Genomic DNA, 42,340 nt, shown 5'->3' on the forward strand with positions numbered 1-42,340 from the left:
CAGGAGGAGCCATGTCCGAGCAGAGCGTGCTGAGCCCGTTTCCCGGTGCGACGTCCCCGCCGACCCGGCTGATGCTGATCGGCGGGAACTGGGTGGAGGCCGTGGACGGCGACTGGCGGGAGATCGCCAGCCCGGCCCGCCGGGGCTCGGTGATCGCCCGGGTTCCGCGCGGCACCGCCACCGACGTCGACCGCGCCGTCGCCGCCGCCCGGGAGGCGTTCCCGGGCTGGCGCGATCAGCACTTCAAGGAGCGTCAGCGGGTGCTGCTGCGGATCGCCGACGCGCTGGAGGGCCGCGCCGAGGAGCTCGCCCGGGTCACCGCCGCCGACACCGGCAACGCGCTGCGCAGCCAGGCGCGGCCCGAGGTGGCGCTGCTGGTGGACCTGTTCCGCTACTTCGGCGGGGTCGCCGGGGAGGTCAAGGGCACCACGCTGCCGGCCGGGGCGACCCAGCTGCAGTACACCCGGCAGGAGCCGCTGGGGGTGGTCGGCGCGATCCTGCCGTGGAACTCGCCGCTGATGATCGCCGGGTTCAAGGTGCCGGCCGCGCTGGCCGCGGGGAACACCATCGTGCTCAAGGCCGCCGAGGACGCGCCGCTGTCGATCCTGCTGATGGCCGAGATCGGCGAGCAGTTCCTGCCGCCCGGTGTCCTGAACGTGGTCACCGGCACCGGCCGGGCGGCGGGCAACGCGCTGGTCGAGCACCCCGGCGTGGACAAGATCTCCTTCACCGGCTCCACCGAGGTCGGCCGCGGCATCGCCGGCCGGGCGGGGCAGCGGCTGGCCCACCTGTCCCTGGAGCTGGGCGGGAAGAACCCGTCGATCGTGTTCCCCGGCGCGGTGACCGACGAGCTGATCGAGGGGCTGGTGCTGTCCTCGCGGATCAGCCGGCAGGGCCAGAGCTGCACCGCCGGCTCCCGGCTGTTCCTGCACCGCGACGTGCACGACGAGGTGCTCGCCCGGCTGTCCGGGCGGCTGGGGTCGATGCGGGTCGGGGATCCGCTGGACGAGGCCAGCGACATCGGCGCGGTGATCAACGAGACCCAGTTCGGCTCCATCCGGGAGTACCTGCAGGACGGGCTGGCCGACCCCGCGCTGCACGTCGAGACCGGCGGGCTGCCGCCGACCGACGGGCCGCTGGCCGAGGGGTTCTTCCACGTGCCGACGCTGTTCTCCGGCGGCGACAACAGCTTCCGGCTGGCCCGCGAGGAGATCTTCGGGCCGGTGGTCGTGGCCATCGCCTGGAACGACGTCGACGACGTGGTCCGGATGGCCAACGACACCGCCTACGGGCTGGGCGCCTACGTGTGGTGCTCCGACATCGACCTGGCGCTCACCACCGCGCACCGGCTGGAGGCCGGCTGGGTGCAGGTCAACCAGGGCGGCGGGCAGGTCGTCGGGCAGTCCTACGGCGGCTACAAGCAGAGCGGCATCGGCCGGGAGGTGTCCCTGGAGGGCATGCTCGCCGGCTTCACCCAGACCAAGCAGGTCAACGTGCGCCTCGGCTCCGGCCCCACCCCCGCGCCCCGCACGGGACCCTGACCGGGCGCCGCACCACTGCCGACCTGACCGGAGGGGACCGATGGCCGACTACACCGCGACCGCGATCTGTGAGGGCGACCACTGGGTGATCGACGTCCCGGGTGTCGGTACGACCCAGGCCGACAGCGTCGACGACATCGAGGAGATGGCGCTGGACCTGGTCGTCGCGATGACCCACACCGCTCCCGAGGAGGTGCGCCTCCAGACGCGCATCGTCTGACCCGGCCACCTCCGGGTGGGGTGCGGTACCAGGAACGGGCGGGGTACCCGCACCGTCGCCCGACGGGGAGCCCGGTCGCCCGTCGGGGCGTGCGGACCCTCACGCCCCGACGTCCGACCCGGGACTCCGACACGGTCGTACGGTGAGCCCCGGTGTCGAGGCGCCGCGGCGTGCCACCCGTCGACGAGCGGAGCAGCAGTGTCCAGCCAACCCGGAGGCCCCGGCGTGCCCGGTCACCGCACCCTCGGGCAGCAGCAGGGGACGCCCGGATCCGCGGCCGCCGGCGGCTGGGTCCGGCGCCTGGTGCACGGCCTGGCGCTCCTCGACTCCTGGTACCCGGCCGGCGGGCACCCGGGCTCCCCGCAGGCCGCATGGCGGCTGCTGCGCGCCGAGTGGACCAGCTCCGGGGACCTCACCGAGCGCCAGGCCGCCGTCCTGGTGACCCTCGACGAGACGACGGCCTGGGGCGCCTGACCCCGGTGAGGCGGTTCCGGCGCGGGCGTCGGTGACCCGACGTCGGGCCGCCGTCCCCGGCCTCCCGCCCGCGCGCCGCGCGGGCTCCGCATCCCCGGCGTGACGCAGCGGGGTCGTGGTGGCGGCGCGGCTTGGATGGCCCCACGATCGTCGTGCGAGCCCCCGCCCGACCCCACCGACTCGGCGTCCCCGAGGAGCGGACATGGCACACGGCCCAGCAGGCAGCGGCGACCTCCAGAAGGGTCTCAAGCAGCGACACCTCACGATGATCGCGATCGGCGGCGTCATCGGCGCCGGCCTGTTCGTCGGCTCCGGCGCGATCATCGGCGAGGTCGGCCCCGCGGCGTTCCTGACCTACGCCCTCACCGGCGTCCTGATCGTCATGGTCATGCGGATGCTCGGCGAGATGGCGGTCGCCAACCCCTCGACCGGGTCGTTCGCCGACTACGCGCGGCAGTCGCTCGGCGGCTGGGCCGGCTTCAGCGTGGGCTGGCTGTACTGGTACTTCTGGGTCATCGTCGTCGGCTTCGAGGCCGTGGCCGGGGCCGCGATCCTGCAGCGCTGGCTGCCTGACGTCCCGCTGTGGCTCATGGCGCTGGTCCTGATGGTGCTCATGACGGCGACCAACCTGTTCTCGGTGGCCTCCTACGGGGAGTTCGAGTACTGGTTCGCCGGCGTCAAGGTCCTGGCGATCATCGCGTTCATCGGCCTCGGCGCGTTGTTCGTCCTGGGCCTGTGGCCGGGCCGCGACCTCGACTTCTCGAACCTCAGCGAGCACGGCGGCCTGTTCCCCAACGGCGTCGGCACGCTCTTCTCGGGCATCGTCATCGTGGTCTTTTCGATGGTCGGCGCGGAGATCGCCACCATCGCCGCCGCGGAGTCCGACGAGCCGGAGCGCGGCATCGCACGGGCGACGAACTCCGTCGTCTTCCGGATCCTGATCTTCTACGTCGGCTCCATCTTCCTGCTGGCCACCATCCTGCCGTGGAACTCCACGGAGCTCGGTGACTCGCCGTACGTGGCCGCGATGGAGGAGATGGGCATCCCGGCGGCGGCCGAGATCATGAACGCGGTCGTGCTCACCGCCGTCCTGTCCTGCCTGAACTCGGGCCTGTACACGGCCTCCCGCATGCTGTTCGTGCTCGCCGCCCGGCACGAGGCACCCGGCCGGATGCTCTCGATCAACCGGCGTGGGGTCCCCGCGTGGGCGATCCTCTCGTCCAGCGTCGTCGGATTCCTGTGCGTGATCGCGGCCTACGTCTCGCCGGACACCGTCTTCCTGTTCCTGCTCAACTCCTCTGGCGCGATCATCCTCTTCGTCTACCTGCTGATCGCCCTCTCCGAGCTGCGGATGCGGCCGACGATCCCGCCGGAGCGGCTGCGGGTGAAGATGTGGTTCTACCCGGTCTTGACCCTGCTCACGGCGGCCGCCATCGTCGCGGTCCTCGTGCAGATGTTCATCCGGGACAGCACCCGGTCGCAGCTGCTGCTCAGCTTGCTCGCCTGGGCGCTGGTGCTCGTCGCCTACGCCGTCCGGCGCAAGGCCATCGGCGAGGCCCACCTGACCGAGGAGGGGGTGGCCGCGGAGACCCGCGCCGACCGGTGGATGCACGAGCACGGCGCCGCCGCGGACGTCGAGGTCGACGCCGCCGTGGGGGAGGGCCGGCTCGACCCGCGCGTCATCCGCCGGATGGACGAGGAGGGCTACCCCAACGAGGCGCCGTGACCGGCGCGTCCCGGGCGCCGGACAGCGTCCGGGGCGCCCCGGCCCGCGGGCGGCTCACTCGGCGGTCATGGCGCGGCGGCGGACCCGCTCGTCGTAGCGGTCCCGCCGCGCGCCGAGCGGCCGGCCGAGGTACTCGCCCAGCGTGACGCCGGCGGCGAGGGCGAGCCCGATCGCCGCGGCCCCGACGAGGGCGGCCAGCCCGCCCGGGATGTCGGCCTCGACGACGATCGCGAACAGCCCTCGGTAGATCGCCAGCCCCGGCAGCAGCGGGACGATGCCGCAGACCGCGACGAGCACCGGCGGGATCCGGAGCCGGTCGGTCACCAGCTCACCGCAGAGCCCCAGGACGACGGCGGCGACCCCGCTGGCCACCGCCGGACCGGCACCCACGGCGCCGGCCGCCCAGAACGTCGTCCACGCCAGACCGCCGGCGCCCGCGGCGAGGACGACGGCGCGGGGGCGGGCGTGGGAGGCCAGGGCCCAGGAGCCGGAGATCCCCGCCGAGGCGGCCAGCCCGACGGCGAACGGCACGACGGGGACCGGGGCGACGACGTCCAGCGGGATGCCGGCCCGCAGGGCGACGTCCAGCACGGCGGCGATGCCGACGACGATGCCCGCGGTCAGCGTCAGCACCTCGAAGGCCCGGGCCGCGGCGGTCACCGGGAAGCCGCTGATGGCGTCCTCGGCGGCGCCGACCAGGGACAGCCCGGCGAGGAGCACGACGATGCCGGCCGCGACGACCAGGGAGCTGCGCACGTCGGCGTCCCAGGCGAGGAGCGCGACGGCGACGCCCGTCGCGAGCGCGGCCCCGGCCGCCTGCTGGAAGAACCGCGGCAGGCTGCGCCGGTCGAGCACGCGCAGCACCGCCTCGATCAGGGCGGTGGTCAGCGCCGCGACGAGGGCCTCCAGCCAGCTGCCCCGGAGGAGGAACCCCACGGAACCGGCGACGCCGGCCCAGCCCAGCGCGTTCACGGTGCGGCGGTAGGTGGGGGGTGCGGAGACGACGCGGTCGAGCCGGTGGTGGGCCTGCTCGACGTCCAGGCCGCCGGTGCCGACCGCACGGGCCAGGTCGGTGATCCGCTGCAGCCGCGTGTAGTCCGTCCGGCTGGTGCGCACCGTCCGCATCGCGGTGAGCGGCACCGCGTCCTCCCGGTCGTAGCTGACCGTGATCGACGTGAAGGTGACGTCGACCTGGCAGTTCGCCAGCCCGTAGGCGGCCGCCACCCGCAGCACGGTCGCGGTCACGTCGGCCGCGGCCGCACCGACGGCGAGCAGCGACGCCCCGATGCGCAGCGCCAGGCCCAGGGCCGCGTGCGCCGCGAGGTCGTCCATCCCGCCACGCTGGGCCCGCAGGCCGATCGGCGCGGTCGGCGGGGAGGTGCCCGCGATGGCCCGCCAGGCCCGCTCCGGGATGCGCGCGTAGGCCGAGCGACGGGACCGAGGGCGGTCGGACACGCCCTCAGGCTAGGTCGGCGCCACCCTGCCCGGGGCGCGGCGGCGGGCCAGCCCCAGCAGTCCTGGTGCCAGGGCCAGGGGTGTCCGCCCTCGCGGGCTCCCGGCCGGCCCGGTGCCCACCGCAGACTCGCGGTCGGCGGTTCCAAGTGCGGAGAACGGAGGCCCGGGGCCATGACGGAGGACGTCCTCTCCCTGGTGGACGAGTGGGGCCCGGAGAAGGTGGTGTGCGTGTCGGACCGCCGGTCGGGCATGCGCGGCGTCCTGGTCCTGGACAACACGGCGCGCGGCATGGGCAAGGGCGGCACCAGGATGAGCCCCACCCTCACCGTGCGCGAGGTCGCGCGCCTGGCCCGGACCATGACCTGGAAGTGGGCCGCGGTCGACCTGTTCCACGGCGGGGCGAAGGCCGGGATCCTCGGCGACCCCCGCGCGGCGGACAAGGAGGCGGTGCTGCGGGCCTTCGCCCGGGCGCTGCGCAACGAGGTGCCGGCCGAGTACGCCTTCGGGCTCGACATGGGCCTGACCGAGGACGACGCGGCCGTCCTCCTGGACGAGCTCGGGGACCGCGGCGCGGCCGTCGGCCTGCCGCGGGCGCTGGGGGGACTGCCCTACGACGAGCTGGGGGTGACCGGCTTCGGGGTCGCCGAGGCCGCCGACGCCGCGGCGGCCGAGTCGGGGTGGCAGCTCGCCGGCTCCCGCGTCGCGGTCCAGGGGTTCGGCGCCGTCGGCGAGGCGGCCGCGCGGCGGTTCGTCGAGCTGGGCGCGACCGTGGTCGCCGTCTCCACCGCGGCCGGCGCGGTTCACGACCCCGACGGCCTCGACGTCGCCCGGCTGTCGCGGCTGCGGGCCGACGTGGGCGACGACTGCGTCCGCGAGTACGGCGGGGTGCAGCCGGCGGACACCGCGCTCACCGCGCCCACCGACGTGCTCGTCCCCGCAGCCCGGGAGGACGTCGTCGACGACGCCGTCGCGCTGGCCACCACGGCCCGTCTAGTGGTCGAGGGCGCGAACCTGCCGACCACCAGCAGCGCCCGCAAGATCCTCGCGAAGCGCGGCATCCCGGTCGTCCCGGACTTCATCGCCAACGCCGGCGGGATCGTCGCCGCGGCGCACTCGATGGACATGCGCCGCTCGCCGTTCCGCGTCGATCCCGACGACGTCTTCCCGATGATCTCGACGAAGCTGCGGGCCAACGCGTCGGCGGTGCTCGCCGAGGCGAAGCGCACCGAGGACACACCGCACGCCGCCGCTCACCGGCTGGCCCAGCAGCGGGTGCTGGCCGCGATGCGGCTGCGCCGGCAGCTGCCGCCCGACACGACCCTGGAGCCGCTCCCGTGACCACCGTCGCCACTCCCGAGCTGCGGGCGCGCTTCGCCCGTCGGCTCTCCGCGCTCTACGGCCGGGAGGTGCCCGCCTACACGACGCTGGTCGAGGTGTCGAACGAGGTGAACCGGCAGGTCCTGGCGCGGGACGGCCGGGCCGCCGAGCGGCTCGGCTCCATCGAGCGGGTGACCGCCGAGCGGCACGGGGCCATCCGGGTCGGGACGCCGGAGGAGCTCGGCCAGGTGGCCCGCGTCTTCGGCGCCCTCGGCATGCACCCCACCGGCTGCTACGACCTGCGCGACGCCGCCCCGCAGCCGGTCCCGGTGGTCTCGACCGCCTTCCGCCCGACCGACCCCGACGAGCTGGCGGGCAACCCCTTCCGCGTGTTCACGTCGGTGCTGGTGCCGCAGGACCGGCGCTTCTTCGACGCGGACCTGGAGCGGCGGCTCACCCGGTTCCTCTCGGCGCGCCGGCTCTTCCCCGACGAGCTGCTGGTGCTGGCCGACCGGGCGGAGCAGGAGGGCGGGCTGGACGGGGCGGACGCCGCCCGCTTCCTGGACCTCGCGGCCGGGGCGTTCGCGCTGTCCCCCGAGCCGGTCGACCGGGCCTGGTACGCCGAGCTCGAGCGCGTCTCCGGGGTGGCGGCCGACATCGGTGGGGTGACCACCACCCACGTCAACCACCTGACACCCCGGGTCCTCGACATCGACGAGCTCTACGCCGCCATGCAGGCCCGCGGGATCCGGATGATCGACGAGATCCAGGGCCCACCCCGGTGGTCCCGGGCCCGACGTGCTGCTGCGCCAGACCTCCTTCCGGGCCCTCGCCGAGCCCCGGCGGTTCCGCGAGGCGGACGGCCGGGTCACCCAGGGCGAGCTGCGGGTGCGCTTCGGCGAGGTGGAGGCACGCGGCATCGCCCTGACCCCACGGGGCCGCGACCTGCACGAGCGGCTCGTCGCCGAGGTGGACCGGCGCCTGGCCGAGGCCCCCGGCCGGGCACGGCAGGAGGTCGCCGCCGCGGTGTGGGACGCCCGGCTGCCCGACTCCGAGGCCGAGCTGGTCCGCCGGGACCTGACCTTCGCCACCTTCACCCCGGCCGACCGCGTCCCCGACGGGACGGCGCCGCCGCGGGACCTGCCCGGCCTGCTCGCCGGCGGGTGGCTCCGAGCCGAGCCGATCGTCTACGAGGACTTCCTGCCCCGGTCGGCGGCGGGCATCTTCGCCTCCAACCTCAGCGGCCGGGGCGAGGTGGACGCGTCGCACGGCGGCGCGCACCGGGACGCCGACTGGCTGTCCGGGGCGATGGGGCGTCCGCTCCGCGTCCCCGAGCAGGTGTACGCGGAGCAGCGGGCGGCGTCGCTGGCCGCGGCCGCGGCCGCGCTGGGGGTCCGGGGCGGCATCGTCGACCCGGAGCCGGCCGCGCCCGCGCCGTCCGCCGCCGGCGCGCGCTGACGGCCGCGCCGGGGATCAGCCGCCCGGCACCGAGGCCCGGATGGCGTCGACGACCGCCCGCACCCCCGGCTGGGGTGCGGGCTCGCGGCGGTGCGCCAGCACCAGGGTCCGTTCCACGCGCTCGGTCAGGGGCACGGTGGCCAGGCCCTCGCGCCGCAGCGTGAGCATCAGGTCGGTCACCGGCGCCACGCCGAGGCCGGCGGCGACCAGGGCCAGCGTCGAGGCGGTGTCGGTGACGCTGTGGTCCACGCGGGGCTCGAAGTCCGCCCTGCGGCAGGCCATCCGGACGGCCCGGCCGTAGGCCGTGTGCTCGGGCGGCAGCACCCACGCGTCGCCGGCGAAGTCGTGCAGCGAGGACGGGCCCTCCCGCGCCGGGCCGCCGGCGGGCACGGCGACCGCGAAGCGCTCGGTGACGAGCACCAGCAGCTCGACGTCCGGTGCCCTGGGGATCGGCGCCTGCGGGTAGTCCACCCCGAAGGCGAGGTCGACCCGGCCGGCGGCGACGGCGGACGCGGCGTCGTCCACGTCCACCTCCATCGACCGCAGCCGGACCCCGGGGCACCGCTCGCGCACCCGGACCAGCGCCCGGGGCAGCAGCGCCGCCGCCGCGGTGCCGAAGACCCCCACGAGGACCCGCGCCCGCGGCTGCCCCGGCAGGCCGGCCAGCGCCTGCTCCGTCCGCCGGGCCAGCGCGAGCAGCTCGACGGCGTGGTCGGCGAGGAGGGAACCGGCGTCGGTGAGCTGCACGCGGCGCCCGACCTGCGTGAACAGCCCCGCCCGCACCGTCCGCTGCAGGGCGGCCATCTGCTGGGAGACCGCCCCGGTCGTGTACCCGAGGGCGGCGGCAGCCGCGGTCATGCTGCCGGTGTCCCGGACCTCGACGAGGGTCCGGAGCTTGACCAGGTCCAGGGTCACGTCCATGCAGGGAAGCTAAACGGTCTGAGCCAGGAAGCATCGCTGGTGCTGCACGGCGGTCGACCGCCACGATGGCGGTACGCCCTGCCGCGCCCGACCCCAGGAGGACCGGAATGACCGCTGACCGGCGCCACCCGCCGTCCTCCGCCACCGTCGTGGTGATCGGCGGGGGTGTGGTCGGCCTCAGCGCGGCCCACTCCCTGGCCCGGGCGGGGGTCCGCGACGTCGTGCTGCTCGACCGCGACGCCCTCGGGGGCGGGTCGACCTGCAAGGCGGCCGGTGGCGTCCGGGCGCAGTTCTCCGACCCGGTGAACATCGCGCTCGGGGCGCGCAGCCTGGAGGCGTTCCGCGAATTCCCCCGGCTGTTCGGCCAGGAGATCGACCTGCACCAGGTGGGGTACCTCTTCCTGCTCGGCAGCCGGCTCGCGGTCAGGGCCTTCGAGGCCAACGTCGCCCTGCAGAACGAGCTCGGTGTCCCGAGCCGCATGATCAGCGTGGCGGAGGCCCGGCGGCTGTCGCCGCTGATCGATCCCGACGGGCTGCTCGCGGCGGCGTACTCGCCGACCGACGGCCACTGCACGCCCGAGGCGGTGGTGCTGGGCTACGCGTCGGCCGCCCGCCGGGCCGGCGCCACCCTGCTGCCGCACTGCGCGGTCACCGGCATCGACGTCCGCGACGGACGCGTCGTGGGCGTGCGCACCGGCGCCGGGACGATCGCGACCGACACCGTGATCTGCGCCGCCGGCGCCTGGTCGGCCGAGGTCGGCTCGTGGGCCGGCGTGGACCTGCCGGTCACCCCGCTGCGCCGCCAGGTCGTGGTCACCGAGCCGGTCCCGGGTCTCGACCCGCACACGCCCTTCACCATCGACTTCGACACCTCCTTCTACTTCCACGCCGAGGGGGAGGGGCTGCTGCTGGGCATGTCCGACCCCGACGAGACCCCGGGCTTCCGGCTCGGCCGGTCCGACGGCTGGCTGCCGCGGCTCGGCGCGGCCGTCGAGCGGCGCGCACCCGCGCTGGCGGAGGTGGGCATCGCCGGCGGCTGGGCGGGCCTGTACGAGATGACGCCGGACCACAACGCGCTCATCGGCCGCGCCGACGCCGTCGAGGGCTTCCTCTACGCCACCGGCTTCTCCGGTCACGGCTTCCTGATGGGCCCGGCCGTGGGCGAGGTCGTGCGCGACCTGTACCTCGGCCATGATCCCTTCGTCGACGTCACCGGCCTGAGCGCGGGGCGCTTCGCCGGCGCGGACGCCCGCCCCGAACTGAACATCGTCTGAAAGAGGACCCCCTTGCCCCCCACCGTGGAAGGACCCCGTCCTCCCCACCCCTCGCACGCTCGGGGCGGTGCCCTGGACGGGGCCGCGGCGGGCCCCTGCAAGGGGGCCACCGCCGCCGCCGACCCGAGGAGCTGCACGTGACCACCCTGCCCACCGCCGAGGACCTCCGCCGCCAGGTGCTGGAGGCCGCCGGCCGCTGTGGCGTCGACCTCGACGCCCTGACCGGCGACCACCCGGTGACCTCGCCGATCAACGGAGCGCCGCTCGCGTCGGTCCCGTGGCGGACCGGAACCGACGTCGACGCCGCGGTCACCCGCGCCGGCGAGGCGTTCCGCGTCTGGCGGACGGTGCCCGCACCCGTCCGCGGCGGGCTGGTGCGCCGCTTCGGGGAGCTGCTCCGCGAGCACAAGGCCGACCTCGGCACCCTGGTCAGCCTGGAGGTCGGCAAGATCACCTCGGAGGCCCTGGGCGAGGTCCAGGAGATGATCGACATCTGCGAGTTCGCCGTCGGCCTCTCCCGCCAGCTCTACGGCCGGACGATCAGCTCCGAGCGTCCCGGGCACCGGCTGATGGAGACCTGGCACCCGCTCGGCGTCGTCGGGGTGATCAGCGCCTTCAACTTCCCGGTGGCCGTGTGGTCGTGGAACACCGCCGTCGCGCTGGTCTGCGGCGACCCGGTGGTGTGGAAGCCCTCGGAGCTCGCACCGCTGTCGGCCCTGGCGTCGGCGGCCCTGCTGGACCGCGCGATCGCCGAGGAGGCAGCGCCCGAGGGGCTCAGCCAGGTGCTGCTCGGGGGCGCCGACGTCGGCGAGGCGATGGTGGCCCATCCCGGCGTCGCCCTGCTCAGCGCCACCGGCTCGACCCGCATGGGCCGGGCCGTGGGGCCGCGGGTGGCCGACCGCTTCGGCCGGTCGCTGCTCGAGCTCGGCGGCAACAACGCCGCGATCGTCACGCCGTCCGCGGACCTGGACCTCACCACCCGCGGCGTCGTGTTCTCCGCCGCCGGCACCGCCGGCCAGCGCTGCACGACCATGCGCCGGGTCATCGCGCACGTCGACGTCGTCGACGAGCTCACCGACCGGCTCGCCGCCGCCTACCGGCGGCTGCCCATCGGCTCGCCGGTCGCCGAGGGGACGCTGGTCGGGCCGCTCATCCACGACGCCGCCTACAAGGCGATGCAGGACGCGCTCGCGGCCGCGGAGCAGCAGGGCGGGGAGCTCGTCGTCGGCGGCGGCCGCCGCCTCGAGGAGGAGGCGCCGGACGCCTACTACGTGGAGCCGGCGATCGTGCGGATGCCGGAGCAGACCGACATCGTGCGCCAGGAGACCTTCGCGCCGGTCCTCTACGTGCTGCCCTACCGCACGCTGGAGGAGGCCATCGCGCTCAACAACGACGTCCCGCAGGGCCTGTCGTCGAGCATCTTTACCTCCGACCAGGCCGAGGCGGAGCGCTTCGTGGCCGCCGACGGCTCGGACTGCGGCATCGCCAACGTCAACATCGGCACCTCCGGCGCGGAGATCGGCGGGGCCTTCGGCGGCGAGAAGCAGACCGGGGGCGGCCGGGAGTCGGGGTCGGACGCGTGGCGGGCCTACATGCGCCGGGCGACCAACACGATCAACTACTCCGGCGAGCTGCCCCTGGCGCAGGGGGTGAAGTTCACGGTCTGACGGCGCGACGGTGCTCAACCCCCTGCACCTGCGCACCCTGACCGCGGTGCTGCAGACCGGGTCCTTCGCCGTGGCCGCGCGGCGGCTGGGCTACACCCCCTCGGCCGTCTCCCAGCAGATCGCGGCCCTGGAACGGGCGGCCGGCCTGCCGCTGTTCGAGCGGGAGGCGCACGGCATCCGCCCGACCCCGGCGGCGGCGTGGCTCCGCGGCCGCGGGCAGGAGGTGCTCGCGGCGCTCGGGGCCTTGCAGGACGACCTGCGCGGCCTGGCGGACGGGGCGACCGGCACCGTCCGGCTGGGCAGCTTCCCGACGGCCAGCGAGCACCTGCTGCCCTCGGCGCTGGCCGCGCTGGCCGCCGGCTCCCCGTCGGTCGAGGTGCTGCTGGACGAGGGGGAACCCGGCGAGCTGGTGCCGCGGGTACACGACGGCGACCTCGACGTCGCCCTGGTCTACCGCTACACCCGGGTGCCCGTCCGGCGGCCGCGGGCGCTGGCGCTCACCCCGCTGCTCCGCGAGGACCTGGTCCTGCTGCTGCCGCCCGGGCACCGGTCGGCCGGGGAGGAGGAGGTGCGGCTCGGCGACCTCGCGGACGCTCCCTGGATCACCACCCGGCAGGGGACCGCGGGCGCCACGTGCCTGCAGCGGGTGTGCGCCGAGGCGGGCTTCGAGCCCCGGGTGGGGTACCGGAGCAACGACTACGACGTTCTCCGCGGCTTCGTCCGCGCGGGCCTGGGCGTGGCGCTCGTGCCGGTCCTGGGCTCCGTCCCGGACCCGGGGGTGGCGACGGCCCGGCTCGCCGGGGTGGACGTCCACCGGCACGTCGGGGTGCTGACCCGGCCCGGCCTCGGCAACCCGGCCGTGGCAGGCGTGGTCGCCGCGCTGACCGCCGCGGCGGCCGACCGTCACGACCCGGAGCGGGGGGTGTGCCGCGAGCCCGCGCTCCCGGCGACCCCTCCCCGGTTCAGTCCCGGGCCGGGACGCTCCCGGTGAGGCGGCCGGCGAGGGTTTGCGCGGCATCGGTGGCGCACCGGCGGAAGAGGTCGTCGTCCCCGGTGCACAGCCAGTTCACCGACGCCCCGAACAGCAGACCGAGCAACGACTCGGCCAGCACCTCGACGTCCCCGGACCAGGTGCCGCCGGAGGACTCGGCCACGCGCTGCAGCAGGTCGAGGACGTCGCTGCGGTACTGCTCGGTGGACTCCCGCGCCGCGGCCCGAAGGTCGTCGTCCCGGCCGCCCATCATGGTCAGCTCCTGCAGCACGATCTCGGCGCCGGGGTCGGCGATGACGCTGTCGACGTAGCCGAGGAGGGCGCGGGTCAGGATCTCCGCCGGGGTGCCCCCGGCCTCGACAGCCCGCCGGAGCAGCGCGGTCGACCGGTCGCGGTCGGCCCGGAACACCGCCCGCACCAGCTCGGTCTTGGAGCCGAAGGCGTAGTGCACCGCCCCCAGCGGGACGCCGGCCTCCTTCGCGACCGCCCGGGTGGTGAGCGACCAGGCCCCCTCGCGCTGCATCACCCGCATGGCGGCCGCCACGAGCTGGGCCCGGCGCTGCTCGACGGGCAGGTGCGCGCGTCTGGCCCCGGTCACCCGGCCAGCGTGGCAGGTGCCGGGTGGGCGTCAGCTGCCGTACCCGCACCCGGGCCCCGGCTGCCGCGCAGCAGAACGAGCGCCTGCACCGCCACGCCCGCCGCCAGCAGGGCGGCGACCAGCAGGACCACGTGCATGCCGGACACGAACGCCTGCCCGGCCTCGGCCAGGAGCGACGCGGCGGTCTCCGGCGGCAGCCCCGCCGCGACCTGCGCCGCGCCGCCCAGGGTCTCCCGGGCGGCCTCGGCGTCCCCCGCCGGCACGCCGTCGACGGCGCCGAGGTGCGCCGCGTAGACCGAGAGCCCCACGGTCCCGAGCACCGCGGTGCCCATCGCGCTGCCGAACTCGTAGGCGGTCTCGGACACCGAGGCGGCGGCACCGGCCCGCTCGGGCGGTGCGGTGGTGAGGATGACGTCGTTGGTCAGCGCCTCGGCGGCGCCGACGCCGCTCCCGATGAGCAGGCCGGTCACGACGAGCACGACCCGGTCGCCGTCCATCCCGAGCAGCGTGCCGGCCGCGAGTCCCGTCGCAGCCAGCGCCGTCCCGCCGCCGATGACCCACCGCAGGTCCAGGGAGCGGGCCAGCCACGGGGCGGCCAGCGACCCGGCCACGGTCGCGCCCGCGAGCGGGAGCATCCACAAGCCGGCGACCAGCGGGCTCATGCCGAGCACGAGCATGAGGTACTGCGGCAGGAAGAACAGCAGCCCGAGCAGGGCGAACACCGTCAGCAGGTTGGTGGCGACCGCGACGGTGAAGGCGCGGTACCGGAACAGCCGCAGGTCCAGCAGCGGCTCGGCCAGCCGGCGCTGCCGGCGCACGAAGGCCCACAGCAGCGCCCCGCCCGCGGCGAGGCCTCCGAGCACCGGCGCGCTCGCGCCGTCGTGGGCAGCGGTCTTGAGGGCGTAGACCAGCGGCAACACGCCGGCGATCGACAGGACGGCGGACAGCGCGTCGAACGGCCCGGGTCGCGGGTTGCGCGACTCGGGCAGCAGCAGCGGGGCGCCGACGAGCAGCAGCACCATGACCGGGGCGTTCACCAGGAACACCGAGCCCCACCAGGCGTGCTCGAGCAGGAACCCGCCGATGATCGGGCCGAGGGCGGCGCCGCCGGAGAACGCGGCCGCCCAGATCGCGACGGCCAGGCGCCGTTCCCGGGGGTCGGGGAACACCGAGCGCAGCAGCGCCAGGGTCGAGGGCATCAGCGTGGCCCCCCCGAGCCCGAGCAGGGCCCGGGCCGCGATGAGCATCCCGGCCGACGTCGAGAACGCCGCCACCAGCGAGGCGCACCCGAAGGCGGCGGCACCCGCGACCAGCAGCCGGCGGCGGCCGATGCGGTCGCCGAGGTTGCCCATGAGCACGAGCAGGCCGGCCAGCAGGAACGAGTAGATGTCGACGATCCACAGCAGCTCGGTCGACGTCGGGCCCAGGTCGGCGGTCAGGGCGGGCACCGCGAAGCCGAGCACGGTCATGTCGATGCTGATCAGCAGGACCGGGAGCGCCAGCACCGCGAGAGCGGACCAGCGACGGAGCGGGCTCACAGGGGTTCCTCGGGAGGTGGGCGGGGTGCCGGCCGAGCGGCCGGCAGCGCCATTCTGGCACGGACTTGGTCAACTGACCAAGTGCCTCCTCGACCAGGCCCTGCCGCCGGAGCCGGCGCAGCGCGGGAGCCCCGGGGGCGGCCGGGGAAGGGGGTGCGGTCCGCGGTCGCCGTCGGCGCCGCGCGGGCGGTCAGCCGCCGCCGAGGACGTCGATCGCCCGGCGGCCGAGGCTGCCCGCCACGTGGCGGCGCATGTGCTCCTCGGCGGCGTCGGGGTCGCCGTCGAGCACGGCGCCCATCATCGCCTGGTGCTCGGCCTGCACGCGGGCGCGGTCGCCAGAGGAGTCCTCCTGCGCCTCCAGGGCCGCCCGGCGGTAGCGGTCGGCCCTGTCCCACAGACCGTCGAGCAGCCCGACGAGCAGGTCGTTGTGGCTGGCCCGGTAGAGCGCGGCGTGGAACGCGCGGTGCGCCTCCAGGGCGGCCAGGCCCCTGCCGGCGTCGAGCGGCTCCAGCGACGCGGCCGCCTCGCGGATCCGCGCCCGGTCGGCCTCCGCGCCGCTCGGCGGCCAGCCGGACGGCGAGCGGGTCGAGCTGCTGGCGGATCTCGAACAGGCTCCGGGCCTCGGCCCCCGTCAGGGGTGCCACGCGCGCGTCCCGGTGGGCGCCCAGCACGACCAGGCCCTCCGACGACAGCCGGCGCATGGCCTCCCGCAGCGGGGTCGTGCTGACGTCGCGCTCGGCTGCCAGCGCCTCCTGGTTGAGGACCGCGCCGTGGGGCAGGGCGCCGGAGCAGGAGGACTCCCCGTGAGCGTGCTCGTGGACCCCCGGCACGCCGACCCCGACACGATGGTGGGGACCGAGGGCGAGCTCGCGGCGGCCGGGATCCCGCACACCGTCGAGCACCGCAGCGGCCGGGACCCGGTCGAGGAGCTCGTCGACATGGCGGGCCGGGACGGCGTCGAGCTCGTGGTGATCGGCATGCGGCGGCGCAGTCCGGTAGGCAAGCTGTCGGTGGGCAGTGCGGCCCAGCGGATCCTGCTCGACGTCAGCTGTCCGGTCCTGCCGGTCGAGGTCGCCGACTGAGCCCGGGGCGCTCGGCCACCTCGCCGCCGAGCGCGCGGCCGGGCGGGCCCCGGCTGTTCGCGGGCGGGGACGCCACGCGGGGGGGCGTGGTAGGCAACGACCGTCCTGCAGGGGACGGTCAGCGGCCGGGGGCCGAGCGGTGCCCCTGCCGCGCGACGAGGAGGTCGGTGCGTGACCGGGGACTGCTGCGGCGGCGACGGCTCTGCCGGCATCCGGGTGCTCCTCGTCGACGACCACCCGCTCGTGCGAAGAGCGCTCGCGGACGCGTTGTCCGAGGAGGCCGACCTCACCGTCGTCGGGGAGTGCGACGACGGCTCGCAGGCGGTGGAGGCGGCGGCGCGGCTCCACCCGGACGTCGTCTTCATGGACCTCTGCATGGCCGGGATGGACGGGTTGACGGCCACCGCGGCGCTGCGTACCGCCCACCCTGAGGCCCGGGTGATCGTGTTGACCGGGGAGGGCCCGGAGGTGCGGCCCGAGGCCGAGGTCGCCGGCGCGCACGCCCTGGTCCCGAAGGGCACCCGGCTGGGGCCGCTGCTCCGCTGCCTGCGCACCGTCGCGGTCGGTGGGACGGGCTGCCCCTTCTGCCTGTGACGGCCGGGCCCGCCGGGCCGCGCCGTCGTGCTGGGGCGGGCGCCTGCTGAGCTCGCCGGGAGCCGGGCCACGGCGACCTCCGGCGGTCCGGTCCGTCAGCACGTCGTCCCCTCGGCCGGGAGCGTGCCGTGGAGCAGGTAGGCGTCGACCGCGTCGTGGAGGCACTCGTTCGACCGCCGGTGGGCCGTGGCACCCTCACGGCCCGGACGCGATCGGCGTCCACGAGGCGGGCCTGGCCCGAGCCGGGGAGCGGCGGCCGGCAGCCTCAGGGGCGGGCGCGGTCGATCAGCCGGGAGAGGACGACCTCGCTGCGGGTCTGGTGGACGTTGGGCTGCTGCCGGAGCCGCTCGATGGCCTCCTCCAGGTGCGGGATGTCGGCGGCCAGGATGTGCACCAGCGCGTCCGCGGAGCCGGTGACGCTCCACGCGCCGACGATCTCGGGCACCTTCTCCAGGCTGCGGCGCAACTCCAGCGGCGCCGGCGTCCCCTCCCAGTAGACCTCCACGTAGGCCTCGGTCGTCCAGCCGAGGACCTCCGGGTCGACCAGCGCGGTGAAGCCGCGGATCACCCCCTCGGCCAGCAGCCGGTCCACGCGGCGCTTGACCGCCGGCGCGGACAGGCCGACCTCGTCGCCGATGACGGCGTACGTGGCCCGCGCGTCGCGGGTCAGGCAGCCGATGATCTGCCGGTCGAGCGGGTCCAGGCGGTCCACGGTCCTCTGCAACACATGCGACACCGTAGCCGCGGACACGCAACGGATCGACGCGCGGGACGCAACGGAAGCGCATTGATCGCGACATCCGGCCCTCCTAACCTCGATCGTGCACGAGCCCCCACGGCCGCCGCGGCCGGCTCGCGCGCGGTCCGCCGTCCGAGTCCCGGGAGGGTCCCCATGGTCGCGCTGCAGCACACGGAGAGCCGGTTGTCCTCGAGGGAGCACGCGGCCCTGACCCGGTCGGTGACGGCGCGCAACTACGCGCCCCTGCCGGTGGTCGTGGCGGAGGCGCACGGGGCGTGGGTGACCGACGTCGACGGCCGCCGCTACCTGGACTGCCTGGCCGGGTACTCGGCGCTGAACTTCGGCCACGGGCACCCGGTCCTGCTCCGGGCGGCCCGCGAGCAGCTCGAGCGGGTGACGCTCACCAGCCGCGCGTTCTACAACGACCGGCTCGGGCCCTTCGCCCGCGACCTGGCCGCGCTGGCCGGCATGGACCTGGTGCTCCCGATGAACACCGGGGCCGAGGCGGTGGAGGCGGGCATCAAGGTCGCCCGGCGCTGGGGGTACCAGGTGAAGGGCGTCCCGGCGGGGCGGGCGCAGATCGTCGTCGCGGCGGCCAACTTCCACGGCCGCACCACCACGATCGTCAGCTTCTCCACCGACGAGTCGGCGCGCGAGGGCTTCGGCCCCTTCACCCCCGGCTTCACCGTCGTCCCCTACGGCGACGCCGACGCGCTGCGGGCCGCGCTGACCCCGGAGACCGTCGCCGTGCTGATCGAGCCGGTGCAGGGGGAGGCCGGTGTCGTCGTGCCGCCCCCCGGCTACCTCGCCGCGGTGCGGCAGGCGTGCACCGACGCCGGGGTGCTGTTCATCGCCGACGAGGTGCAGTCCGGGCTGGGCCGGACCGGGGCCACCTTCGCCTGCGAGCTGGAGGGCGTAATCCCCGACGTCTACCTCCTCGGCAAGGCCCTCGGCGGCGGCATCGTCCCGGTGTCGGCGGTGGTGTCCCGCCGCGACGTCCTCGACGTGCTGACGCCCGGCAGCCACGGGTCGACGTTCGGCGGCAACCCGCTGGCGGCGGCGGTCGGCTCCGCCGTGGTGGGCCTGCTGGCGACCGGCGAGTACCAGCAGCGGGCGGCGGCGCTGGGCGTGCGGCTGCGCGACCGGCTCGACGGCCTGGTCGGGCGCGGCGTCCGGGCGGTGCGCAGCCGCGGGCTGTGGGCCGGGATCGACATCGATCCCGACCTGATGACCGGGCGCGACGCGTGCGAGCGGCTGGCCGAGCGCGGCGTGCTGGTCAAGGACACGCACGGGCAGACGATCCGGCTGTCCCCGCCGCTCGTGGTCGAGCCGGACGACCTCGACCGGGCCGTCGAGGCGCTGGCCGCGGTGCTGGACGAGGGCGCGCGCTGAACGCGGGCGCCGGCCGCCCGGCGCCCGTCCGCGTGTCACCTATTGACTCTCGATAGGTGTTTGTCGAGTATCGATGCGTGATCACGACGCGTCGGGTGGTCGGCCCACTCCGGTTCCTGCTCGCGGTGGCGTTCGCCGCCCTGCTGCTCGCTCAGCTGGTGTTCCTGCCGGCGCTGTCGGGGGCGATGGCGGCGGACTCGCCGGAGCTGGCGCACCTGCGGTGGCCGACGCTCGGCGTCGCCGTGCTGGGGCTGGGCTGCGTCCAGGTCGTGATCGTGTGCACCTGGCAGCTGCTCACCCTGGTCGAGGACGACCGCATCTTCAGCCCGGCGTCCATGGTGTGGGTGGACGCCATCGTCGCGGCGATCGCCACCGCGGAGCTGCTCCTCCTCGGCACCCTCGTGTGGTCCCTGGTCAGCGTGGGTCTCCCCGGCCCGCCGGTCGTGCTCCTGCTGCTGCTCGTCGCCGGGGCCGTGGTCGGGCTGCTCGTGGTGGTGATGCGGGCCCTGCTCCAGCAGGCCACGGCCCTGCGGACGGATCTGGAAGGCGTCATCTGATGCCCATCGTGGTCCGCATCGACGTCGAGCTGGCCCGGCGCAAGTTGAGCGTCGGGGAGTTCGCCGAGCGCGTCGGGCTCACCCCGGCGAACGTCGCGGTGCTCAAGAACGGCCGGGCCAAGGCGGTCCGTTTCAGCACCCTGGAGGCCATGTGCCGGGTGCTCGACTGCCAGCCCGGCGACCTGCTCGAGTGGGTCCCCGACGAGCACGGCGCGCCGCACGCCCCGCACGAGGCCGCCCGGTGAGCGACGACGTCGACGTGCTGGTGGTCGGCGCCGGGCTGGCCGGGCTGCACACGGCCACCCTGCTCGCCCGCCGCGGACACGACGTGCTGCTGGTCGACCGGCGGCCCACCCTCACCGGCGCGATCCGCACCACCGGGATCTTCGTCCGCAAGACGCTCGACGACTTCGCCCTCCCACCTGGGTGCCTGGGGCCGCCCATCCGGCGGGTGCTGCTCTACCCGCCGGGGCTGCGCCGCCCGGTCGTCCTGGACAGCGAGCGCGACGAGTTCCGCGTGGGCGACATGGGTCCGCTGTACGCCGCGTCGGCCCGGACGGCGGCCGCTGCCGGGGTGCGGATCGTCCTGGCCACCCGGTACGAGGGCCGACGGGACGGCGGACACCTGCTGGCCGGGCCCGACGGGCGGGTCCGGGTGCGGGCGCGCTTCCTCGTCGGCGCCGACGGGGCCCGGTCACGGGTGGCCCGGGACCTCGGCCTGGACCGGAACCGGCACCTGCTGGTCGGCGCCGAGGAGGTCTTCGCGGTCCCGGACCCGGGCGAGCCGCCGGCCTTCCACTGCGTGCTCGACCCCTCGCTCGCCCCCGGCTACCTGGCCTGGGTCGTCAACGACGGGCGGCACGCCCACGTCGGCGTCGCCGGCTACGCCGACCGCTTCCCCGGTGGCATGCGCCGGGCCCTGGACCGGTTCGCCGCCACCGCGCCGGGCCTGCCCCGCGCCGGCCGCCCTGAGCAGGTGGAGCGGCGCGGCGGCCCCATCCCGGTCGGTGGCCTGCTGCGCCGGATCGGCTGTCCCGACGGGCTGCTCGTGGGGGACGCCGCGGGAGCGGTGTCCCCGCTCACCGCGGGCGGCCTCGACCCGTGCCTGCGGCTGTCCGAGCACGCCGCCGACGTCCTCGACGCCGCACTGCGCACCGGGCGGCCGGACCCGCTGGCCGGCTACGACGGCGCGGCGCTGCGGGCCCGCTTCCGGGGCCGGCTGCTGCTGCGCCGCGGGCTGGCCCGGCTGCGCACGCCGGCCATGTCGGCGGCGGCGTTCCCGCTGCTGCGCACCCCGCTCGGCCGGGCGGCGGCGCGCCGGGTGCTCTTCGGCGACCACTCGTTCCCGGATCCGGTCGCCGTCCCCCTGCCCGTCCGCTGAGCCGCCGGGCTCAGTCGGTCGACCGGGGCGGCACCGCGATCTTGTACTGGGCGATCTTCCGGTACAGGGTAGCGCGGCCGATGCCGAGCTCCTCGGCGGCCCGGGTCACCGTCGTCCCGGGCCGGGTGAGGCAGCGGACGATCTCGTCGCGCTCCAGGCGCTCCAGCCGGCCGAGCGGGCGGCTGCCCCCGTCGAGGACCTCCGGCGCCAGGTGGTGCACGTCGACGACGTCCGCGCGGGTCACCGCCTCGCGCACCACACGCCGCAGCTGCCGGACGTTGTCCGGCCAGGCGCAGCCGGTCAGGGCGCGGGCGGCGCGCGAGGTGAAGTCCACCGCGCGGTGCCGCTCCCGGCGGGCGAACCGGTGCGCCAGCGGCAGGACGTCGTCGGGCCGCAGCCGCAGGGGAGGGGCCTCGACGACGGCGTCGGCCAGCAGGGCCAGCTGCCCGGGGATCGCGGCGAACTCCGGCGCTGCCAGCACGAACGGCTGGGGCGACCCGGCCCGCCGGACCGCGGTCAGGGTCTGCGCCAGCTCACCGGCCGCCCACGCCGGCAGGTGCTGCAGCCCGGAGGCGATCACGCAGGTGTCCGCGTCGCGCAGCTCCGGGGTCCACAACTCCAGCCAGGCCGCGACGTCGCCGCTCTCGGGCGCCCGCGCGTGCAGGATCCGCAGCCGAGGGGAGAGCCGGCGGCGGGCGAGCGCGGCCAGCGTGGCCTTGCCCGCTCCGGGCTCGCCGACGACGGTCGTCACCCGCCCCGCGTCGACGGCGATCTGCGCCTCGTCGACGGCGGCCCGCTAGGCCGCAGACACGCAGGGGTCGCCGGCGTCCGGGGCGAGGTGACTGCCGAGCACGTGGAAGACCTCGCCGCGCGGCGCCGGCCGCACCGCCCGGCCGCCGGCCCGCACCAGCATGAGCGCGCTGGTGGCGTTGGCCGCCGTCTGGGCCAGCCCCAGCAGCAGCCCCGAGGAGGCGGCCGACCACGTCGTCAGGTTGATGCTGCCCGCGAGCTCGCCGGTCACCGGCTCGAGCACCGGGGCGGCCGCGCAGGTGTACCCGCGCAGGTCGGTGCAGTAGTGGTCCTCGGCCCGCACCAGCGAGGGCGCGCGGTCGGCGAGGGAGAGCCCCAGGCCGTTGGTACCGGCGTTGCGCTCGTTGTAGGAGAACCCGGGCGCCAGGTGCACCCGGTCCAGCGACCGGCGGATGTCGGGGTCGTCGCCGAGCCGGGCGAGGACGAAGCCCTCGGAGTCGGCCACCATCAGGCTGACCGGCTCGTTGGGGATGGTGGCCTGCAGGTCGGTGAGCACCCGGTGCGCGCACTCGTAGAGCAGCGACCCGGTGTCCGGGGTGCCGGAGAAGACCGGGACGACCTCGTCCTGCGGCACGCCGTAGCCCTGGCTGCGCCGCCACGAGGCGCGCAGCCGGGGAGCCGCCGTCCGCCCGACCAGCGCGGGGTCGGACAGCGGGGACACCTCGTCCCGGCCCAGGTCGACGGTGCGCCTCCCTCTGCTGGGATGTGTGCGCTGTGCCACACCGGACTGTACGCGTCGGTTCCGCCGGGCCGCGTCCCAAAGTGAGACAGCGAGCAGTTCCGCAGCAGGTGGACGGGTGCCTAACGTCGTCGGCCAGGGAGCGTGACCGCTCTCACAGCGAGCCGACGGAGGCCGGAGATGTACAGCAAGGACGGCGAGCAGTACTACGTCGTGGACTCCCACATCGCCCTATGGGACGCGCGGCCGGAGAACCAGCGCAACATCCACGGCAAGCAGTTCATCGACTGCTTCTACGACTACCACCGCAACCTCAGCCCGGAGTCCGAGCTCTGGGGCTACGAGGAGTACCTCTACCAGGGCGGCGAGCGGCTGATGCGCGACGTCTTCGTCGACGACATCGTCGACCACGCGATCTTCCAGCCGGCCCGGCTGGCCGAGTTCTACCACCGGGGGTTCGGCCAGACCGAGGAGGCGCTCGCCCTGGCGCAGGCCCACCCGGACAAGCTGACCTACAACCACTACTGGGACCCGCGCGACGGCGAGAACGGCCTGGACGCGCTGCGCGCGAACGCCGAGCGCATGCACCTCAAGGGCGCGAAGCTCTACACCGCCGACTGGCACGGCGAGTCCCGCGGCTGGAAGCTCACCGACCCGATGGCCTACCGCTACTTCGAGGCCTGCCGTGAGCTGGGCATCAAGAACATCCACATCCACAAGGGCCCGACCATCCGCCCGCTGGACCGGGACGCCTTCGACGTCGCCGACGTCGACCACGCGGCCACGGACTTCACCGACCTGAACTTCATCGTCGAGCACTGCGGGCTGCCGCGGCTCGAGGACTTCTGCTGGATCGCCACCCAGGAGCCCAACGTGTACGCCGGGCTGGCCGTCGCGATGCCGTTCATCCACACCCGGCCGCGCTACTTCGCGCAGATCATGGGCGAGCTCCTCTACTGGCTCGGCGAGGACCGCATCCTCTTCTCCAGCGACTACGCGCTGTGGACGCCCAAGTGGCTGGTCGAGCGCTTCGTGGACTTCCAGATCCCCGAGGACCTGACCGAGTACGCCCCGATCACCACCGCGCAGAAGAAGAAGGTGCTCGGCCTCAACGCGGCCAAGCTCTACGACCTGCCGGTGCCCGCGCACCTGCAGCTGCCCGACGCCGACGAGACGGCCACCGGACCGCGCCAGCCCGCGGCCGCCGACCTCACCTCGGTCTGAGGGGGACGCCGATGACCGCCGTCCTCCCCGACCTGACCGTGACCGAGGCCGAGGTCCGCGCGGCCCTGGGCACCGTCGTCGACCCCGAGCTGGACGAACCGATCACCGACGTCGGCTTCGTCCGGTCGGTGTCGGTCGAGGGTTCTGCCGTCGAGGGCTGTGCCGTCGAGGTGCACCTGCGGCTGCCCACCTCGTTCTGCGCGCCCAACTTCGCCTGGCTGATGGTCTCCGACGCCCATGACGCGGTGTCGGCCGTCCCGGGGGTGAGGTCGGTGGTGGTCGAGCTCGACGACCACCACGACTCCGACCTGATCAACCGCGGCATGGCGGCCGGGCTGGGCTACCGGGGCACCTTCGGGCACGAGGCGGAGGAGTCGCTCGACGAGCTGCGGGCCACCTTCCAGCGCAAGGCGCACACCGCGGCGATGGAGCGCGCGATCACGGCCCTGCTCCGCACCGACCCGGCGGTGGACGTCGCGGCGCTCACCCTCGGCGACCTGCCGGCGGGAGAGCACACCACCGACGCGCTGCTGCGCCGGCGGGCGACCCTCGGCCTGCCCGTCGACGACTCGGCCCCGGTGCTCGTCCACGACGACGGCACCCGACCGGACCCCCGGCAGGCGGAGCTGGTGCTGCGCCGCGCCCGCTCGGTGCGCATCTCCGTCGACGGCAACGCGCACTTCTGCCGGGGTCTGCTCACCACCCGGTACCCGGGCTCGGAGGCCGACCAGGCCCCCCGACCCGAGGACCGTCCCCTGCTCCCGCTCACCGTCTCGGAGGGAACCGCCCGATGAAGGCCGTCCGCGTGCACGAGTACCACGCCGACCCCAGGATCGACGACATCCCCGAACCGCAGATCCAGGGTCCGCTCGACGTCGTGATCAAGATCGGCGGCGCCGGGGTCTGCCGAACCGACCTGCACATCCTCGAGGGCCAGTGGGCCGAGCTGCAGAACCCGGACCTGCCCTACGTGATCGGGCACGAGAACGCCGGGTGGGTGCACGCCGTCGGGGAGGGGGTCACCAACGTCGCCGTCGGCGACACCGTGATCCTGCACCCGCACCCGAGCTGCGGCCTGTGCATGCCCTGCCGCGCCGGCCGGGACATGCAGTGCGAGAACGCCTTCTTCCCCGGGCTGTCGAACAACGACGGCGGCATGGCGGAATACCTGCGCACCACGGCGCGCGCCTGCGTGAAGCTCGACCCGTCCACCAACCCCGCCGACGTCGCCGCGCTCGCCGACGCCGGCATCACCGCCTACCACGCCGTGCGCAAGGCGCTGCCGCTGCTGCACCCGGGCACGACGGCGGTCGTCCAGGGCGCCGGCGGCCTCGGCCACATCGGCGTCCAGTGCCTGGCCGCGCTCTCCGGCACCCGGATCGTCGTCGTCGACCGCAACCCCGACGCCCTGGAGCTCGCCCGGCAGATCGGCGCGGACGAGACCGTGGTCGCCGACGGCAACCAGGTGCAGGCGGTCCAGGACCTGACCGGCGGGGGTGCCAACGTCGTCTTCGACTTCGTCGCCGAGCAGGGCGCGGAGATGGACGGCTGGCACATGACCGGCCCGGCCGGCTCGTACTACGTCATCGGGTACGGCGGCGAGCTGCGGATCCCCACGCTGGACTTCGTCGCCGGGGAGAAGAACATCGTCGGCAACATCGTCGGGACCTACACCGACCTGGCCGAGCTGATGGTGCTCGCGCAGGCCGGGAAGGTCACCCTGCACACCCAGCAGTACCCGCTCGACCGGGCCGTGGACGCGCTGCGCGACCTCGACGCCGGGAAGGTCCGGGGCCGGGCGATCCTCGTCCCCTGAGCCCCCGTCCGTGCGGCCCGGGTCGCTCCTCGGGACCCGGGCCGCCACTGCATCCCCCGCGCCTCGGGCGCCGACTGGCGATCTGTCGTGGTGTCCGGCTGCCCGGGACCACGACGACCCGCCACTCGGCGGCGTGCCGGACGAGGTGCGCCTCGTGGTCGTCAACCGGGGGCCGGTGACCGCGCCCGGCCGCATCTCGGCGCGGCCCGCGGCTCACGGCGCGTCGAACAGGGTCACCTCGTCGGGCTCGGCCGTGAACGGGTTGGCCCACTCCGACGGGGTTCCGGTGATCGGCTGGGCGTCGGTGACGACGACGAACGGGCGGCCCGGGTAGACGGCGAGCACCCGGGTGGCCGAGGTCAGCGTCTCGGTGCGCTCGATCAGCTCCCCGCGCCGGAGCTGCTGCGTCGTCCGCTCGCCGGACAGCTCCGCCCCGACCTCGGCGACCCACCGGGCGCGGTCCTGGCCGAAGGCGATCGCGTGCACGCGCCGTCCCGGGGGAGCGGGCTCGCAGCCGGCGAACTCGGCGAGCGCCTCGTACAGCCGCTCGGCCTGCTCGTCGTCGCTCGCCCGGGGGAGGAAGAAGGCCACCACGGCGGCCATCCTCGCCGCCGGCACCGACAAGCCCGCGCGACCCCGCCGCGTCCTCGATTCCGCCTCAGGGGTCCCTCCGGACGCTCCGCCCCTGCTTCCGTGAGTGAACAGGGGCCGAGCGGCCGAGGGGACAGGAGCCCGGCGGAGCGTCGTGGCAGGATCGCGGCACCCGGTCAGTAGGACCGCGGCAGCCCCAGGACCCGGGTCGCGACGAAGGCCTTGACCATGTTGTTGCTGACCGGGGCGACCTGGTACAGCCGCGTCTCGCGGAACTTGCGCTCGACGTCGAACTCGTCGACGAAGCCGTTGCCGCCGTGCGTGTCGAGGGCGGTGTTGGCCGCGGCCCAGCTGGCCTCCGAGGCCAGGTGCTTGGCCATGTTCGCCTCGGCTCCGCACGGCTCGCCGGCGTCGAAGAGCCGGGCGGCCTCGTAGCGCATCAGGTCCGCCGCACGCACCTTCATGTAGGCGTCGGCCAGCGGGAACTGCACGCCCTGGTTGGCGCCGATCGGGCGCCCGAAGACCTCGCGCCCGTTCGCGTAGGCGACCGCCCGGTCGACGAACCAGTAGCCGTCCCCCACGGCCTCGGCCGCGAGCAGGATCCGCTCGGCGTTCCAGCCGTCGATGACGTAGCGGAAGCCGGCGTCGACCCGGCCGATGACGTGGTCGGCGGGCACCCGCATCCCGCGGTAGTGCACCTGGTTGGTCGCGTAGTTGAACATCGTGCGCACCGGCACGACCTCCAGGGCCTCCGGCTGCTCGGCGCGTACCCGGCGCAGGTCGACCAGGAACAGCGTCAGTCCGTGCGTCCGGTCGGGGCCCCGCTCGCTGGTGCGGGCCAGCACGAGGGCGAGATCGGACTCGGCGATCCGGCTGGTCCAGTTCTTGTGCCCGGTGATCACGAACTCGTCGCCGTCGCGGGTGGCGGTGGTGGCGATGGCGGTGGTGTCCGAGCCGGCGTCGGCCTCGGTGACGGAGAACGCCTGCAGCCGCAGCTCGCCCCGGGCGATCAACGGCAGGTGGGTGGCCTTGAGCGCGTCGCTGCCGTGCCGCAGCAGCGCGCCCATCGTGTACATCTGCGCGTGGCAGGCGGCGGAGTGGCCACCGGACCGGTTGACCTCCTCCATGACCACCGACGCCTCGGTCACTCCCAGCCCGGCGCCGCCGTACCGGCCCGGGACGAGCACCGCGAGCAGGCCGGCCGCGGTCAGCGTGTCGACGAACTCCTGCGGATAGCGGCGTTCCCGGTCGGTCTCCCGCCAGTAGGCGTCCGGGAACCGCGCGCACAGCGCGCGGGTGCGCTCGCGCAGCGCCGCGAGGCGCTCGTCATCGGGGTGGGGCACGGCCGTCCCTCCTGCTCCGCGCGTGACCGCCGCCGGGTCAGTCCAGCTGCAGGCGGTCGGCGATGCCGGCCGCGGTGAAGGCGGCCACCACGTCGTCCCGCGTCTCGCTGAAGTGCGCCCAGCTGTCGCAGTGGGCGGGGACCACCCGGCGGGCGCCGAGGATCGCGGCCGCCTCGGCGGCGCGCGTGCCGTCGACGGTGAGCAGCGCGCCGTCGAACAGGGCGGTGCGGGCGGCGCCGGCGAACAGCACCGCGGTGTCCACCGGGCCGACCCGGTCGGCGATCTCGCGGACGACGTCCAGCGACGCGTTGTCGCCGCTGACGTGCACGGTCGGCAGGCCGACCGCGGTCAGCACGAAGCCGACGACCTCGCCGGTGACCGGCTCGCACCCCTCGGGCCCGTGCTGCGCCGGTGTCGCGGTCACCGTGACGCTGCCGCCGTCCGGCCGGGGGAGCTCCACCGCGTCCCAGGGGGCGAGGCCGCGCGTGGCCCCGCCGAGGCGGGCCGCGGCGCTGCGGGTCGTGAGGACCAGCGGGACGCCGGCGAGCAGGGCGCGGCCGGAGGTGTCGAGGTTGTCCGGGTGCTGGTCGTGCGACAGCAGTACCGCGTCGACGGGATCGAGCTCGGCCGGGTCGACGGCGCACGGCGCGGTCTTGGTCAGCGAGCGGCCGCCGCCGAGCGGGTACTCGCCCGGGCCGTCGAACGTGGGGTCGGTGAGGAACCGGAGGCCGCCGTACCCGATCAGCGTCGTCGGCCCGCCCAGGACGCGGACGGCGACCTGCTCGGCGGCTGCGGGAGCATCGGACACGGACACGAGGACACCTCACGGGGTCGGCGGCAGCGGCGGCGCCCCGGCGTCGGGCGCACGTCCGGGACCCTAGGGCGCGGGCGCCCGGCCGGCCCGGCGGCCCGGTCAGGGCAGGCGGCGGCTCCACCCCGGCTCGACGCGGGCCCACTCGCGGGTCCACTGGCGGTCGCGGCGCCGGTCCAGCAGCCGGCCCAGCGCGACGTGCAGCAGGACGGCCGCCGCCAGCCCGCCGGCCCACCCCACCCCGACCAGCACCAGCGTGCTGCGCCATACCCTCGCGGCGGTCATGGGCTCGTCGGCCGGCCGGCCGTCGGACGTCGTCCAGATCGTCAGGGCGTCCCCGGCGCGCGTGGTCGGACGCGCGGGGACGGCGCCGGTGACGACGACGCCGTCCGGGGACGTCCACCGCGCCGGGACGGGCACGCGGGTCCGCGGCGGCGCGTCGGCGGGGGCCGCGGCGTCCGCGGTGGCGACGGCGGTGGCCTGCGTGCGCTCGCCGGCCTGCCGTTCGGCGCGCGCCGCGAGGTCGGACCGGACGGCGGTCCCCGCGACGAGCGCCGCCGGGACGGAGAGCAGCACCACGAGCAGGAGGACGACCCGGGAGACGCGCTCGACCGTGTGGCTCGGCCGCCGGAGCCGGCCCGGGCCGGCGGCGGGGCGGGGGAGCCCGCGGGCGGGGCGGCCGGGCAGGGTCACGGCACCGCCTCCCTCCGCACGGGGCCCCATCGTGCCAGCGGAGACGGCGCCGTCGTCCGGGCCGCGTGCCGGGTCGGCGGAGCAGTGTCGGTACGGCCGCGCCGGCGACGACGTCGAGGGCGACAGCGGCACGCCAGCCGCCCCGACGTAGATATACGAAGTGGGCGTACGTGTATATACTGACGCTCGTGACGAAGCGCCTGGTGGAGATCGACGACGCCGACCTCGACGCGGCTCGGGCGGCGCTGTCGACCTCCACGATCAAGGAGACCGTCGGCCGGGCGCTGCGCGAGGCGGCTGCTGCCGCCGCCCGCCGGCGCGAGGTGGAGCGGCTGCTCGACGGGTCCTCGGCCCTGCTCGCCGGCGGCGAGGACCGGGACCGGGCATGGCGGTAGTCGCCCGCTACCTGCTCGACACCAGCGCGGCCGCGAGGGCGCCCGCCCCGCCGGTGGCCGACCGCGTCGTCCCCCTGCTGTCCGCCGGGCTGCTGGCCACCTGCGCCGCCCTGGACCTGGAGGCCCTGTACAGCGCCCGATCCCCGCGGGAGTACCGCCAGGTCCGGGCCGACCGGCGGCTCGCCTACGAGTACCTGCCCACCGAGGACGAGGACTGGCAGCGCGCGCTGCAGGTCCAGGCGGCCCTGGCCGAGGCCGGCCGGTGGCGCGGCGTCGGGCTGGCCGACCTGGTCATCAGTGCGGTGGCCGAGCGGCACCGGGTGACCGTCCTGCACTACGACGGGGACTACGACGGCGTCGCGGCCGTGACCGGCCAGTCCACCGAGTGGGTCGTCCCGGCCGGATCGGTGCCCTGAGGGAGCCGCTCGCCGGCGATGCGAACGGACGCCCCGCCCGGGGTGCGCACGACCTGTCGGCGCCGGCGGCGAGACTGCGGCGGTGAACAGGGTCGTCCTCGTGCGCCGGGCCGGGGGAGCCGTCGAGGCCCGGGAGTGCGCCGACGACGGTACGACGGTGCAGGTCACCGCGCTGGCCGCCGGGGAGGTCGCGGGGTTCGTCCGGGAGCGGGAGCGCGTGCCGGTCCGCTGGGTGTGGGACGACACTTCCCGCTGGTACCCGGGCCTACTGGCCGCGGGGGTCCGGGTCGAGCGGTGCACCGACCTGCGGCTCGCCCACGCGGTGCTGCGGCGCTCACCGTTCGCCGACCAGGCGCTGCTGGCCGCGGGGGAGACCGCCGGCTGGGACGCGCTGCAGCCGCTGCCTCCGGCCGACCCGGCGCTCTTCCCGCTCGAGGACCCCGCCGACGCGCTCGACCCGGTCGCCGAGCACGAGCGCCAGCAGGCCGCGGTGGCCGCCTCGCCGCAACGGGCGCGGCTGGCGCTGCTGGTTGCGGCCGAGTCCTCCGGGGCGCTCGTGGCGGCCGAGATGACGCACGCCGGGCTGCCGTGGCGGGCCGACGTCCACGAGTGCCTGCTCACCGGGCTGCTGGGGCCACGCCCGCCCTCCGGGCAGCGGCCGGCGGTGCTGGAGGCGCTGGCCGGGGAGGTCCGTGCGGCGCTCCGGGCGCCCGAGCTGAACCCGGACTCGCCGGGCGCGCTCCTGGCGGCGCTGCGGTCCGCCGGGCTGGCGGTGGAGGACACCCGCTCCTGGACGCTCGAGCAGCTCGACCACCCCGTCGTCCCGCCGCTGCTGGAGTACAAGCGGCTCGCCCGGCTGCTGACCGCCAACGGCTGGGCCTGGCTGGACACCTGGGTGCGCGACGGCCGGTTCCGGGCGTCGTTCGTGCCCGGCGGCGTGGTGACCGGTCGGTGGGCGTCCAACGGCGGGGGCGCGCTGTCGGTCCCGGTCCAGGTGCGGCCGGCCGCCGTGGCCGACGACGGCTGGCGGCTCGTCGTCGCCGACGTCGCCCAGCTCGAACCGCGGGTGCTCGCGGGCATGAGCGGGGACGACGCGATGGCCGAGGCCGCCCGGGCCGCCGACCTGTACGAGGGCATGGTGGCCGGCGGCGCGGTCGAGACGCGGGCGCAGGCCAAGGTCGCCATCCTCGGCGCGATGTACGGCGCCACGCGGGGGGAGAGCGGCCGCGTGCTGCCCCGGCTGGTCCGCCGCTACCCGCGGGCCATCGGGCTCGTCGAGGAGGCCGCCCGCGCCGGGGAACGCGGCGAGGTGGTGCACACCCTGCTCGGCCGCGGCTCGCCGCGGCCCACCGGCGCCTGGGCCGCGCGCGCCGTCGCACTCGGCGAGCCGGCCGAGGTCCCGGGCACGCCGGAGGAGCGCGACCGGCACCGCCGCGCCTGGGGCCGGTTCACCCGCAACTTCGTCGTCCAGGGCACCGGTGCGGAGTGGGCGCTGTGCTGGCTGGCCGACCTGCGCAACCGGCTGTGGCGGCTGGGCGGCGCCGGCCCGGTGGAGCAGCGGCCGCACCTGGTCTTCTTCCTGCACGACGAGGTCGTCGTCCACACCCCCGGGGAGTCCGCGGCCGCGGTCGCCGAGGAGGTGCGCCGCGCCGCCGCGACGGCCGGCCGGCTGCTGTTCGGGGACTTCCCCGTCGACTTCCCGCTCGACGTCGCCATCGTCCGGTCCTGGGCCGACGCGGACTGAGGCGGGGTGATCCAGGAGCGACACGCACTGCCGACAGCGCCGTTCGACATCGTCGGACGAGCGCCGTTGTCACCGCTCCCCGCGGGCTCCCTAGCCTCCCGCCACGCCTCAGACCCCGATCGGGGTCGCTGGTTCGAGGAGGAACAGCATGAGAGTGCGATCCCTGACGACAGTCGTCCTCACGGCCGCCGGGTGCGTCGTCCTGGCCGCACCGGCGCTCGCGGTCGTCCCGCAGCAGGCGCCGCCGGCGACGCACCAGGACCCCGGCGCGGAGCCGTGGGTGGCGGCCTGGACCACCGCGCCGCAGGGCGTCTACCCGCTCGGCTACGCGGTGGGGCAGCCGGGGCCGCTCGGTGAGGCGGTGCCCGGCGTCGAGCAGCCGCTCCTCGAGCACGCCTTCCCCGACGAGCAGGCGCAGGACCAGACCCTGCGCATGGTCGTGCACCCGGGCATCGGCGGGGACGAGTGGCGGGTCGAGCTGAGCAACCGGTTCGGCACGCAGCCGGTGACCTTCGGCCGCGCGACCGCCGCGCTGCAGCAGCGTGGCGCCACCGTCGTCCCCGGCACCGAGCAGCAGCTCACCTTCGACGGCTCGCCGTCGGTGACCCTGCAGCCCGGTGACGAGGTGCACAGCGACGTCGTCCCGATGGAGCTCTCCGACGCCGAGGCGCAGCGGTCGAACGTGGCGGTGAGCCTGCACGTCGACGGGGCCAGTGGGCCGATGACCTGGCACGCGGCGTCCTTCACCACCTCCTACGTCACGGACCCGGGCTCCGGGGACCACACCGGCGATCTGACCGACGAGGCGTTCCCGCACTCGACGACGAGCTGGTTCTTCCTGACCGGGCTGGAGGTCCAGCGGGAGGACGCCGGGACGGTGGTCGCCCTCGGCGACTCCATCACCGACGGCTTCTTCTCCACCATCAACGGCGACGACCGCTGGCCCGACGTGCTGCAGCGCCGCCTGCTGGCCGAGGACGACGAGGAGGTCGTCTCGGTCGTCAACCAGGGCATCGCCGGCAACATGGTCACCCGGGTGGGGCGCCTCGAGGGCGGCTGCACCCCGTGCGACGGGCCCCCGGCCGTCGACCGGCTCGACGAGGACGTGCTCAGCCAGCCCGGCCTGCGCGCCGTCGTCCTGCTGGAGGGCATCAACGACCTCGGCGGCGGCGGTGCGACCGCGGCCGAGGTCATCGCCGGCATGGCGGAGATCGCCGACCGCGTGCACGCCGCCGGGATCCCGGTCATCGGGGCGACGCTGACGCCCTCGGGCGGTGCCGAGGACGGTCTGGCGAACTACGGCACGCCCGAGACCGACGCGCAGCGCCGGGCGGTGAACGACTTCATCCGCACCAGCGGTGTGTTCGACGCCGTGGTCGACTTCGCGGCGGCCACCGAGGACCCGGCCGACCCCAGCCGGTTGCTGCCCGCCTACGACACCAACACGTCGGTGGGCGGCCCCGGCGACCACCTGCACCCCAACCGGGCCGGCTTCCTCGCCATGGGCGGCGCGTTCGACCTGGCGGAGCTGCGGCGGCTCGTCGCCTCGGCCACCCCGCGGGCCATGGCGGCCGGCTGACGAACGCGGCACACGGGGGGCGGCGTCCTCGACGAGGGGGCGCCGCCCCTCCGGGCTACTGCCGCGCGGCCAGCGAGACCACCACCTTGCCGCGCAGTCGCCCGGAGCCCGCGTGCTCGAAGGCCGACGCCACGTCCGCCAGCGCCACGACGCGGTCGAGCGGGACGCGCAGGCGGGCCGTGTCGACGAGGTGGGCGAGGTAGGCGAGGTCGACCGGGGACCGCCGGGTGGCGATGGCGGTCGCGCGCGGCCCGGAGCCCGGGAGGAGCCCCCGGACCGCGTCGGGGGACAGCGGCCGGGTCGAGACCAGGACACCGTCGCGGCTCAGCGAGGGCCGGACGGCGGCGAGCCGCAGCGCGCCGGGCGCGTCGAGCACCACGTCCCACTGCGGGCCGCCGGTGAGGACGTCGTCCCGGTGCCGGTCGACGACGACCGAGGCGCCGAGGTCCCGGACGAGGTCCGCGCGGGCGGGGTCGGTGATCGCGGTGACGGAGGCGCCGGCCAGCCGCGCGAGCTGCACGGCGTAGGCGCCGATCCCCCCGGCCGCCCCGACGACCAGGACCCGTGGGGCGGTGCGCGTGTGCAGGGCGGCCCGGCCGTGCAGGGCCTGCAGCGCGGTGAGCCCGGCGAGCGGGATCCCGGCCGCCCGCTCGAGGTCGACCGTGCGGGGCGCGCGGGCGACGTGGCGCTGCGGCAGGAGGACCAGCTCGGCCATCCCGCCACCGGTGTGACCGATGAGCGCCATGACCCGGTCGCCGACGGCGAAGCCGGTCACGGCCGGCCCGCACGCGACGACCTCGCCCGCCACGTCGAACCCCGGGGCGACGCGGCCGGCCCCCAGCGCGCGGAAGAGCCGCCCCCCGCGCAGCAGCCCGAGGTCGGTGCCGTTGACGCTCGACGCGGCCACCCGCACCAGCACCTGGCCGCCCGCCGGGGCCGCGGGCGCGGGCGCCTCGACGACCCGCGGCACGACCGACCCGCCGGTGCGGACGAGCCGTACGGCCCGCATCGAACGCCGACCGGTCACCGCCCGGCGACCAGGGGCGCCCGCTGCACGTAGTCCGGCCGGGTCACGAGGTCGGCGAGGAAGGCGGCGAGGTCGGCCCGCGGGATGGAGGTGCGGCGTGGCGAGGTGTGGGCCGAGTGCTCGACCTGCCCGGTCGGCGGTCGGTCGACCAGCCGCGGGGGCCGCACCAGCGTCCAGTCCAGGCCGCTGTCGGCCCACACCCGCCGCTCCAGCGCCTTGTCCCGCACGGCCTCCCCGCCGAGCCGCTGCAGCAGTGCGGAGACGAGGCGGTCGCGCCGCGACTTGCGGTCGCCGGGGACGTCGATCCCCGCACCGCTCACACTCACGAACCGCCGCACCCCGGCGTCCCGCATCGCGGTCACCAGCAGCGGCGCGACGTCCCGGTGCAGGGTCGTGTCGCCCCGGCGCGGACCGAGCGCGGACACGACCGCGTCGGCGCCGTCGAGCAGGGCGCGCAGGGCCGCCGGGTCGCGGGCGTCCCCGCGCACCCAGCTCACGGCTCCCCGTCCTCCTCGGCCCGGGGTCCTGGTGAGCGCGACGACGGTGTGACCCCGCTGGACCAGCTCGTCCACCACCAGCCGACCGGTCGCCCCCGTCGCCCCGAGTACCGCCACCCGCACGGTGCACCGCCTCCTCGACCTGCGCCGATCACATCATGTGTATGGTACACACGTGGCAGACGACCTGCAGGCGCTCGACGAGGCCCTCGTGCGTCTCCGCCGGCTGTGGACGGCGTCGAGGGCCCACGTCGTCGACGACCTCGGCCGGCGCGTGGAGATGTCCAGCGTGCTGGTGGTGGAGGCCTGCGCCCGGACGGAGCCGGACACCGCCGAGGTGACGGTCGGCGACGTGGCCGCCTTCCTCGACGTCGAGCCATCCACCGCCAGCCGGATGGTGGACCGGGCGGCGACGGCCGGGCTGGTCCTCCGGACGGCCTCCCGGGTGAACGGGCGCCGGGCCGCGCTCGTGCTGACGGACGACGGGCGGGCACTGCGGGCGCGGGCGACCGCCGCCCGACTCGGCTGGCTGGGCGGCGTGGTCGCCGGGTGGCCCGCCGAGGACGTGCACCTGCTCGCCGCCGTGCTCACCCGCTTCGCCGACGCGGTGGCCGAGACCCCTGCGGGCGCAGCGCCGCCCCGACCGCGCTGACGGCGCCGGGTGCGCCCGGCGGCTACTGCTCGACGTCCATCCGCTGCACGAGGCCGCCCGCGAAGGTGTAGACGTGCCGGACGTCGGCGATCGCGAGCAGGGCGCCGCCCCGGTCGCGGACCACGTGGTGGACGCCGACCTCGACCGTGCCGTCGGGGCGCCCCCGGATGCCGGTCGGCTCGACCCGCGGGCGGATCTCGGCCCACTGGCGCTCCCAATAGCGGCGGACGGCGTCGTGCCCGACGACCCGGTCGCCCTCCCAGCCGTTGGGCCAGTCGACGTCCGGCGTCATGCCGGCCAGCACCGTCTCGATGTCGCGGGCGTTGAAGGCTTGGTACAGGGCGCGTAGCGACTCCTCGCGGTCCGGTGCGGTCATGGCGGCGCTCCTCCTGGCCGGCGGCGGGTGTGGCTGCACACCGTCGCACGTCTCGCGGCCACGGACCCCGGCGCCTATCCGTTATCCCCAACAAAACCGACGACGATGGCAGCCGGTGGAGGCGAGCAGCCGCGAGCGGGACCGCCACCCCGGCGGGGGAGCCCACCCCTAGACACCACCCCGGTGACGCCCTACGGCGTCGCGGCCCGGCGGTCGTGGCGGGCCCGCGCGAGGGCGTGCGCCGTCCGGAGCAGGTCGCGGAGCGCGGCCTCCGTGCGAGGGCCGGGTTCGACGACGGCCAGCCAGCCGAGGGAGCCGTAGACGGGGTGCGGGATCACGACGTCCGGGGTGCTCGGGTCGACGTCGGAGGGTGCGCCCTCCCGCGGGTCCGAGCCGGTCCACCGGCGGTACTCGTCCCTGCCGGCGGCGACGTTGACGCGGAACGCGCCGGGCCGGTCCAGCCGCGACGACTCGTCGCCGGGGTAGTCCTTCGTGACGACGGTGGCGAAGGGCTGCGTCCTGGGGACCACCCCGTCGGGGGCGTAGTAGAGGAACGCGTCGCCCCAGCTGACCTCCGGCGACCCGTCGCCGGGCTGCGGCCGGAGCGTCAGCACCCCGCCCAGGCCCTCGACGTGCGCGATGACCTCCTCCATCCTCATGCCTTCGAGTGTGGCCTTGAAGTGCTTGTGGAGACCTGGGCGGTCTCGACCGAGAGGACGACGTGAAGAGTCTCCAGTGCGGCCTGCGGACGGTCGACGTCGCGAGGCGGGCCGGGTACTCGGTGCAGCACGTCCGGGACCTCGAGCGCGACGGCGTCCTCCCGCCCGTGCCGCGCACCGGCTCGGGCTACCGCAGCTGGACCGAGGCGCACGTCCACGCCGTCCTGGCCTACCGCGCCGTCGCGGCCGCCATCGGCCCGGTCGAGGCCAGGCAGCTGCTCCGGGCGGCGTACGACGACCCGCCGTCGCAGCTGCTGGCGCTCCTCGACGCGGCGCACGCCCGGCTGCACACCGAGCGGCGGGAGGTCGCGCTGGCGAGGGAGGCGGCCGCCGCCATCGCGGCCGAGCCGATCGACGAGCCCCGGCCGTCGGACAACGATGGGCCCCGCCGAGCTCGCCGGTGCGCTCGGCGTCCGGACGTCAACGCTGCGGCACTGGGACGCCGAGGGTCTCGTGGTGCCCCGCCGGTCGTCCGGCGGCGCGCGCACCTACGCGCCGGGGGACGTCCGCGACGCGCGGATCGTCTCCCAGCTACGCAAGGCCGGCTACGGCATCGGCGCGCTGCGGGTGCTGCTGCCGCAGCTGCGCCGGGCCCGGCGGTGGGAGGAGGTGGTGGCCACGCTGGCCGCCCGGGACGCCGACGTCGACGCCCGCTCGCGCGCCCTCCTGCGTGGCGCCGCCCTGATCGCCGCCCTGCCGGCCCGGGATCCCGACCGGGGGACCGCGTGACAGCAGCGGTGGCGACCCCCCTACCGCGCCGAGAGCTGCCCGCCCGGGGTCGCGGCCCGCTCGGGCGAGGCGCGGCGGGACCCCAGTCCGAGCCAGGCGACCAGCGCGGTGGTCGCGCACACCGCGGCGCCGACGACGGCGAGCACCGTGTAGCCGCCGGCGGCCGGTGCCGCCGCACCGGAGGACGGAGCAGCGGCGAGCACGGTGGCGGTGAGGGCGCTGCCGAGCGCGAAGCCGACGTAGCGCAGCACCTGGTTGAGGCTCATAGCGCTCCCGCTCTCCGACGGCGGGACGGCGGAGACGACGAGCGCGGGGAACGCCGTGAACGCGGCCCCGACGCCCAGGCCGGCGACGGCCATGACCAGGAAGAGCTGCCAGAGGTCCGAGCGGAGCAGGGCGAACAGGACGAACGCCGCACCCTGCACGCCCGCCGCGACCGGGAGGACGACGTGCCGGCCCGCGCGGTCGGCCAGCAGCCGGGCCAGCCGCCCGCCCAGCACGCTCGCCGCCGAGAACGGCAGGAGGGTCAGCCCGGCGACGACGATGGAGGTGCCGAAGCCCGCGCGCTCCGACACCGGGGCCTGGGCGAGCACGGGCACGGCCGTGAGCAGCAGGTAGTGGGACAACCCGACCAGCAGCGCCGCCGCGTGGGCGGTGAGCGCCGGGCGGCCGCGGGCCAGGCGCAGGTCGACCAGGGGCCAGGCCGTGCGGCGCTCCCAGCCGACCCAGGCCGCCAGCGCGACCGCCGAGCCGGCGGCGAGCGCCCACAGCAGCGGCGAGGCCCACCCCCACACCTCGACCTGGCCGAGGGCGAACAGCAGCCCGGCCACTCCGGCGCCGAGCAGGACCGCGCCGACGACGTCCAGCCGCCCCCGCGGGGCCGCCGTCGACGGCGGCAGGACCGCGGCGCAGGCCAGCAGCGCCGCGAGGCTCACCCCGGCGCCGGCCCAGAACGCGGCGTGCAGCCCGCCGAGCTCGGCCACCAGGCCCGCCAGGGGGTAGCCGAGGCCGACGCCGGAGACCACCGTCACCGACAGCACGGCGATGGTGGACCGCGAGCGGTCGCCCTCGAGCGCCTCGCGGGCGGTGGCCATGGCCAGCGGGGTGAGGCCCAGCCCGACGCCCTGCAGCGCGCGGCCCGCGACCAGCCAGCCCAGGCCCAGCGGCAGGGCGGCCAGCACCGCGCCCAGGGTCACGACCGCGAGGACGGCGAGGACGACCCCGCGCCGGTGCGGGCCGTCGCCGAGCCGCCCGACGACCGGTGTGGCCACGGCGCCCACGAGCAGCGTGGCGGTCAGCGACCACTGCGCGCCCGGCAGCGTCGTCCGCATCGTCTCGGCGACCGCCGGCACCAGCGGCGCACCCAGGCTGCTGATGACGGCGACGACCGTCCCCACGAAGACCAGCACGGGGACGAGGGCGCGGGGGGACCGGTCGACCGCCATGGCGTCCAGGGTCCAAAATCGTTGCACCGACCAACTGGTGAGTCGCCCCACGGTGCCCGTCCCGGGTCCCGGTTGGCATCCTCGGCACACCCCGTTCGCGTGGCCCCGCCACCCCGCCCGGAGGCCGAGCATGCCCGCCCCCGTCCCGCCCGAAGCGCCGCCGGCCTACTTCGAGCGCCTCGCCCCCGACCGGTTCCGGGCCACCGAGCACACCGGCGGCGCGTGGTCGGTGACCGAGCAGCACGTCAGCCCGCTCAACGGCCTGCTCGTGCACGTGCTCGACCGGTTCGTCGCGGTGCGCGCCGCCGGACCCGGCGCGGCCGCCGACGGTCTGGCCACCGCCCGGATCACCTTCGACATCCTCGGCGTCGTCCCGATCGGCGAGGTCGACGTCTCCGTCGAGGTGGTGCGCCCCGGGCGCACCATCGAGCTGCTCGAGGCCGTCGCCGTGGCCGGCGGGCGCGCCGTGCTGCGCGCCCGCGCGTGGCGGCTGGCGCGGTCCGACACCCGGTCGGTGGCCGGCGGCGGACCCGGCTCCCTCCCCCCTCCGGACGGTCTGGCGCCGGCCGAGCTGTCGGGCGTGTGGCCCGGTGGCTACATCGCCTCGCTCGACGTGCGCCCGCTGCACGCGCCCGAGCCGGGGCGGGCCACCGTGTGGCTGGCCACCCCGGTCGCCCTGGTCGCCGACGAGCCGGTGAGCGAGCTGGCCCGGTTCGTCGGCCTGGTCGACACCGCCAACGGCATCGCCGTACGCCGGTCGCCGAGGGAGTGGCTGTTCCCCAACGTCGACCTGACCGTCCACCTGCACCGGCAGCCCGTCGGGCCCTGGGTGGGCCTGGACACCACCGTCGTCTTCGGGCCCGACGGTGCCGGTCTCACCACCAGCGTGCTGCACGACCGCACCGGCCCGGTGGGGCGCAGCGAGCAACTGCTCACCGTGCGCGCCCTGACCTGAGCGCGGCCCGGCGCTCCCGCCTGCCCTGCGGCTCCTCCTGGTCCTAGGCTCGCGCCCGCGGCGGGCCGCGGAGGGGACGCTCATGGGGACGATCGGCGTGGGGGTCATCGGCTTCGGCTGGATGGGGCGGGTGCACGCCCAGGCCCACGCCCGCCTCCGGCACCACTTCCCGGACGTCGGCCTGGTGCCGGAGCTCGTGGCGGTCGCCGACGAGGTGCGCGGGCGGGCCGAGCAGGCCGCCGCGCAGTTCGGGTTCGCCGCCGCGACCACCGCGGTGACCCTGGCCCGCCGCCTGATGGGGGAGGGCGCGATCGGCCGGGTCACCCACGCCCGGTTCGCGTTCCTGAGCGACTACGCCGCCGCGCCCGAGGGCGCCCTCACCTGGCGCTACGAGCGGGCGCGGGGCGGCAACGGCGTCCTGGGCGACCTCGCCTCGCACGCCGTCGACCTCGTCCGGTTCGACCTCGATGGCGAGGTCGACTCCGTGCTCGCCGACTCGGCCGTCTTCGTGGCCGAGCGGCTGCGCCCGACCGGCGCGACGTCCGGGCACAGCGTCGCGGCCGACGGCGTGCCCGGGCAGGTGGAGAACGACGACCACGTCGCCGCGCTGCTCCGGCTGTCGACCGGCGCCCGGGTGGCGGTCGAGGCCAGCCGGGTGGCCGTGGGGGAGCAGAACGCCTACGGGTTCGAGGTCCACGGGACGGCGGGCCGCCTGGCCTGGGACTTCCGGCGGATGGGTGAGCTGCAGCTCAGCCGCGGGCCGGCCGCCCAGGACCAGCCGGTCGCCACCGTCCTGGTGAGGCCGGACGCGGGGGAGTACGCCGCCTTCAGCCCGGTGCCGGGATCGCGATGGGCTACGACGACCTCAAGGTCGTCGAGCTCCGCGACCTGCTGGCCTCGGTCGTGGCGGGCCGTCCCACTGGCGCCGCCCTCTCCGACGCCGTGCGTGCGGCGGTCGTCCTCGACGCGATCGCCGCCTCCGCGGCGAGCGGCACGCGGGTCGACGTCCCGGCGGGCTGAGGCCGGCGCTCGCCCGGTCGGGCCGGACGCCTAGGCGTGGCGGTCGAGGCGGAGGAGGCTTGACGTCGCTAGTGGGCCGTGTCACATTGCTGCATGTAATTATGTCCAGACATACAGGCGACGCTGCGGGGGTCGTCGACCGGGTCCGGGCACACCGCAGCCGCCAGCACGGTGGCCGATCCCGACGAGGAGTCACGCATGAGGAGCACCCGGAGATCGCTGCAGGCGGTGGTGGCGGTCAGCGCTGCCACCGTGGCACTGGCCGCGTGCAGCAGCGAGGGCGGGGCCCAGAACGCGGAAGGCGGAGCCGCTGCCGAGGGCGAGAGCTACACCATCGCGATGATCACGCACGAGGCCCCGGGTGACACGTTCTGGGACAAGATCCGCGCCGGTGCCGAGGCGGCGGCAGCGAACCACAACATCACGCTCAACTACTCGAACAACCAGGACGCCGGCGAGCAGTCGACGCTCCTGCAGAACGCCATCGACCAGGGCGTGGACGGGATGGCGACCACGCTGCCCACGCCCGACGCCGTGGGGCCGAACGTGCAGAAGGCGGTCGACGCCGGCATCCCGACGGTCGCGTTCAACGCCGGGATCAACGACTACACGAACTACGGCGTCTCGATGTACTTCGGCTCGGACGAGGACCTCGCCGGGCAGACCGTCGGCACCAAGCTCGCCGCGGAGAGCCCCGGCCACACCGTGTGCGTCATCCAGGAGCAGGGCCAGGTCCAGCTCGAGGCCCGCTGCGCCGGCGTGGCGAAGACCCAGCCCGACACCGAGGTGCTCTACGTCAACGGCCGCGACCTGCCGGCGGTGCAGCAGACCATCGGCGCCAAGCTGCAGGAGGACCCCTCGATCACCAACGTGGTGGCCCTCGGCGCCGACATCGCGCTGGCCGCCCAGCAGGCCAAGACCGACGCGGGCAGCCAGGCCAACATCGCCACCTTCGACCTCAACGCCGACGTGGCCCAGCAGATCCAGGACGGCGGCATCCTCTTCTCCGTCGACCAGCAGCCCTACGTGCAGGGCTACATGGCCGTGACCTCGCTGTGGCTGAACCTCACCAACGGCAACGACATCGGCGGCGGCGGCCCGGTGCTGACCGGCCCGTCCCTGGTCGACGAGAGCAACATCGACCAGATCGTCGAGTACGCGCAGAACAACACCCGGTAGCCCACTCGGGGGGAGCCGGGACGGCCCGGCTCCCCCCGCCCCGTCCTCCCGACCCTGGAGCACGCGATGAGCTCATCCGTGGCGGCGAAGCCGTCCACCGCACCTCCGGCCGCACCCGCGGGCCGCGCCCAGCGATCACTCGTGTCGCGGGTGCTCGGCCGTCCCGAGATCGGCGCGCTGGCCGCGGCGATCGTGATCTTCGCCTTCTTCTACGCGGTCGCCGAGCCGTTCCGGACGCTGCCGGCGCTGGCGACGGTGCTGTACGCCTCCTCGACCATCGGCATCGTCGCGGTGGGGGTGGCGCTGTTGATGATCGGCGGGGAGTTCGACCTGTCCGCCGGTGTCGCGGTGACCACCTCGGCGCTGGCGGCGGCGATGTTCTGCTTCCAGTTCAGCCTGAACATGTGGGTCGGCGTGCTGGTGAGCCTGCTGATCGCGCTGGCGGTCGGAGCCGTCAACGGCTATCTGGTGATGCGCACCGGGATCCCGAGCTTCCTGATCACGCTGTCCACCTTCTTCATCCTGCAGGGCGTCAACCTGGGCGTGACCAAGCTGGTCACCGGCACGGTGGCCACGCCGAACACCAGCTCGCTGGACGGGTTCAGCAGCGCCAAGGCGGTGTTCGCCAGCGACATCGATCTGGGGTTCATCACGCTGAAGGTCACCGTGCTGTGGTGGCTGCTGTTCGTGGCGGTCGGCACCTGGCTGCTGCTGC

46 protein-coding genes and 2 pseudogenes are annotated in these 42,340 nt (G+C 75.7%); 29 read left to right on the forward strand and 19 right to left on the reverse strand.

The window, feature by feature from the left end:
• Positions 1-11 precede the first annotated feature (11 nt).
• The 4 genes from BLW63_RS24290 to BLW63_RS24305 all read left to right on the forward strand — a co-directional run bounded on the left by BLW63_RS24290 (position 12) and on the right by BLW63_RS24305 (position 3,961).
• Entirely contained in the window at positions 12-1,541 is a 1,530-nt protein-coding gene (locus tag BLW63_RS24290; RefSeq protein WP_091159278.1) for an aldehyde dehydrogenase family protein, read from the forward strand.
• 40 nt (positions 1,542-1,581) lie between these two features.
• Entirely contained in the window at positions 1,582-1,761 is a 180-nt protein-coding gene (locus tag BLW63_RS24295; RefSeq protein WP_091162029.1) for a hypothetical protein, read from the forward strand.
• Between the two features lie 225 nt (positions 1,762-1,986).
• Positions 1,987-2,235, forward strand: a complete 249-nt coding sequence (locus BLW63_RS24300; RefSeq protein WP_091162030.1) for a hypothetical protein — start codon at positions 1,987-1,989, stop codon at positions 2,233-2,235.
• A 202-nt stretch (positions 2,236-2,437) separates the two neighbouring features.
• The gene (locus BLW63_RS24305; protein WP_091162031.1) at positions 2,438-3,961 is read left to right on the forward strand and encodes an amino acid permease; all 1,524 of its coding nucleotides are present in this window, start codon (positions 2,438-2,440) and stop codon (positions 3,959-3,961) included.
• A gap of 54 nt (positions 3,962-4,015) precedes the next feature.
• On the opposite strand, the gene BLW63_RS24310 is transcribed toward BLW63_RS24305, so the two are convergent.
• The gene (locus BLW63_RS24310) at positions 4,016-5,416 is read right to left on the reverse strand and encodes a threonine/serine exporter family protein (protein ID WP_091162032.1); all 1,401 of its coding nucleotides are present in this window, start codon (positions 5,414-5,416) and stop codon (positions 4,016-4,018) included.
• 171 nt (positions 5,417-5,587) lie between these two features.
• Here BLW63_RS24310 and BLW63_RS24315 point away from each other — a divergent pair, with 171 nt between their 5' ends.
• The 3 genes and pseudogenes from BLW63_RS24315 to BLW63_RS28720 all read left to right on the forward strand — a co-directional run bounded on the left by BLW63_RS24315 (position 5,588) and on the right by BLW63_RS28720 (position 8,191).
• Entirely contained in the window at positions 5,588-6,754 is a 1,167-nt protein-coding gene (locus tag BLW63_RS24315; RefSeq protein WP_091162033.1) for a Glu/Leu/Phe/Val family dehydrogenase, read from the forward strand.
• A 68-nt stretch (positions 6,755-6,822) separates the two neighbouring features.
• Positions 6,823-7,455, forward strand: a pseudogene (locus BLW63_RS29120) (2-oxoadipate dioxygenase/decarboxylase family protein); the annotation flags it as partial.
• A 76-nt stretch (positions 7,456-7,531) separates the two neighbouring features.
• Positions 7,532-8,191 (forward strand): 2-oxoadipate dioxygenase/decarboxylase family protein, encoded by a 660-nt coding sequence (locus BLW63_RS28720; protein ID WP_211517281.1) that lies wholly within the window; start codon positions 7,532-7,534, stop codon positions 8,189-8,191.
• A gap of 15 nt (positions 8,192-8,206) precedes the next feature.
• Here the strand turns inward: BLW63_RS28720 and BLW63_RS24325 are convergent, their stop codons facing one another.
• Positions 8,207-9,112 carry a LysR family transcriptional regulator gene (locus tag BLW63_RS24325; protein ID WP_091162034.1) on the reverse strand — a complete coding sequence of 302 codons (906 nt, stop codon included), beginning with the start codon at positions 9,110-9,112 and terminating at the stop codon, positions 8,207-8,209.
• Between the two features lie 107 nt (positions 9,113-9,219).
• Here BLW63_RS24325 and BLW63_RS24330 point away from each other — a divergent pair, with 107 nt between their 5' ends.
• From BLW63_RS24330 to BLW63_RS24340, 3 genes are all read left to right on the forward strand, one after another.
• A complete protein-coding gene (locus BLW63_RS24330; protein ID WP_091162035.1) occupies positions 9,220-10,386 on the forward strand; it encodes an NAD(P)/FAD-dependent oxidoreductase in 1,167 nt (388 codons plus the stop codon).
• A gap of 137 nt (positions 10,387-10,523) precedes the next feature.
• The gene (gene amaB / locus BLW63_RS24335; protein WP_091162036.1) at positions 10,524-12,053 is read left to right on the forward strand and encodes an L-piperidine-6-carboxylate dehydrogenase; all 1,530 of its coding nucleotides are present in this window, start codon (positions 10,524-10,526) and stop codon (positions 12,051-12,053) included.
• A 10-nt stretch (positions 12,054-12,063) separates the two neighbouring features.
• Positions 12,064-13,044 (forward strand): LysR family transcriptional regulator, encoded by a 981-nt coding sequence (locus tag BLW63_RS24340; RefSeq protein WP_091162037.1) that lies wholly within the window; start codon positions 12,064-12,066, stop codon positions 13,042-13,044.
• On the opposite strand, the gene BLW63_RS24345 is transcribed toward BLW63_RS24340, so the two are convergent.
• The 4 genes and pseudogenes from BLW63_RS24345 to BLW63_RS29125 all read right to left on the reverse strand — a co-directional run.
• Entirely contained in the window at positions 13,016-13,642 is a 627-nt protein-coding gene (locus BLW63_RS24345) for a TetR/AcrR family transcriptional regulator (protein ID WP_091162038.1), read from the reverse strand. The two genes, BLW63_RS24340 and BLW63_RS24345, sit on opposite strands and share 29 nt — an antisense overlap.
• Positions 13,639-15,147 carry an MFS transporter gene (locus tag BLW63_RS24350; RefSeq protein WP_244522782.1) on the reverse strand — a complete coding sequence of 503 codons (1,509 nt, stop codon included), beginning with the start codon at positions 15,145-15,147 and terminating at the stop codon, positions 13,639-13,641. The genes BLW63_RS24345 and BLW63_RS24350 overlap by 4 nt, the downstream gene beginning before the upstream one ends.
• Before the next feature lie 223 nt (positions 15,148-15,370).
• A complete protein-coding gene (locus tag BLW63_RS27570) occupies positions 15,371-15,712 on the reverse strand; it encodes an FCD domain-containing protein (protein WP_091162040.1) in 342 nt (113 codons plus the stop codon).
• Between the two features lie 193 nt (positions 15,713-15,905).
• Positions 15,906-16,010: pseudogene (locus BLW63_RS29125) on the reverse strand (hypothetical protein); the annotation flags it as partial.
• Between BLW63_RS29125 and BLW63_RS24365 the strand changes: the two are divergent.
• Complete coding sequence (locus BLW63_RS24365; RefSeq protein ID WP_211517282.1) at positions 15,984-16,262, forward strand: universal stress protein; 279 nt, start codon at positions 15,984-15,986, stop codon at positions 16,260-16,262. The pseudogene BLW63_RS29125 and the gene BLW63_RS24365 overlap by 27 nt on opposite strands.
• Before the next feature lie 171 nt (positions 16,263-16,433).
• Entirely contained in the window at positions 16,434-16,856 is a 423-nt protein-coding gene (locus tag BLW63_RS24370) for a response regulator (protein ID WP_170856954.1), read from the forward strand.
• Positions 16,857-16,951: 95 nt separating this feature from the next.
• Here the strand turns inward: BLW63_RS24370 and BLW63_RS29130 are convergent, their stop codons facing one another.
• Positions 16,952-17,125 (reverse strand): alpha/beta hydrolase, encoded by a 174-nt coding sequence (locus BLW63_RS29130; protein WP_091162065.1) that lies wholly within the window; start codon positions 17,123-17,125, stop codon positions 16,952-16,954.
• Positions 17,122-17,583, reverse strand: a complete 462-nt coding sequence (locus BLW63_RS24380; protein WP_244522783.1) for an Lrp/AsnC family transcriptional regulator — start codon at positions 17,581-17,583, stop codon at positions 17,122-17,124. Before BLW63_RS24380 ends, BLW63_RS29130 begins: the two co-directional genes overlap by 4 nt.
• 165 nt (positions 17,584-17,748) lie before the next feature.
• Between BLW63_RS24380 and rocD the strand changes: the two genes are divergently transcribed.
• The 4 genes from rocD (at position 17,749) to BLW63_RS24400 (ending at position 20,925) form a co-directional block, all read left to right on the forward strand.
• Entirely contained in the window at positions 17,749-18,987 is a 1,239-nt protein-coding gene (gene rocD, locus BLW63_RS24385; protein ID WP_244522784.1) for an ornithine--oxo-acid transaminase, read from the forward strand.
• Positions 18,988-19,064: 77 nt separating this feature from the next.
• Positions 19,065-19,544, forward strand: coding sequence for a DUF2975 domain-containing protein (locus BLW63_RS24390; RefSeq protein WP_091162043.1), 480 nt, complete (start codon positions 19,065-19,067; stop codon positions 19,542-19,544).
• Positions 19,544-19,789: a helix-turn-helix domain-containing protein gene (locus tag BLW63_RS24395; RefSeq protein WP_091162044.1), complete on the forward strand. Its 246-nt coding sequence runs from the start codon at positions 19,544-19,546 to the stop codon at positions 19,787-19,789. The genes BLW63_RS24390 and BLW63_RS24395 overlap by 1 nt, the downstream gene beginning before the upstream one ends.
• A complete protein-coding gene (locus BLW63_RS24400) occupies positions 19,786-20,925 on the forward strand; it encodes an NAD(P)/FAD-dependent oxidoreductase (RefSeq protein WP_091162045.1) in 1,140 nt (379 codons plus the stop codon). The genes BLW63_RS24395 and BLW63_RS24400 overlap by 4 nt, the downstream gene beginning before the upstream one ends.
• Before the next feature lie 10 nt (positions 20,926-20,935).
• On the opposite strand, the gene BLW63_RS28300 is transcribed toward BLW63_RS24400, so the two are convergent.
• Positions 20,936-21,676: an AAA-type ATPase lid domain-containing protein gene (locus BLW63_RS28300; RefSeq protein WP_244522785.1), complete on the reverse strand. Its 741-nt coding sequence runs from the start codon at positions 21,674-21,676 to the stop codon at positions 20,936-20,938.
• 45 nt (positions 21,677-21,721) lie between these two features.
• A complete protein-coding gene (locus tag BLW63_RS28305) occupies positions 21,722-22,456 on the reverse strand; it encodes a sigma-54-dependent transcriptional regulator family protein (protein WP_244522786.1) in 735 nt (244 codons plus the stop codon).
• Positions 22,457-22,594: 138 nt separating this feature from the next.
• Here BLW63_RS28305 and BLW63_RS24410 point away from each other — a divergent pair, with 138 nt between their 5' ends.
• From BLW63_RS24410 to BLW63_RS24420, 3 genes are read left to right on the forward strand one after another with little or no spacing between them, the layout of a single operon-like run.
• Positions 22,595-23,638: an amidohydrolase family protein gene (locus BLW63_RS24410; RefSeq protein WP_091162046.1), complete on the forward strand. Its 1,044-nt coding sequence runs from the start codon at positions 22,595-22,597 to the stop codon at positions 23,636-23,638.
• Positions 23,639-23,649: 11 nt separating this feature from the next.
• On the forward strand, positions 23,650-24,432 hold the full coding sequence (locus BLW63_RS24415) for a metal-sulfur cluster assembly factor (protein ID WP_091162047.1): 783 nt from the start codon (positions 23,650-23,652) through the stop codon (positions 24,430-24,432).
• Positions 24,429-25,454, forward strand: coding sequence for an NAD(P)-dependent alcohol dehydrogenase (locus BLW63_RS24420; protein ID WP_091162048.1), 1,026 nt, complete (start codon positions 24,429-24,431; stop codon positions 25,452-25,454). Before BLW63_RS24415 ends, BLW63_RS24420 begins: the two co-directional genes overlap by 4 nt.
• 213 nt (positions 25,455-25,667) lie before the next feature.
• On the opposite strand, the gene BLW63_RS24425 is transcribed toward BLW63_RS24420, so the two are convergent.
• The 4 genes from BLW63_RS24425 to BLW63_RS24440 form a co-directional block, all read right to left on the reverse strand.
• Entirely contained in the window at positions 25,668-26,057 is a 390-nt protein-coding gene (locus BLW63_RS24425; protein WP_211517283.1) for a hypothetical protein, read from the reverse strand.
• A gap of 164 nt (positions 26,058-26,221) precedes the next feature.
• Positions 26,222-27,388 (reverse strand): acyl-CoA dehydrogenase family protein, encoded by a 1,167-nt coding sequence (locus BLW63_RS24430; RefSeq protein WP_091162050.1) that lies wholly within the window; start codon positions 27,386-27,388, stop codon positions 26,222-26,224.
• Between the two features lie 37 nt (positions 27,389-27,425).
• Positions 27,426-28,196 carry an MBL fold metallo-hydrolase gene (locus tag BLW63_RS24435; protein ID WP_091162068.1) on the reverse strand — a complete coding sequence of 257 codons (771 nt, stop codon included), beginning with the start codon at positions 28,194-28,196 and terminating at the stop codon, positions 27,426-27,428.
• Positions 28,197-28,301: 105 nt separating this feature from the next.
• Positions 28,302-28,892, reverse strand: coding sequence for an Rv1733c family protein (locus tag BLW63_RS24440; protein ID WP_091162051.1), 591 nt, complete (start codon positions 28,890-28,892; stop codon positions 28,302-28,304).
• A gap of 188 nt (positions 28,893-29,080) precedes the next feature.
• Here BLW63_RS24440 and BLW63_RS24445 point away from each other — a divergent pair, with 188 nt between their 5' ends.
• The 4 genes from BLW63_RS24445 to BLW63_RS24460 all read left to right on the forward strand — a co-directional run bounded on the left by BLW63_RS24445 (position 29,081) and on the right by BLW63_RS24460 (position 33,026).
• On the forward strand, positions 29,081-29,287 hold the full coding sequence (locus BLW63_RS24445; protein ID WP_091162052.1) for a hypothetical protein: 207 nt from the start codon (positions 29,081-29,083) through the stop codon (positions 29,285-29,287).
• Positions 29,278-29,703, forward strand: a complete 426-nt coding sequence (locus BLW63_RS24450; protein ID WP_091162053.1) for a PIN domain nuclease — start codon at positions 29,278-29,280, stop codon at positions 29,701-29,703. The genes BLW63_RS24445 and BLW63_RS24450 overlap by 10 nt, the downstream gene beginning before the upstream one ends.
• Positions 29,704-29,785: 82 nt before the next feature.
• Complete coding sequence (locus BLW63_RS24455; protein WP_091162054.1) at positions 29,786-31,447, forward strand: bifunctional 3'-5' exonuclease/DNA polymerase; 1,662 nt, start codon at positions 29,786-29,788, stop codon at positions 31,445-31,447.
• Between the two features lie 148 nt (positions 31,448-31,595).
• Positions 31,596-33,026 carry an SGNH/GDSL hydrolase family protein gene (locus BLW63_RS24460; protein ID WP_091162055.1) on the forward strand — a complete coding sequence of 477 codons (1,431 nt, stop codon included), beginning with the start codon at positions 31,596-31,598 and terminating at the stop codon, positions 33,024-33,026.
• A gap of 55 nt (positions 33,027-33,081) precedes the next feature.
• Here the strand turns inward: BLW63_RS24460 and BLW63_RS24465 are convergent, their stop codons facing one another.
• A complete protein-coding gene (locus BLW63_RS24465) occupies positions 33,082-34,035 on the reverse strand; it encodes an NAD(P)-dependent alcohol dehydrogenase (RefSeq protein WP_091162056.1) in 954 nt (317 codons plus the stop codon).
• A gap of 14 nt (positions 34,036-34,049) precedes the next feature.
• Positions 34,050-34,673 (reverse strand): NAD(P)-dependent oxidoreductase, encoded by a 624-nt coding sequence (locus BLW63_RS24470; RefSeq protein ID WP_091162057.1) that lies wholly within the window; start codon positions 34,671-34,673, stop codon positions 34,050-34,052.
• A 52-nt stretch (positions 34,674-34,725) separates the two neighbouring features.
• Between BLW63_RS24470 and BLW63_RS24475 the strand changes: the two genes are divergently transcribed.
• Positions 34,726-35,202: a MarR family winged helix-turn-helix transcriptional regulator gene (locus BLW63_RS24475; protein ID WP_091162058.1), complete on the forward strand. Its 477-nt coding sequence runs from the start codon at positions 34,726-34,728 to the stop codon at positions 35,200-35,202.
• A gap of 22 nt (positions 35,203-35,224) precedes the next feature.
• Here the strand turns inward: BLW63_RS24475 and BLW63_RS24480 are convergent, their stop codons facing one another.
• Together BLW63_RS24480 and BLW63_RS24485 are read right to left on the reverse strand one after the other, a co-directional pair.
• A complete protein-coding gene (locus tag BLW63_RS24480) occupies positions 35,225-35,578 on the reverse strand; it encodes a nuclear transport factor 2 family protein (protein WP_091162059.1) in 354 nt (117 codons plus the stop codon).
• Positions 35,579-35,769: 191 nt separating this feature from the next.
• Entirely contained in the window at positions 35,770-36,237 is a 468-nt protein-coding gene (locus BLW63_RS24485; RefSeq protein WP_091162060.1) for a DUF6194 family protein, read from the reverse strand.
• A gap of 438 nt (positions 36,238-36,675) precedes the next feature.
• Here BLW63_RS24485 and BLW63_RS27580 point away from each other — a divergent pair, with 438 nt between their 5' ends.
• Positions 36,676-37,026 (forward strand): MerR family transcriptional regulator, encoded by a 351-nt coding sequence (locus BLW63_RS27580; protein ID WP_211517284.1) that lies wholly within the window; start codon positions 36,676-36,678, stop codon positions 37,024-37,026.
• Positions 37,027-37,046: 20 nt separating this feature from the next.
• Here BLW63_RS27580 and BLW63_RS24495 read toward each other — a convergent pair whose 3' ends face one another.
• Complete coding sequence (locus tag BLW63_RS24495; RefSeq protein WP_091162061.1) at positions 37,047-38,471, reverse strand: MFS transporter; 1,425 nt, start codon at positions 38,469-38,471, stop codon at positions 37,047-37,049.
• A 130-nt stretch (positions 38,472-38,601) separates the two neighbouring features.
• On the opposite strand from BLW63_RS24495, the gene BLW63_RS24500 reads away from it, so the two are divergent.
• The 4 genes from BLW63_RS24500 to BLW63_RS24515 form a co-directional block, all read left to right on the forward strand.
• The gene (locus BLW63_RS24500; protein ID WP_091162062.1) at positions 38,602-39,426 is read left to right on the forward strand and encodes a thioesterase family protein; all 825 of its coding nucleotides are present in this window, start codon (positions 38,602-38,604) and stop codon (positions 39,424-39,426) included.
• 82 nt (positions 39,427-39,508) lie between these two features.
• The gene (locus BLW63_RS24505) at positions 39,509-40,480 is read left to right on the forward strand and encodes a Gfo/Idh/MocA family protein (protein ID WP_211517285.1); all 972 of its coding nucleotides are present in this window, start codon (positions 39,509-39,511) and stop codon (positions 40,478-40,480) included.
• 164 nt (positions 40,481-40,644) lie between these two features.
• Positions 40,645-41,625 carry a substrate-binding domain-containing protein gene (locus tag BLW63_RS24510; protein ID WP_091162063.1) on the forward strand — a complete coding sequence of 327 codons (981 nt, stop codon included), beginning with the start codon at positions 40,645-40,647 and terminating at the stop codon, positions 41,623-41,625.
• A gap of 66 nt (positions 41,626-41,691) precedes the next feature.
• Positions 41,692-42,340, forward strand: a 649-nt coding sequence (locus tag BLW63_RS24515; RefSeq protein WP_425284259.1) for an ABC transporter permease, incomplete at its 3' end; no start/stop codon positions are given.

Origin of the sequence: Geodermatophilus africanus, from assembly GCF_900107105.1 — a bacterium.
GTDB lineage: Bacteria > Actinomycetota > Actinomycetes > Mycobacteriales > Geodermatophilaceae > Geodermatophilus > Geodermatophilus africanus.

What these genes read in the sequence shown, in the direction of transcription:
- BLW63_RS24480 (WP_091162059.1), bottom strand. Translation starts at nt 35,578, where the DNA reads ATGACCGCACCGGACCGCGAGGAGTCGCTACGCGCCCTGTACCAAGCC.
- BLW63_RS24460 (WP_091162055.1), top strand. Translation starts at nt 31,596, where the DNA reads ATGAGAGTGCGATCCCTGACGACAGTCGTCCTCACGGCCGCCGGGTGC.
- BLW63_RS24410 (WP_091162046.1), top strand. Translation starts at nt 22,595, where the DNA reads ATGTACAGCAAGGACGGCGAGCAGTACTACGTCGTGGACTCCCACATC.
- BLW63_RS24295 (WP_091162029.1), top strand. Translation starts at nt 1,582, where the DNA reads ATGGCCGACTACACCGCGACCGCGATCTGTGAGGGCGACCACTGGGTG.
- BLW63_RS24415 (WP_091162047.1), top strand. Translation starts at nt 23,650, where the DNA reads ATGACCGCCGTCCTCCCCGACCTGACCGTGACCGAGGCCGAGGTCCGC.
- rocD (WP_244522784.1), top strand. Translation starts at nt 17,749, where the DNA reads ATGGTCGCGCTGCAGCACACGGAGAGCCGGTTGTCCTCGAGGGAGCAC.
- BLW63_RS24500 (WP_091162062.1), top strand. Translation starts at nt 38,602, where the DNA reads ATGCCCGCCCCCGTCCCGCCCGAAGCGCCGCCGGCCTACTTCGAGCGC.
- BLW63_RS24495 (WP_091162061.1), bottom strand. Translation starts at nt 38,471, where the DNA reads ATGGCGGTCGACCGGTCCCCCCGCGCCCTCGTCCCCGTGCTGGTCTTC.
- BLW63_RS27580 (WP_211517284.1), top strand. Translation starts at nt 36,676, where the DNA reads ATGGGCCCCGCCGAGCTCGCCGGTGCGCTCGGCGTCCGGACGTCAACG.
- BLW63_RS24305 (WP_091162031.1), top strand. Translation starts at nt 2,438, where the DNA reads ATGGCACACGGCCCAGCAGGCAGCGGCGACCTCCAGAAGGGTCTCAAG.
- BLW63_RS24510 (WP_091162063.1), top strand. Translation starts at nt 40,645, where the DNA reads ATGAGGAGCACCCGGAGATCGCTGCAGGCGGTGGTGGCGGTCAGCGCT.
- BLW63_RS24465 (WP_091162056.1), bottom strand. Translation starts at nt 34,035, where the DNA reads ATGCGGGCCGTACGGCTCGTCCGCACCGGCGGGTCGGTCGTGCCGCGG.
- BLW63_RS24425 (WP_211517283.1), bottom strand. Translation starts at nt 26,057, where the DNA reads ATGGCCGCCGTGGTGGCCTTCTTCCTCCCCCGGGCGAGCGACGACGAG.
- BLW63_RS24505 (WP_211517285.1), top strand. Translation starts at nt 39,509, where the DNA reads ATGGGGACGATCGGCGTGGGGGTCATCGGCTTCGGCTGGATGGGGCGG.
- BLW63_RS24290 (WP_091159278.1), top strand. Translation starts at nt 12, where the DNA reads ATGTCCGAGCAGAGCGTGCTGAGCCCGTTTCCCGGTGCGACGTCCCCG.
- BLW63_RS24315 (WP_091162033.1), top strand. Translation starts at nt 5,588, where the DNA reads ATGACGGAGGACGTCCTCTCCCTGGTGGACGAGTGGGGCCCGGAGAAG.
- BLW63_RS24450 (WP_091162053.1), top strand. Translation starts at nt 29,278, where the DNA reads ATGGCGGTAGTCGCCCGCTACCTGCTCGACACCAGCGCGGCCGCGAGG.
- BLW63_RS24485 (WP_091162060.1), bottom strand. Translation starts at nt 36,237, where the DNA reads ATGAGGATGGAGGAGGTCATCGCGCACGTCGAGGGCCTGGGCGGGGTG.
- BLW63_RS24325 (WP_091162034.1), bottom strand. Translation starts at nt 9,112, where the DNA reads ATGGACGTGACCCTGGACCTGGTCAAGCTCCGGACCCTCGTCGAGGTC.
- BLW63_RS24395 (WP_091162044.1), top strand. Translation starts at nt 19,544, where the DNA reads ATGCCCATCGTGGTCCGCATCGACGTCGAGCTGGCCCGGCGCAAGTTG.
- BLW63_RS24420 (WP_091162048.1), top strand. Translation starts at nt 24,429, where the DNA reads ATGAAGGCCGTCCGCGTGCACGAGTACCACGCCGACCCCAGGATCGAC.
- BLW63_RS24330 (WP_091162035.1), top strand. Translation starts at nt 9,220, where the DNA reads ATGACCGCTGACCGGCGCCACCCGCCGTCCTCCGCCACCGTCGTGGTG.